General features: G+C 59.7%; 49 protein-coding genes, 1 tRNA gene, 1 pseudogene and 1 riboswitch (2 of these 52 cut by a window edge). Of the genes and pseudogenes, 19 read left to right on the forward strand and 32 right to left on the reverse strand.

Going from position 1 to position 57,671, the window contains the following annotated elements:
- The 5 genes from OGI63_RS09515 to OGI63_RS09535 form a co-directional block, all read right to left on the reverse strand.
- Positions 1-364, reverse strand: the 5' portion of a protein-coding gene (locus OGI63_RS09515; protein ID WP_014482953.1) for a TerC family protein. It extends 650 nt beyond the left edge of the window; the window shows 364 of its 1,014 coding nt (coding positions 1-364); its start codon is at positions 362-364; the stop codon falls past the left edge of the window.
- A 38-nt stretch (positions 365-402) separates the two neighbouring features.
- Positions 403-2,514, reverse strand: a complete 2,112-nt coding sequence (uvrB, locus tag OGI63_RS09520) for an excinuclease ABC subunit UvrB (RefSeq protein WP_004217749.1) — start codon at positions 2,512-2,514, stop codon at positions 403-405.
- An 8-nt stretch (positions 2,515-2,522) separates the two neighbouring features.
- Positions 2,523-3,164, reverse strand: coding sequence for a dephospho-CoA kinase (coaE, locus tag OGI63_RS09525; protein ID WP_004217748.1), 642 nt, complete (start codon positions 3,162-3,164; stop codon positions 2,523-2,525).
- 110 nt (positions 3,165-3,274) lie between these two features.
- The gene (gene rpsA / locus OGI63_RS09530; protein ID WP_004217746.1) at positions 3,275-4,756 is read right to left on the reverse strand and encodes a 30S ribosomal protein S1; all 1,482 of its coding nucleotides are present in this window, start codon (positions 4,754-4,756) and stop codon (positions 3,275-3,277) included.
- A gap of 171 nt (positions 4,757-4,927) precedes the next feature.
- Entirely contained in the window at positions 4,928-5,821 is an 894-nt protein-coding gene (locus OGI63_RS09535) for a bifunctional methylenetetrahydrofolate dehydrogenase/methenyltetrahydrofolate cyclohydrolase (protein ID WP_004217745.1), read from the reverse strand.
- Between the two features lie 107 nt (positions 5,822-5,928).
- Here OGI63_RS09535 and OGI63_RS09540 point away from each other — a divergent pair, with 107 nt between their 5' ends.
- The 3 genes from OGI63_RS09540 (at position 5,929) to OGI63_RS09550 (ending at position 8,827) form a co-directional block, all read left to right on the forward strand.
- Positions 5,929-6,933 carry a metal ABC transporter solute-binding protein, Zn/Mn family gene (locus OGI63_RS09540; protein WP_004217744.1) on the forward strand — a complete coding sequence of 335 codons (1,005 nt, stop codon included), beginning with the start codon at positions 5,929-5,931 and terminating at the stop codon, positions 6,931-6,933.
- 140 nt (positions 6,934-7,073) lie between these two features.
- Entirely contained in the window at positions 7,074-7,985 is a 912-nt protein-coding gene (locus OGI63_RS09545; protein WP_004217743.1) for an ABC transporter ATP-binding protein, read from the forward strand.
- Positions 7,982-8,827 (forward strand): metal ABC transporter permease, encoded by an 846-nt coding sequence (locus OGI63_RS09550; protein WP_004217742.1) that lies wholly within the window; start codon positions 7,982-7,984, stop codon positions 8,825-8,827. The genes OGI63_RS09545 and OGI63_RS09550 overlap by 4 nt, the downstream gene beginning before the upstream one ends.
- 110 nt (positions 8,828-8,937) lie before the next feature.
- Here the strand turns inward: OGI63_RS09550 and ispF are convergent, their stop codons facing one another.
- Together ispF and OGI63_RS09560 are read right to left on the reverse strand one after the other, a co-directional pair.
- Complete coding sequence (gene ispF, locus OGI63_RS09555) at positions 8,938-9,441, reverse strand: 2-C-methyl-D-erythritol 2,4-cyclodiphosphate synthase (protein ID WP_004217741.1); 504 nt, start codon at positions 9,439-9,441, stop codon at positions 8,938-8,940.
- Positions 9,438-10,034: a CarD family transcriptional regulator gene (locus tag OGI63_RS09560; protein WP_004217740.1), complete on the reverse strand. Its 597-nt coding sequence runs from the start codon at positions 10,032-10,034 to the stop codon at positions 9,438-9,440. Before OGI63_RS09560 ends, ispF begins: the two co-directional genes overlap by 4 nt.
- 137 nt (positions 10,035-10,171) lie before the next feature.
- On the opposite strand from OGI63_RS09560, the gene glgB reads away from it, so the two are divergent.
- Genes glgB through OGI63_RS09575 form a run of 3 tightly spaced genes read left to right on the forward strand, consistent with a single transcriptional unit; the run spans position 10,172 to position 14,277 of the window.
- Positions 10,172-12,424: a 1,4-alpha-glucan branching protein GlgB gene (gene glgB / locus OGI63_RS09565; RefSeq protein ID WP_004269105.1), complete on the forward strand. Its 2,253-nt coding sequence runs from the start codon at positions 10,172-10,174 to the stop codon at positions 12,422-12,424.
- 27 nt (positions 12,425-12,451) lie between these two features.
- Complete coding sequence (locus tag OGI63_RS09570) at positions 12,452-13,171, forward strand: response regulator transcription factor (protein WP_004217738.1); 720 nt, start codon at positions 12,452-12,454, stop codon at positions 13,169-13,171.
- 5 nt (positions 13,172-13,176) lie between these two features.
- Positions 13,177-14,277, forward strand: coding sequence for a sensor histidine kinase (locus OGI63_RS09575; RefSeq protein WP_004217736.1), 1,101 nt, complete (start codon positions 13,177-13,179; stop codon positions 14,275-14,277).
- Between the two features lie 62 nt (positions 14,278-14,339).
- Here the strand turns inward: OGI63_RS09575 and OGI63_RS09580 are convergent, their stop codons facing one another.
- Together OGI63_RS09580 and OGI63_RS09585 are read right to left on the reverse strand one after the other, a co-directional pair.
- Positions 14,340-15,107 (reverse strand): ComF family protein, encoded by a 768-nt coding sequence (locus OGI63_RS09580; protein ID WP_014482961.1) that lies wholly within the window; start codon positions 15,105-15,107, stop codon positions 14,340-14,342.
- Positions 15,108-15,130: 23 nt separating this feature from the next.
- The gene (locus OGI63_RS09585; protein ID WP_014483173.1) at positions 15,131-15,955 is read right to left on the reverse strand and encodes an HAD-IIB family hydrolase; all 825 of its coding nucleotides are present in this window, start codon (positions 15,953-15,955) and stop codon (positions 15,131-15,133) included.
- A gap of 56 nt (positions 15,956-16,011) precedes the next feature.
- On the opposite strand from OGI63_RS09585, the gene OGI63_RS09590 reads away from it, so the two are divergent.
- Entirely contained in the window at positions 16,012-16,458 is a 447-nt protein-coding gene (locus tag OGI63_RS09590; RefSeq protein WP_014482963.1) for a metallopeptidase family protein, read from the forward strand.
- A gap of 6 nt (positions 16,459-16,464) precedes the next feature.
- Here OGI63_RS09590 and OGI63_RS09595 read toward each other — a convergent pair whose 3' ends face one another.
- Together OGI63_RS09595 and OGI63_RS09600 are read right to left on the reverse strand one after the other, a co-directional pair.
- A complete protein-coding gene (locus tag OGI63_RS09595) occupies positions 16,465-18,009 on the reverse strand; it encodes a DUF5719 family protein (RefSeq protein ID WP_004217732.1) in 1,545 nt (514 codons plus the stop codon).
- A complete protein-coding gene (locus tag OGI63_RS09600) occupies positions 18,006-21,101 on the reverse strand; it encodes a glycosyltransferase family 2 protein (RefSeq protein ID WP_004217731.1) in 3,096 nt (1,031 codons plus the stop codon). The genes OGI63_RS09595 and OGI63_RS09600 overlap by 4 nt, the downstream gene beginning before the upstream one ends.
- Before the next feature lie 192 nt (positions 21,102-21,293).
- Here OGI63_RS09600 and OGI63_RS09605 point away from each other — a divergent pair, with 192 nt between their 5' ends.
- The 4 genes from OGI63_RS09605 (at position 21,294) to OGI63_RS09620 (ending at position 26,397) form a co-directional block, all read left to right on the forward strand.
- On the forward strand, positions 21,294-22,751 hold the full coding sequence (locus OGI63_RS09605; RefSeq protein ID WP_004217730.1) for an LCP family protein: 1,458 nt from the start codon (positions 21,294-21,296) through the stop codon (positions 22,749-22,751).
- 544 nt (positions 22,752-23,295) lie between these two features.
- Complete coding sequence (locus OGI63_RS09610) at positions 23,296-24,231, forward strand: LCP family protein (protein ID WP_004217729.1); 936 nt, start codon at positions 23,296-23,298, stop codon at positions 24,229-24,231.
- A 424-nt stretch (positions 24,232-24,655) separates the two neighbouring features.
- Positions 24,656-26,026: an FtsK/SpoIIIE domain-containing protein gene (locus OGI63_RS09615; RefSeq protein WP_264309070.1), complete on the forward strand. Its 1,371-nt coding sequence runs from the start codon at positions 24,656-24,658 to the stop codon at positions 26,024-26,026.
- A 92-nt stretch (positions 26,027-26,118) separates the two neighbouring features.
- Positions 26,119-26,397: a WhiB family transcriptional regulator gene (locus OGI63_RS09620; RefSeq protein ID WP_004217727.1), complete on the forward strand. Its 279-nt coding sequence runs from the start codon at positions 26,119-26,121 to the stop codon at positions 26,395-26,397.
- Positions 26,398-26,481: 84 nt separating this feature from the next.
- Here the strand turns inward: OGI63_RS09620 and OGI63_RS09625 are convergent, their stop codons facing one another.
- Complete coding sequence (locus OGI63_RS09625) at positions 26,482-27,960, reverse strand: sensor histidine kinase (RefSeq protein WP_004217726.1); 1,479 nt, start codon at positions 27,958-27,960, stop codon at positions 26,482-26,484.
- Between the two features lie 133 nt (positions 27,961-28,093).
- Here OGI63_RS09625 and trhA point away from each other — a divergent pair, with 133 nt between their 5' ends.
- Positions 28,094-28,978 (forward strand): PAQR family membrane homeostasis protein TrhA, encoded by an 885-nt coding sequence (gene trhA, locus OGI63_RS09630; RefSeq protein WP_004217725.1) that lies wholly within the window; start codon positions 28,094-28,096, stop codon positions 28,976-28,978.
- 80 nt (positions 28,979-29,058) lie between these two features.
- Here the strand turns inward: trhA and OGI63_RS09635 are convergent, their stop codons facing one another.
- From OGI63_RS09635 to eno, 9 genes are all read right to left on the reverse strand, one after another.
- Positions 29,059-29,541 (reverse strand): GreA/GreB family elongation factor, encoded by a 483-nt coding sequence (locus OGI63_RS09635; RefSeq protein ID WP_004217724.1) that lies wholly within the window; start codon positions 29,539-29,541, stop codon positions 29,059-29,061.
- An 85-nt stretch (positions 29,542-29,626) separates the two neighbouring features.
- Positions 29,627-30,034, reverse strand: coding sequence for an FKBP-type peptidyl-prolyl cis-trans isomerase (locus OGI63_RS09640; protein ID WP_004217723.1), 408 nt, complete (start codon positions 30,032-30,034; stop codon positions 29,627-29,629).
- Positions 30,035-30,121: 87 nt separating this feature from the next.
- Positions 30,122-31,612: an L-serine ammonia-lyase gene (locus OGI63_RS09645; protein WP_004217721.1), complete on the reverse strand. Its 1,491-nt coding sequence runs from the start codon at positions 31,610-31,612 to the stop codon at positions 30,122-30,124.
- Between the two features lie 40 nt (positions 31,613-31,652).
- The gene (locus tag OGI63_RS09650) at positions 31,653-32,177 is read right to left on the reverse strand and encodes a hypothetical protein (RefSeq protein ID WP_004217719.1); all 525 of its coding nucleotides are present in this window, start codon (positions 32,175-32,177) and stop codon (positions 31,653-31,655) included.
- A gap of 238 nt (positions 32,178-32,415) precedes the next feature.
- Positions 32,416-32,494: transfer RNA gene (locus OGI63_RS09655), tRNA-Leu, on the reverse strand.
- Between the two features lie 83 nt (positions 32,495-32,577).
- A complete protein-coding gene (locus OGI63_RS09660; RefSeq protein WP_004217718.1) occupies positions 32,578-33,600 on the reverse strand; it encodes a Ppx/GppA phosphatase family protein in 1,023 nt (340 codons plus the stop codon).
- Between the two features lie 39 nt (positions 33,601-33,639).
- Complete coding sequence (locus OGI63_RS09665; RefSeq protein ID WP_004217717.1) at positions 33,640-34,248, reverse strand: DUF501 domain-containing protein; 609 nt, start codon at positions 34,246-34,248, stop codon at positions 33,640-33,642.
- Positions 34,249-34,319: 71 nt separating this feature from the next.
- Positions 34,320-34,892, reverse strand: coding sequence for an FtsB family cell division protein (locus OGI63_RS09670; RefSeq protein ID WP_004217716.1), 573 nt, complete (start codon positions 34,890-34,892; stop codon positions 34,320-34,322).
- Positions 34,893-34,989: 97 nt separating this feature from the next.
- Entirely contained in the window at positions 34,990-36,282 is a 1,293-nt protein-coding gene (gene eno, locus OGI63_RS09675) for a phosphopyruvate hydratase (RefSeq protein WP_004269110.1), read from the reverse strand.
- Positions 36,283-36,434: 152 nt separating this feature from the next.
- Positions 36,435-36,572, forward strand: a riboswitch (TPP riboswitch).
- Between eno and OGI63_RS09680 the strand changes: the two genes are divergently transcribed.
- The 3 genes from OGI63_RS09680 (at position 36,560) to OGI63_RS09690 (ending at position 39,397) form a co-directional block, all read left to right on the forward strand.
- Positions 36,560-37,468 (forward strand): ABC transporter permease, encoded by a 909-nt coding sequence (locus OGI63_RS09680; protein WP_004217714.1) that lies wholly within the window; start codon positions 36,560-36,562, stop codon positions 37,466-37,468. It overlaps the preceding riboswitch by 13 nt.
- A 92-nt stretch (positions 37,469-37,560) precedes the next feature.
- A complete protein-coding gene (locus OGI63_RS09685; RefSeq protein WP_004217713.1) occupies positions 37,561-38,526 on the forward strand; it encodes an ABC transporter substrate-binding protein in 966 nt (321 codons plus the stop codon).
- Positions 38,527-38,698: 172 nt separating this feature from the next.
- Positions 38,699-39,397 (forward strand): ABC transporter ATP-binding protein, encoded by a 699-nt coding sequence (locus tag OGI63_RS09690; protein ID WP_004217712.1) that lies wholly within the window; start codon positions 38,699-38,701, stop codon positions 39,395-39,397.
- A gap of 171 nt (positions 39,398-39,568) precedes the next feature.
- On the opposite strand, the gene mfd is transcribed toward OGI63_RS09690, so the two are convergent.
- Genes mfd through OGI63_RS09710 form a run of 4 tightly spaced genes read right to left on the reverse strand, consistent with a single transcriptional unit; the run spans position 39,569 to position 47,616 of the window.
- Positions 39,569-43,153 carry a transcription-repair coupling factor gene (mfd, locus tag OGI63_RS09695; RefSeq protein ID WP_004217711.1) on the reverse strand — a complete coding sequence of 1,195 codons (3,585 nt, stop codon included), beginning with the start codon at positions 43,151-43,153 and terminating at the stop codon, positions 39,569-39,571.
- Entirely contained in the window at positions 43,143-43,742 is a 600-nt protein-coding gene (gene pth, locus OGI63_RS09700; RefSeq protein ID WP_004217710.1) for an aminoacyl-tRNA hydrolase, read from the reverse strand. Before pth ends, mfd begins: the two co-directional genes overlap by 11 nt.
- A gap of 43 nt (positions 43,743-43,785) precedes the next feature.
- Positions 43,786-44,433, reverse strand: coding sequence for a GNAT family N-acetyltransferase (locus OGI63_RS09705; RefSeq protein WP_004217709.1), 648 nt, complete (start codon positions 44,431-44,433; stop codon positions 43,786-43,788).
- 15 nt (positions 44,434-44,448) lie between these two features.
- A complete protein-coding gene (locus OGI63_RS09710; RefSeq protein ID WP_004217708.1) occupies positions 44,449-47,616 on the reverse strand; it encodes a UPF0182 family protein in 3,168 nt (1,055 codons plus the stop codon).
- A 150-nt stretch (positions 47,617-47,766) separates the two neighbouring features.
- On the opposite strand from OGI63_RS09710, the gene OGI63_RS09715 reads away from it, so the two are divergent.
- Positions 47,767-49,206: a glycoside hydrolase family 3 N-terminal domain-containing protein gene (locus OGI63_RS09715; protein ID WP_004217706.1), complete on the forward strand. Its 1,440-nt coding sequence runs from the start codon at positions 47,767-47,769 to the stop codon at positions 49,204-49,206.
- Between the two features lie 59 nt (positions 49,207-49,265).
- Here the strand turns inward: OGI63_RS09715 and OGI63_RS09720 are convergent, their stop codons facing one another.
- From OGI63_RS09720 to OGI63_RS09750, 7 genes and pseudogenes are all read right to left on the reverse strand, one after another.
- On the reverse strand, positions 49,266-49,460 hold the full coding sequence (locus tag OGI63_RS09720; RefSeq protein WP_004217704.1) for a YbdD/YjiX family protein: 195 nt from the start codon (positions 49,458-49,460) through the stop codon (positions 49,266-49,268).
- 49 nt (positions 49,461-49,509) lie between these two features.
- Positions 49,510-51,927, reverse strand: a complete 2,418-nt coding sequence (locus OGI63_RS09725) for a carbon starvation CstA family protein (protein ID WP_004217702.1) — start codon at positions 51,925-51,927, stop codon at positions 49,510-49,512.
- Positions 51,928-51,957: 30 nt separating this feature from the next.
- Positions 51,958-52,292, reverse strand: a pseudogene (locus tag OGI63_RS09730) (ATP-binding cassette domain-containing protein); the annotation flags it as partial.
- Positions 52,293-52,837: 545 nt separating this feature from the next.
- The gene (locus tag OGI63_RS09735; RefSeq protein ID WP_004217698.1) at positions 52,838-53,383 is read right to left on the reverse strand and encodes an AAA family ATPase; all 546 of its coding nucleotides are present in this window, start codon (positions 53,381-53,383) and stop codon (positions 52,838-52,840) included.
- Between the two features lie 42 nt (positions 53,384-53,425).
- Positions 53,426-53,617, reverse strand: coding sequence for a hypothetical protein (locus tag OGI63_RS09740; protein ID WP_004217697.1), 192 nt, complete (start codon positions 53,615-53,617; stop codon positions 53,426-53,428).
- 89 nt (positions 53,618-53,706) lie between these two features.
- Positions 53,707-54,219, reverse strand: coding sequence for a MarR family winged helix-turn-helix transcriptional regulator (locus OGI63_RS09745; protein ID WP_004217696.1), 513 nt, complete (start codon positions 54,217-54,219; stop codon positions 53,707-53,709).
- 42 nt (positions 54,220-54,261) lie between these two features.
- On the reverse strand, positions 54,262-54,726 hold the full coding sequence (locus OGI63_RS09750; protein WP_004217694.1) for a nucleoside 2-deoxyribosyltransferase: 465 nt from the start codon (positions 54,724-54,726) through the stop codon (positions 54,262-54,264).
- Between the two features lie 176 nt (positions 54,727-54,902).
- On the opposite strand from OGI63_RS09750, the gene OGI63_RS09755 reads away from it, so the two are divergent.
- From OGI63_RS09755 to feoB, 3 genes are all read left to right on the forward strand, one after another.
- Entirely contained in the window at positions 54,903-56,372 is a 1,470-nt protein-coding gene (locus OGI63_RS09755; protein WP_004217692.1) for an aspartate ammonia-lyase, read from the forward strand.
- Positions 56,373-56,530: 158 nt separating this feature from the next.
- Positions 56,531-56,797, forward strand: coding sequence for a FeoA family protein (locus tag OGI63_RS09760; RefSeq protein WP_012619907.1), 267 nt, complete (start codon positions 56,531-56,533; stop codon positions 56,795-56,797).
- Between the two features lie 48 nt (positions 56,798-56,845).
- On the forward strand, positions 56,846-57,671 hold the beginning of the coding sequence (feoB, locus tag OGI63_RS09765; protein WP_004217690.1) for a ferrous iron transport protein B. It continues 1,226 nt past the right edge of the window; 826 of the gene's 2,052 nt are visible here — the first part of the coding sequence; it begins with the start codon at positions 56,846-56,848; its stop codon lies off the right edge, out of view.

Here is a 57,671-nt window from a genome sequence, read left to right on the forward strand (position 1 = left end):
TGAGAATAAACAGCCCGCGAAGCACCAATGCAATCGTTATGCCAACCGAGAGAACGAACTTCTGCAGTTTCTTCGGCACCGCGAAGTTCGACATGATGATGACGAACACGAAGAGGTTGTCGATGCTGAGTGAATACTCGGTGAGCCAGCCCGAATAGAACTCAACGGCCGGCTTGGCCCCGGCCACCCACCATATCAATCCGCCGAAGACGAGCGCCATGGCGACGAAGAACGCAATGTGCTGCACGCATTCCTTGGTCGACGGTACATGAGGCCTGCGCCCCAGGACGAAGAGATCCACGACGAAGAAGACGACCAGCACGACATAGGTGCCGATCATGAACGAGATAGGTGTTTCTGCCATACAGGCCAGCTTAACGCAAGCCGTCCGAAATGGGCTGTCTACTGCTGCGCCTGTGTCATGGCCCGCAGCTCCTTCTTGAGGTCGCGAATCTCGTCACGCAAGCGCGCCGCCAGTTCGAATTGCAGCTGTTCGGCCGCGGTATGCATCTGATCGGAAAGCTGGCGAATAAGGTCTGCGAGATCCTGTGCGGGAAGGCCGGCCTTGAGAATCTCCTCATGGCGCCTGTCGGCTTCCTCGGGCGTCGTGTTCGGCAATCCAAGATGCGAGTTACCTGCCTTGCCGGAGTTGCGGTAGCCGCCCTCGAGCAGTTCCTGCGTGTCCACGTCCTCCTTGGCGAGCATGTCGTTGACGTCGCTGATCTTCTTGATGAGCGGCTTGGGGTCGATGTGATGCTCCTCGTTGTATGCCATCTGGATCTCACGACGACGATTGGTCTCCTCGATCGCCTTGCTCATCGAATCCGTCATCTCATCGGCATACATGATCACCGTACCGCTCACATTGCGTGCAGCACGTCCAATGGTCTGGATGAGCGATCGGTACGAGCGCAGGAAGCCTTCCTTGTCGGCGTCGAGGATCGCCACGAGCGACACCTCCGGCAGATCCAGGCCTTCACGCAGCAGATTGATGCCCACGATGACGTCGATCTTGCCCTCACGCAGTTCGCGCAGCAGTTCAACGCGTCGCAGCGTGTCGACGTCGGAGTGTAGGTATTCCACCTTGATGCCGCGTTCCAGCAGGTAATCGGTGAGATCCTCGGCCATCTTCTTCGTCATCGTCGTGACGAGCGTGCGCTCCCCCGCGGCCACACGATCTTTGATTTCGGCGAGCAGATCGTCGATCTGTCCCTCCACCGGGCGCACTTCGATCTTGGGATCGAGCAAGCCTGTGGGTCGTATGATCTGTTCGACCACGCCATCCGAAAGCCCCAGCTCGTAATCTCCCGGTGTTGCCGACAGATAGACGGTCTGGCCCACCCGATCGAGGAATTCCGGCCATTTGAGCGGACGGTTGTCCATTGCCGAGGGAAGTCGGAACCCATGCTCCACCAGCGTGCGTTTGCGGCTGGCGTCGCCCTCGTACATAGCGCCGATCTGGGGGACGGTCACGTGTGATTCGTCGATGACCAGCAGGAAATCGTCGGGGAAGAAGTCGAGCAATGTGTGCGGTGGCGTGCCGGCCGCACGCCCATCGAAGTGACGTGAATAGTTCTCCACACCTGAGCACACCCCCACTTGCGAGAGCATCTCCAGATCGTACGTCGTACGCATGCTCAGACGTTGCGCCTCAAGCTCCTTGCCCTGCTTGCGCAGCTCGGCCACACGCTCGTCGAGTTCCCGCTGGATCGAATCCAACGCCTTCGCCATGCGTTCGGGACCGGCAACGTAGTGCGAAGCCGGGAAGATGTGCACGTCACTGACCTGCTCGATCACGTCGCCGGTGAGCGGGTGCAGTGTGGAGATGCGGTCGATCTCGTCGCCGAAGAACTCGATGCGTATGGCCAGCTCCTCATACACCGGGATGATCTCCACCGTGTCGCCCCGCACGCGGAAGGTGCCGCGCGTGAATGCGATGTCGTTGCGCTTGTACTGCATGTCGACGAAGGTGCGCAGCAGATCGTCGCGATCAATCTGGTCTCCCTCGTGTAGAAAGAGCATGCGACCGGCGTATTCCTCAGGCGTGCCCAAACCGTATATGCAGGAGACGGTGGCCACAACCACGCAGTCGCGACGTGTGAGCAGATTCGCGGTCGCGGCATGGCGCAGGCGCTCCACGTCGTCGTTGATGTTCGAATCCTTCTCGATGTATGTGTCGGTCTGCGGGATGTAGGCCTCGGGCTGGTAGTAGTCATAGTACGAGACGAAGTAGCTCACCGCGTTGTCCGGCATCAGCTCGCGGAATTCGGCGCACAGTTGGGCGGCGAGCGTCTTGTTCGGTTCGATGATGAGCGTGGGCCGCTGCAGCCGTTCGATGAGCCACGCGGTGGTGGCGGTCTTGCCGGTGCCGGTGGCGCCCATCAATACTACGTCGTTCTCGCCGTTCTCGATGCGAGTGGCCAGTTCCTCTATGGCCTTCGGCTGGTCTCCGGAGGGCTGGTACGGCGACTTGACAACAAACGGCTTGTTCGTGCGCTCGATGTTGAATCCCATGGCGATCCTTACTCCTCGGCGAACCATTGTCCGACAAGGCTATCAACATATTCGAACGTCTGTTCTATCGGCTGTGTCGCGTCGATGACAACGTCGGCATACCGCAGCCGGGAGGCCTCGTCTCCCTGTACATACACGCGGATGTGCGCCTGCTCCTCGGTCATGCCCCGCGTCTCGACAAGCCTGCGGACACGCAGATCCTCCGGTGCCATGACGCACGCTATGGCGTCGAACACGAATGGAATCGTGTCCATGACCTCGCCGAGTAACGGGATATCGTGGACGATGACATGCTTGCGGCCGTCGCCGACCAAACTTCGCTCCCTATTGCGAGCGAGCTCGTACACCAGTGGATGCATGATGCCGTTGAGTGTTTCGGTGGCGTTATCCGGGGCCCCTTCTCCGAACACATGCCGGGACAGGATCCGTCGGTCGACGCCTCCGCGCCCGTTCAGAATGCCAGGGCCGAATGCCTTGACCAGAGGATCGATCGCCGGGGAACATGGCTCCTGCAGGATGTGCGCAAGATGGTCATAGTCGATCACATCGGCGCCGTCTTCGGCCATTCTGGTGGCCACAGTGCTTTTGCCCGCTGCTATGCCACCGGTCAGCGCGATGCGCATGCATCGCCACCCGTTGACGGTCTGCATGATGCCTCCTTTTCACATGCATGGGATATGTACCGGGCATATACGGAGGGAGGCGCCATGCGCGTGTGCACATGACGCCTCCCGAATCGAAGCGGAACAGCTTCAGCGGCTCACTTCTTCTCGCTCAGCAGCTGCTCGCGAAGAGCGGCCAGCTGGTCGGAATCGGCGAGGGTGCCGTTGGATTCGGACTCGGAGGAGTAGTTCGAAGTCTCTTCGACCTTCTCTTCCTTGGCAGGAGCCTGACCGTCCTCCTGAGCGGAGGCCTCGGCGTTCTCGAGCTCCTTGCGCACGAATTCCTTGTGCAGCTCCCACAGACCGTGAGCAGAGGCGTACTGGGCCTCCCATTCCTCACGCTGCTTCTCGTAGCCCGGAATCCACTCGTTGGTGTTCGGGTCGAAGCCCTCCGGGTACTTGTAGTTGCCATCCTCGTCGTACTCGGCCGGCATGCCGTAGAGCGCCGGATCGAAATCCTCGGAGTTCGGGTCGACAGAGTCGTTGGCCTGCTTGAGCGACAGGGAGATGCGACGACGGTCCAGATCGACGTCGATCACCTTGACGAAGACCTCTTCGCCCGGCTTGACAACGGTCTCCGGATTTTCGACGTGACGGTTGGCGAGCTCGGAGATGTGCACCAGGCCCTCGATGCCGTCCTCGACGGAGATGAACACACCGAACTGGACAATCTTCGTGACCTTGCCACGCACGATCTGACCCGGAACGTGGGTGCGTGCGAAGCGCTGCCACGGATCCTCCTGAGTTGCCTTGAGCGACAGCGAGATGCGCTCGCGGTCCAGATCGACGTCGAGCACCTCGACGGTGACCTTGTCGCCGACCTTGACGACCTCGGACGGGTGGTCAATGTGCTTCCAGGAGAGCTCGGAGACGTGGATGAGGCCGTCGACGCCGCCAAGATCGACGAATGCGCCGAAGTTGACGATGGACGAGACGACGCCTTCGCGAATCTGGCCCTTCTTGAGCTGCGAGAGGAAGGTCTCGCGAACCTCGGACTGGGTCTCCTCGAGGTACTGACGACGGGACAGAACCACATTGTTGCGGTTCTTGTCGAGCTCGAGCACCTTGGCCTTGATCTTCTGGCCGATGTACGGCGAGAGATCGCGCACGCGGCGCATCTCGACAAGGGAGGCCGGAAGGAAGCCGCGCAGGCCGATGTCGACGATCAGGCCGCCCTTGACGGCCTCGATGACGGTGCCCTCGACGACGCCGTCGTTTTCCTTGATCTTCTCGATGTCGCCCCAGGCGCGCTCGTACTGGGCGCGCTTCTTGGACAGGATGAGACGCCCTTCCTTGTCTTCCTTCGTGACGACAAGGGCTTCGATGGTGTCGCCGACCTTGACGACATCATCCGGATCGACGTCCTTCTTGATGGAAAGTTCGCGGGAAGGAATTACACCTTCGGTCTTGTAGCCGATGTCCAGGAGAACCTCGTCGTGATCGACCTTGACGACGGTGCCCTCTACCAGATCACCATCGTCGAAGTTCTTGATGGTGGAATCGACTGCCTTGATGAAGTCGTCAACGGTGCCGATGTCGTTGATGGCGACCTTTTCGACTTCTGCTTTGTTTTCTGCCATTAATGTGGTTTCTTCGAATAGTTGGGTGGATAATATCGATATTCAGTTATTCAGGCATATGCTCGACGGCTGGATACACCAAGCCCCAAACACATGCAGACTCAATTATAGGCGAAGCACTAGCCAAAACGCGCTTTTCCGCCGGCGTGTCGCGTTCCCCGAGCGAATGGCTCACGAATCTTCACGAATACCGGCCATGCGCTCAGCCTGTTCCACAACGTTGGCGAGCAGCATGGCACGCGTCATGGGCCCCACCCCTCCCGGATTCGGGGAATACGCGCCGGCAACGGCATGAGCCTCGGAATCGACGTCTCCGACTATGCGCATTCTGCCGGCCTGTTCATCGAATACCCGCGATACACCGACATCGATGAGCACCGCCCCCGGCTTGACGTGCTCCACCTGGACGAACCCTGCGACACCAACCGCGGCAATGACAACGTCCGCGCGGCGAATGTGCTCCTCGATGTTGCGGGTGCCCGTGTGACAGAGCGTCACCGTGGCATTGACACCGCTCCTCGTGAGCATCAGGCCAATGGTGCGACCGATGGTTATGCCGCGCCCGAGCACGCATACGTTCCTGCCCGCCAGTTCTATGCCGTAGGCGTCGAGGAGGGCGAGCACCCCGCGGGGGGTGCAGGGCAACGGCGTGGTGATGTCACCTCGAACATGAAGCACCAGTTCCCCGAGATTGTAGGGGTGCATACCATCGGCGTCCTTGGTCGGATCGATGGCGCCGATGATGGCGTTCGAATCGATGTGGGCAGGCAAAGGCAGCTGGATGATGTAACCGGTGCATGCCGGATCCTCATTGAGATCGCGCACGACGGCAAGCACGTCTTCCGTCGTCGCGGTCGCCGGAAGCTGCCTGCGTATCGAGGCGATTCCCACCTCCTCGCAATCCCTGTGCTTGCCCTCCACATACTTCATGGAACCCGGATCGTCACCGACCAGCACAGTGCCCAGACCAGGCACCATACCCATCCTCGCCAACCCGGCCACACGCGAGGCGAGGTCGGCTTTGATCTGGCCGGCCACCTTCTTTCCGTCTAATACGATTGCCATATGAATGTCCCTTTCGCATTCGGTGGAGTCTTTCCTCGGCCATGTCCCGACCTATTATTGCAGAAGAAACGAGGAATCGACATCAAGCACCCATATTAAGGAACGTCATGCGTACACTCGGCAACGGACTCCACGCCATCGCCGCCATCTTGGCTGGCATCGCACTGATTCTGGGCACCAGCGCCTGCAGCTGGTTCGGTTCCCGGCAGACGAACGAGCCAACGCCAAACGGCTCCACTACCCCCGCCTCGAAAATCACCGTCGTCGCCACACTGAACCAATGGGGGTCATTGGCGAAGCAGATTGGCGGCAATCAGGTGGAAGTCTCGTCGATCCTCCCCCCCGACACCACCAACGCACATTCTTTCGAGCCGAATGCCAAACAGGTTACCCAGATGCGCAAGGCCCAAGTGCTGCTGACCAACGGCGCAGGATACGACACTTGGGCCGACCGTTCACTTCCCCGGAACGTGACACGGGTGTCCGTGGCCGACACAGTGGGTGCATTGGATGGCGACAACCCACACCTGTGGTTCTCACGTGACGCCCGACAGGCCGTGGCCAGGGAATTGACAGAGGTGTTCAGCAGGCTCCTCCCTGAGCACAAGGCATACTTCGAAAGCAATCTGAAAACATGGCAGAGCGACGAGGACGAGCTTGAATCACAGATGAGGGAACGCAGCAAGTCGCTCAAAGATCCCACCTATGCCGCCACGGAAGATGTCGCGTATTATCTGATGAGCGACTTGGGATTCAGGGACGTCACGCCGAAGGGCTATGCCAAGGCCATGCTCGACGGCACCGAGCCCGACGAGAAGGATATCAAGGCGTTCAGCGACTTGCTGCAAGGCAGGCAAACCAATCTGCTGATTAACAACCCACAGCAAAGTGCGCAAACCGACGCCACGCTCACCCAGGCCGCGCACAAGGCGAGCATCCCGGTGATCGACATCACCGAGCAGATGCCCAAGGATTGCAAAGACCTCACCTCTTGGATCGACACTCTGAGCGAATCGATCATCTCCAAAGTCTCTCAGGAACAGGAACACGAGGCCGCATCATCACCCTCTCCGAGCGTCGGCACACAGCAGGAGACTCCTGCCACGAAGTAGGCAATACCATGCACCTGTCTCCATCAATCAGCTGCCCTCTTATTGAGAATGATTGTCAATACTGATTGGAACACTGAATTCGTCGGATATGCGCACGCCGTTGGCAGTCGCATACGAATCCAAGAAGAAGAGGTGAGCGAATGGCCGATCGGATGACACCGATGCAGCCCTGCATCGTATGCCACGACATCGCGATCTCACGCGGAGGGCGAACAATTTGGAGCGAAGGCACCTTCACCATTCCACGCGGCAGCGCGACCGCCATAGTCGGCACGAATGGTGCGGGCAAAACCACACTGATGAAAGCGGAGCTCGGGCTCATACCGCTTTCCCACGGCACGATGACCGTGCTGGGCAAACCGGCTGGTGAGATGAATGCGCACATCGGTTATGTACCACAAAGCTACGCCTCCGACATCGACTCATCGCTGACCGCCGAGCAATCGGTGTTGCTCGGTCTGACAGGCACCCGTTTCGGCTTCCACATCATTTCGAAAAAGGAGCGGGACAAGGCACGTGAGGCGATGGAATTCGTAGGCGTGCTCGACAAGGCCCCATACCGTCTCTCCCAGCTTTCAGGCGGCCTGCGCCAACGCGTCGCCATAGCCCAGGCCTTGGTGTCGGACCCAGAGCTGCTCATGCTCGACGAGCCATTGGCCAATCTCGATCTGGCCAGCCAACGCTCCACCGTGCACATTCTGGCCAAGCTCAACAGGGAACTCGGCATGACCATCCAGGTGGTGGCGCACGACCTCAATATGCTGCTGCCGATTCTCACCGGCGCCGTATACCTGCTCGACGGGCACCCCCACTTCGCCAAGCTGAACGAGGTGCTCGACTCCAAGTTGCTCACACACCTCTACGGCACCCAAGTGCAGGTGGTCACCACCCCGCAGGGAGACATGTTCGTCACCCCGAACGCAGACAACATCGGATGCAACGATCACCCAGACATGCACTCCTCGTCTGACGTCGCACAATTCCATCACCATGAGGATGTGCGCATGGACGACGACCACGCGCACATCGACAGGAAAGGCAATGGACAATGAGCTCGTTCTTCTCCTATGACCCGCTATGGACGCAGACGCTTACGATGCCCTTCATGCGCAATGCCTTCCTCGCAGGTCTGTGCATCGCGCTGAGTGCCGGCATCATCGGCTACTTCACCATTGCGCGCAACTCCACCTTCGCCTCGCATGCGCTTGCGCACATCGCATTGCCCGGAGCAACCGGCGCGGCGCTGCTGGGCGTTCCCATCGCCCTCGGTCTGGGCGTGTTTGCCGTGGGGGGCGCATGGGTGATTGCGGCTTTGGGCAAACGGGCCGGGGAACGCGAGATCGCCACGGGTACCGTGCTCGCGTTCGCCACCGGCCTCGGCCTGTACTTCGCCAGAATGTCAAGCTCTGCATCCCAGCAGCTGCAGGCCATTCTGTTCGGGTCAATCCTCACGATCACACCGGACCAGATTATCGGTTTCGCCATTTTCGACGCCGTGCTGATCATCCTCATGTGCATCGTCTATCGGCCGTTGCTGTTCAGCTCGCTCGATGAGCAGGTGGCGCAGGCGAAAGGTGTTCGGGTTGGCATCATGAATGCACTGTTCATGACCATCCTGGCCGGGGTGATCACCATCGCGGTGCCGGCGGTGGGAACGCTGCTCATCTTCGCGCTCGTGGTCACACCGGCAGCCACGTCCATGATCATTACCGACTCGCCGTTCAAAGCCATTGTGATGGCCATGGTGCTGTGTCTGGTGAGCATCTGGGGTGGGCTGGTGATCTCCACGATGTTCCCCGCCCCTCCGAGTTTCGTGATCGTCACGTTGTCCACACTGTTCTGGGGCATTGCGAAGGGCGTCGAAAGTGTCAGGAACCACCGGAATGGCGACTGACGAGATTGGGGCGACGACCCAGATTCGGCTGACGCATTGAGTGCGCCGTGACAATCCTCATAGATTGTCACGGCGCACTCGCACATATGCCTCTGATGGACGGGGACTGCTCACGCAGACGCGACCGTTTTCCTCACCAGTACGCTGGCGATGGCGGCCAACCCCTCGCCTCTGCCGGTGAAGCCCATGCCATCGGTGGTGGTCGCCGTGATGCCGACCGGGCAACCGCAGATCTGTGACATGCGTTGCTGTGCCTCATCACGGCGGCAACCGATCTTGGGTTGATTGCCGATGATGCTGATCGACATGCTCACCGGCTCGAACCCATGGGCATGCACTAACCTGAGGGTTTCACGGAGCATCGCTTCACCGCGCATCCCGGCTCCTCGGGAATCCGCACCCACACCGAACAGCGTGCCTATATCGCCCAATCCGGTGGCCGACGACAATGCATCGATGAGGGCATGCACGGCGACATCGCCATCCGAATCACCCTCGACACCATTGCCTTCCCACTCCAAACAGGCAAGAAAAAACGGTCTGGGATTGCGGGCATCGGCGAACCGATGCGCGTCGAATCCCAGACCATTGCGCAGATCAGACGAATCGCTCACTTCTTCTTCGACTTCTTGCTCTCGGACTCGAGACGGGCCAGCGTGTCTTGTGCCGGCTCCTCGGGGACCTCCGTGTGATGCTCGGCATCGCCTTCCTGCGGCTCGGCATAACCGAGGTTCACATCGAGCAGGCGCTGCGTCTCCTCCTCGCTGAGTTCCTCCGACAGGGCGATCTCTGAGGTGAGTATGCTACGCGCCTTTGTGAGCATGCGCTTCTCGCCTGCGGAGAGCCCGTGCTCATCCACGTCGCGCTGAGAAAGGTCGCGCACCACTTCGGCAATGTTGTTCACGTCGCCCGTGGCGATCTTCTCCACGTTGAGCTTGTACCGGCGTGACCAGTTCATCTCCTTCTCGACGATCGGCGTACGCAGAATCTCGAACACGCGGCTCACCTCGTCGCCGTCCACGATGTCGCGCACACCCACCTTCTTCAGGTTGTCGACCGGCACGAAGATCTCAAGATCATCGGATGAGAGCACCGAGAGCTTCAGGTACTCCCGGGTGACGCCCTTGACGGTCCGCTGCAAAATCTCTTCGACCCTAGCCGCACCGTGACGCGGATATACGACCATATCGCCGACCTTGTATCCCATGAATCCTCCGTAAGAGCAATGCAAAAACCCGTATAAGTATGCCCTATCGCTTGGACTTGCAAGGGTTTTGGGCAAAAAAGACGCTTTTTTACGCAGAATGGCTCCCGAACCCCGTGTTGCATGCTTATCCTCTATGTATGAGTAACAATCATTTCAATAAAGATGCCATCGTTGCAGTGGATCATGCCCAACTCGGCACCGTGAGCGAGGGTCGTTTCTACAACCCTCACGAGATTCTCGGCGCCCACCTCGGTAGCGGTGAATACAGCGACACCGCCACCGTCCGCGTACTTCGCCCTGACGCCAAGGAAGTCGTCATCGTCACCCCCGACAGCGAGACCAAGGCCGAACCGGAACTCAACGGCGTCTATGTCGCCGTGGTTCCCGCCGTGAAAACCGACAGGGGGTATTCGGTTCCCGACTACCGCCTGCGCATCACCAAGGAGGACGGCTCCACGGTGGTGGAGAACGACCCGTATCGATACCTGCCGACCGTGGGTGAGATGGATCTCTACCTGTTCGGCGAAGGACGCCATGAACGCCTATGGGAGGCCATGGGCGCCAACGTCAAGCGATATGAGGACTCCATGGGTGGCAATGATGGCACCCATGGCGAACCTGTGGTCGGCACTGCATTCACCGTCTGGGCGCCGAATGCACATTCGGTGCGAGTGGTGGGCGATTTCAACGGATGGAACGGCATCTGCCATTCGATGCGCGAACTCGGCTCCTCCGGCGTCTGGGAAATCTTTATCCCGGGTGTGACGGCCGGCGAGAAATACAAATATCAGATTCTCAACGTATTCAACACTTGGGAGATGAAGGCCGACCCAATGGAACGCTCGCACGAGGTGCCACCGAAGACGGCCTCGATTGTGGTGGAGTCCGAATACCATTGGAACGATTCCGACTGGATGGCCAAGCGCGCGAAAACCGACCCGCACCAGGGTCCCGTGGCGATCTACGAGGTAAATGCGAACAGTTGGCGTGACGACGTACACAGCTACCGCGAGCTTGCCGACAAGCTCGTGCCGTACGTCGCGAAGCTGGGCTTCACCCACGTGGAATTCATGCCGTTGGAGGAATACCCGTACCTCGGCAGCTGGGGCTATCAGGTGACCGGCTATTATGGCGTGGACTCCCGCCTGGGCTCCCCCGACGACTTCAAGTATCTCGTCGACAAGCTTCACGAGGCGGGTATCGGTGTAATCATGGATTGGGTCCCGGCGCACTTCCCGAAGGACGCCTTCGCATTGGGCCGTTTCGATGGAACGCCATTGTATGAGGACCCGGATCCGACCCGCGGCGAGCATCCGGATTGGGGGACGTACATCTTCAACTTCGGCCGCCGCGAGGTGCGCAACTTCCTGGTGGCCGACGCCTGCTTCTGGCTTGATGAGTACCATATGGACGGCCTGCGCGTCGACGCGGTCTCCTCGATGCTCTACCTCGACTACAGCCGTCAACCCGGTCAATGGCATCCGAACAAGTTCGGAGGACGCGAGAACCTCGAGGCCATCGACTTCATCAAGGAGGCCAACGCCACGGCCTACAAGAACAATCCGGGCATCATGATGATCGCCGAGGAATCCACTGCCTACCCGGGCGTCACCGCCCCGACCGACCAGGGCGGTCTGGGTTATGGACTCAAATGGAACATGGGCTGGATGCACGATACGCTTGAATACCTGCACGAGCAGCCGATCAACCGCAAGTGGCACCACAACGAGATCACGTTCTCCATGGTCTACGCCTATTCGGAGCATTATGTGCTGCCGATCAGCCATGACGAGGTGGTGTACGGCAAAGGATCGCTGTTCGGCAAGATGCCGGGCGACGATTGGCAGCGCTACGCCGGCGTGCGTTCCCTGTTCGCCTATCAATGGGCACATCCGGGCAAGAACCTCACCTTCATGGGCAATGAACTCGCACAGTACGGTGAGTGGGACTACAACAGCCAGCTTGACTGGGACTGCCTGAACTGGCCTGATCACCGTGGCGTGCAGCAACTGGTGGCCGACCTCAACGCTCTGTACAAGAAGTCTCCAGCCCTGTGGAGCCAGGACTTCACCCCCGACGGTTTCCAGTGGCTCACCAGTGACGATTCGGACCACAATACGTTGAGCTTCGTGCGAATCGGCAAAAACGGCGAGCAGATGGTCGTCGTGGTCAACTTCTCCGGAACGGCATGGCAGGACTACCAGGTGGCGCTCCCACAAGGCGGCCGTTGGCGGGAGGTACTCACCACTGACGACAGGAAGTACGGCGGGTCCGACATCCACAACACCAATATCGAAGCCAACGCCGGCCCCTACCATTCGCGCGATTATTCTACGAAGATAACCGTGCCGGCCCTCGGTGTCGTATTCTTGGAACCGGATAACAACTGACACAAGTTGAAGGAAGGGAGCAATAGCATGTCTGCTCCTTCGAATGACAACGAAGTACGACGCACCATACTCGTGGTCGAGGATGAGCCCACACTGGCTACAGCCATCGCCCAGAGACTGACCAATGAAGGCTGGACGGCCCGTGTCGCCGGAGACGGCGCCACGGCGGTGAAAGCCGCCGACAAGTTGCATCCGGATCTCATCATCATGGATCTCATGCTGCCCGTCATGGACGGCATCGAGGCAACGAAACGCATCGAGGCACAACATCCCATTCCGGTGCTCATGCTCACTGCGCGCGACGATGAGGCAGATGTGGTGATCGGACTGGGTGTCGGGGCCGACGACTATATGAGCAAACCGTTCTCGATGCGTGAGCTTGTCGCACGTGTGCGCGCATTGCTGCGCCGCGTGGACCGGGCCAAGGTGATTGCGCACAAGAGCGAGAATGATTGCATCCTTGATTTCGGCACGTTGGTCATCGATCCGGCCAAGCGCCAGGTGACACTCGATGGCAAGGAAGTGCATCTGACTCCCACCGAGTTCGATCTGCTGACCACGCTCGCCAAACAGCCGCATTCCGTGCTCACACGCGAGCAGCTGCTCGAAGAGGTGTGGGATTGGGTTGACGCCTCCAGCACCCGCACCGTCGATTCCCATGTGAAAGCGCTGCGTCATAAACTCGGCGCCTCCACGATCCGCACCGTGCATGGTGTGGGGTACGCCTTCGAACCGCCAGAAGCGTAAGGCTCATGACGGACGAGGCATACAACCGCCGAATGAGGCGCTCGCAGCATCGTAGGGATGCCAAGCGGCGCCTCGTTCGCTACTGTTCCACGCTCAAGGTGGAGATCACGATGCTCATTGTGGTCGCCACCGTGGGAGCCTTCCTGCTGGCATGGGTGTTTTCGAAGACCAAAATCAACGATTGGCTGGCGCTGCCCGTCACGCTCATCGTCATTCTGGTGTTCACCTACGCGACGTCGCGGCATCTGACCGATCCTTTGGGCCAGATGCGCGATGCCGCCGAACGTCTCTCCGACGGAGACTACACGGCGCGTGTTCCCGACTTCTCGAATAAGTACGATGAAGTGGGACAGCTTGCCCGCGCCTTCAACGACATGGCCGAGGAACTGCAGCATGAGGACCAGTTGCGGCGCGACATGATCGCGAATGTGGCGCACGAGCTGCGCACACCCGTCTCCGCACTGCAGGCGATGGTGGAGAATATGGCAGACGGTGTGGTGGAGCCGAACGAGAAGAATATGGAGAGCATTCTCGCCCAGACACACCGACTCACCGACCTGATCTCCTTCCTGCTTGATTTATCGCGCATCGAGGCCGGTTCCTCGAGCCTCAACATCGAGGAGTTCAACTTCGCGGATTTCATCGACGAGACAATCGCCCCCTTGAAGCTCCTTGACAGCAGCCGCGGGCATGACATCGAGACACACATTCCCTCGAACATCGTGATGGAGGGCGATGTGGACCGCCTACGTCAGCTGTACACGAACATCATCGCCAACGCGCTCAAGCATTCCCTCGACGACGCCAGTGTGCTCGTCGAGGCGCATGTGGACGATTCGCGCGGTACGGTGGTGACAAACATCGTCAACTTCGGTTCCCAGATTCCAGAAGATGTGCGCCACAAGATCTTCCAGCGCTTCGTCATGGGCATCACCACACGCGGTAGTGAATCCGGCGGCACCGGACTCGGACTGTCGATTGCGAAATGGGCTGCCACGTTGCATGGTGGCTCCATCCATGTGGTGGACGATTCGAGGGGCGTCGATTTCGAGATCGTACTGCCGCTGCATCCCGACGTGGAGGGTACAGGGCCTCGCAAGCAGTAGGTTCCGCACCCCCCTTCGATGGCTTCCCGCTCACGAGGCGAGAAGCCATATTCATATGAGTATCAGGCAACCATGTATCCGTGTTTCGATGGCGTGTAGGCCAGTGCGAGTGCGGTGAACACCGTATACCCATGTTCGGCGAGTACGGTGGCACATCGATTGATTGTCGCGCCGGTGGTCACGATGTCATCGATCAGGATCACCGTGCGGCATGCATCCATCTCCTTGTCGTGGGTGGCACGTTCATTAATGCAGATCGTCCGTCGCGCACGCTGCGCGCGTTGATCGGCACCGTTGGTCTCGACTGATTTGCTATGGGCGCGTACGATGAGCAATGGTGCCACCGTTGTCTGCATACCCCGTGCGTTGGCATGTGAGCATAGCGCCTTTGCCAGCGGTGCTAGTTGGCTGCGGCCTCGTCTACGCAATGAGGAGGCGGAGGATGGTGCGGGAACGATCAATATGTCGTTGGGAACAGCTGCCTGGGGGAATTGCTCGCCCGATTGTCTGCAGAATGCGAGCAGATCGTCGAACAGCCGGTTCAATGCCGTGACGAACGCCCCATCGCATTCCTCATCGCCGTGGTCCTTCCAATTGAGAATCGCCTCGCGTGCCACGCCACGGTAGAGTGCACAGGCAAATCCCAAATGCAACGTACCGGGATGCAGTCGGAACGGTATGCAATGGTGGAATTTCGACTCGCATCGACTGCAAAGCACTTCATCGGGAGCATCACATCCCGCACACCCGCGTGGAAACAGCAGATACCCCAGTTCCCTGAGCAATCCTGCGGCCGCCGCACACCATTCCCGAACGAACGATGTACCCATACCGCACTCCTCGCGTCTGCAGACTATCGTGAATTCCTGTTATACCAGTCGATGATGCGGTTGCAAAGCTGCAGGGTGTCTTCCGGACCGGTGACCCGGATGGCGATTGTTCCAGCCAAAGCCGCCGGATAGTCATTACCATCGGGGTCCATGCGATCACCCACAAAGGCAATCTGTCCCACCGTCACGCCAAGCATGTCTGCGAGCTTGCGTACGGCATACGCCTTGTCGACCCCTCTGTTCGAAATGTCGACGCTGGTGGAACCTCCCGAACGCACCGCGAGATGGGGAACATCCTTCTGCACGGCTTCGGCGAGCCGGTTCTTCTTCTCATTGGTGGGGTCCCATTCCTCCTTGGCCTCCACTGGAGCCTGTTGTCCGAGTGCGGAGAACGTGATCTGGCTACCGCGATCTTCGATGCGCGGCCCCCATGTGCGCGCCTGCCATATGCCGAGTTCACGGGCGTGACGTTCCAACGATTCGATGACCAGCCTGCGGTCCTCTTCGCTCAGGTTGTGTTCGTACGCCTCCTGCCAATCGTCGTCCTCGGGATTCCAACGGTAGTAGCGTGCACCTGATGTGGGCATCAGGTGCATATGTGAACGGTCGGCTTCATCGGAAAGCATATCGGTGACCTGCGAGCGCACGAGGTCGATGGTGCCACCGGAGATGATGGCCACGGGCAGCAGGCGCGTCAGCTGCGACAATGCATCAGCCATGGGCTTGTGCATTGGTTTCTTCGAACGGGCGAGTGTGCCGTCGAGGTCGAAAGCCATCACCTTCATCGTGGCACAGAGCCGTTCGATGTCGACCTCGTTCGCCAAGGCCATTGAGACTGATTGTGACATGTTCGCCTTACTCCTCGCGTTCTGTTCCACTAGAGTAATATACCAAAGACGGTGCGATGCCCTACAGTGGAACCATGATTCGTGCACCATGGGAAGAGAAGACGTACCGGAATCGTCACGGCAGAGGGGTCCGCACTCCCCCATTCGGGCGCCGCCTACCGCGCTATCGCACACGCAGTGGCATGTTCGACGACATGGCGATCGCCCAGATTCGCCGTCTCAACGATGCGTGGCCACAATTGCTAGAACCGTTGCAGTTCGCTGTGGAGGACGTTCCTCCCTCCTCCCCCGCCCCTTGGGAGACGAATCCGAGGCTCAATTCCCAAGCGTTTCCCGCTTCGCATGGCATACCGGCCCGTGTAGTGCTCTACCGCATGCCATTGCAGAGTCATGCGCGATCGCGGATGGACCTTCAGCTCGCCATTCGAGATGAACTGGTGCTGCGTATAGCTGAGCTCTATGGCCGCAGACCAGAGGAGATTGACCCGCAATGGGGCATGTGAGAGAACCTAGCGCATGATGGTGGCATCATGCATGGCGCGCACCGTCTGTTTGGCCACTTCGAGCCGCTCGGCGCCGACATAGGCCAAACCTTCGTGATCTGATGAGCTGACCTTGTCATTGGTGAGGAACGCTCCCCACACCAGGTCGCTCCCCTGATAATCCGTGGAGAGTGCAACGGCATTCTTCGAGATGTCCGTCGGACTGAGCATCACTGCGGAGTCTCCCTCCAAATGGATATCTCGGGTTCCGGCCGGCTCGCCATGTTCATCGTATGCCGTGAGCGACAACTCGATCGATTTAGACGAGGCGTTGACCATGCTCACATGCGCCTGTACCTCCGCGGGCAGCGCCAATGCAGATTGGGCATAGGGGCTGGCCGCATTCACGAAGGCGAAATCACGCGATCCGTCATCGGATGCGTCAATGCCGGCTGCGGCCTGAAAGTCGACATCACTTTCGACGAGCAGGGCCAATGCATCATCGGGAATGTCCTTCAATTCGACGACGTTCACCTCATTCGCCTTCATGGCTCGCTTCCCTGCGCTTTTGACACCGGATTGCGTGATCCACGACAGGTTGAGGGAAGCCGCTTGGGACACATATGCTCGCAGTGTCATCGCATTGCGGGAATCCCCCATATTGACAATCTGTGTGGTGGAGGCAGGATTCAAGGGCAACGTGAAATCATTGCCATCAGGATCAAGGCCCTTCATCGAGACCGTTCGTATTACCGACGCCACCGGCGACCCCTGCGATACCAGATTCACTCGGAGGGCATCCTGATTAGGTGCCGCGGCTGCCAGATCCACGGTCCTCTGTTCGCCGGCGCCAACCACGACACTGCTTTGCGTGGCCATCACAATCTGCCCGGGTTCCGTCCCCGTCATGGAAAGCTGCACAGTCGTCGACTTGTCTGTAGGATTCGCGATGAGCAGTTGCTGGGTGGTGCCCTCCTTCGTCCCTGAAATGAGGAAGCTCTGGTTCAATTGCGTGTTGATGCATGTAGAGGCGGCCACACCGGCGATATCGCCATTGCTCGCCCAAGAGGCCATGGATCCACTCGCCCCTGTTCCTGCACTCGCTCCCAGCAGTCTCGTCTCGAACACCTGCGGGGCTTCGGCGGAATCGGATGACGCCACCACGACCGAATCCGCAGTGGAATCCGCATCATCCGACTGTGGTCCCTGCAACACCGTGGATTTCGAATCGTCGCCCAATGGGGAAACCTGTGCGTGGAAAATCGAACCGAAGGCCGCATACCGTGCACTTGAAGCCAGATCCCCCACGCTAGCTTGGAATTCCCTGTCTCCGTAAGTACCCGTATCCGCCAGCCCCATCTGCGCCGGACAATACTGGTCCATGACCTTCGGACTCACTTCCTGCACCACCGAGGCATTAGCCGGATTGGCGTTGCCGAAACTCAGCTGCCGCCCGGGGATGAAGGCCATGACCAGTAGTGCGCCAGCCACCACGCATGCGGAAACCGTGGTGGCAGCGACTTTCGTCACCTTTGAATGCTTGGATGAACCGGACTCGAAGTGCTTGCTCATGCTTCCTCCTCGTTGCTCGCATGGGTGCGTGGAATGGCGACGATGCAATACAGGAACACGATGATTCCGAGACACCACAACCATGCGATCCTCCATGGGTTGTGGCTCTGCTCCACAATACCGGCATCATCAATGTGCTGTTCAGCGGGTGGATTCAAGGTGAACCGGTAATAGGTTCCTTTTGCATTGCTCACCACGGACTGCACTCCAGAGCAGGAGGTGATGTTCGCCAGCAACTGCGCACTGGCTCGTCCGCTGGCATCATGACCATCGGTGACCACATAGATACCTCCAAACCCCAAATCCGAGAGCTGAACGATCGCATCATCGTCGTTCTGTGCCAGCAATTGGGCTCCTGCACGGGCTATCTTGGTTTGATCCGCACCATCAGCGAAACCTTCGACGGCTTCGCGGGCACGCTGCGCAGGCGATGAGTCGATGAGATCACCGCTACCTGTGCGCATCACCGCATACTCGATCGTGTCAGCGCCTGTGGCCTCCAACGCCAGAATGCGCCGGTTTGCATCTGCACGCAAATACTCCTGTGCGACCTGCGGCAGCGCATAGTCGCTTTGGCCTATGCCGTCACGGTAGGCAATCTGGTAGCCATAAAATATTCCGGCGAAGGATGTCAAGGCCAATACGAACGCCACTGCCACACGACCTGCGATGCGAGCCGGACCATTTGAAACATGCTCCACAGCAAGACGAGTGAATTGCTTTGTGCCCGCCCCTGCCAACACAGCAACATTGGCGATGATGCCACACAACGCCATCGCAACACCTGGCAGCACAGAGCCGGCTGCCGGACCATATGGCTCTGCGGCAATCACCACTGCCGCAGAAACCATTGCCAGCAGCAGACCGCATAGAGAGACTGTCCACAGGATTCTACTTGCGCGGAACACCGAAGGACGTAGCAATGCGATCACGGCAAGCATAGTGATAAGGCATGCGGCAATGAACAGCGCCGCGTCACGGGCGCCATTCAGCGTGAACCATGTGCCCCATTGCGTGGGAGGAGCAATGCCGAAAGCCCGCCATGTCAACTCGCTCAGGTTCATGAGACGGGGAGCACCATTGACCTGCTCGACAGGGACCATGACATCGCCGAACAATTGGCGCATCATGCCATTGCCCGCATAGCGCACCGTATTCACCAAAGTGGGGGCGATGGCGAATGCAGACGGGAAGGGGATGAGCACCAGCATCATACGGTGCTGACGCACGAACACCAGAAAAGCCACGAACACGACGATGAGAGCGAGCAGCAATTGCGGCTCCGCCGCCACCGCCGGAATGAACATGAGCGCGGCGGCAGCGGCAGCCTGCACAGAAGCGCGGGGATTGACCGGCTGTTCGGTGCGGTACATGCCCACAGCTTTGAAACATAGGGCGAAAGCACCCGGCAGGAACACCATGACGGTCAGCATCGGAAGGTTCGCGCTGGAATACAGGCCCAGCGACAACGCCGTGGCGAACCACAGCAGGCCGCAGAACACACGAATCTCATCGGAACGCGTCACCACGCCCGCCAGTGCCCAGAAACTCAAGACGCATGCAGGAGCGGAGAGGAAGAAGATCGACGTCACCGCCGCAGCCACATGACCGCCGGTGAACACTGACGCCACCATGAGCACCAGAAGCCAGGGGGCGGGAGGCGCAGCCACACCGGTACCGGCACCGAAATTCCATGTGGTGGTGGCTGCCTCCACCAGCTGCCGGAATGTGGCATCAGTGGCCGGCAACTGATTGGAATACAGTGACCCGCCGGCGAATGCCGGACCGAACAATGGCCAATACATCACCATGAGACAGAGGAATGCCACTACGGAGGCAAGAAGGGCGTACGTCCAGCGACGTATGAGTCGGCGATGGAGATGGGACTGCGCCAATGGATCAAGCACCACGCCATCCTGTTCATCAGCAAACGCTTTGCTGCGCGCATTCCAGATCTTCAGTTGGGCCCTGTCTGCCACCAGATTCGACAGCTGGCTTCGGGATATGGCCTGAACCAGTTTGAGCCTATGACGTGCCACCAATGCAGGCGGCACATTCAACAATGCCAGCACCGGCATACACAGCATGCACCACGCACGGTAAGGCTGTTTGCGAAACAGGAGTCTGAGCGCTTGGAATAGGCATGCAAACACACTGCCGACCCAAAGCAGAGGCCACCAGCCGGCTGTGACATCGGTGTACAGGTATTTCTGCTCGCCACTCAACTGTGGCATCGATGTGTCGATGATCCTGCCGTCTGAGGTGGGCTGACCGTCATGGGTGCGAATGCCTTCGAACCTTGCACGTCGATGCGCGATACGGGCCGATGGAACGACTACCACGCGTTTGCCTGCTCGACATAGGCGCCGGCAGAAATCCGCCGATTCGTCGTAAGTGGTGAACCATGCATTAATGCCATGCATACTGCGCCATGTGTTCACCGGAATCAGGGCGCCGGCGAGGGAGACCGCGAACATGTCACTGCGGGAGTCGTACTGTTCCTGATCGGGCTCACCGTCCACGACCAACGACACCACCTCATGGTGTGATGCATATTTGCCTACATCGTGCAGACGCACGGCATCCCAATCCAATTGTTTGCAGCCGATCAACGCGGCAGTCGGCGTATTCGTCCACGTGTCGAGCAGCTGTTCCAGGCAGATCGGGTCAGCGGGCCGTGAATCGTCGTGCAGCAGCCATAAGGTCTTCGCCGCCGTATCAATCTGCGCATTGCGCAGTACCTTCGCCACCGCATCGCCGAAGGAACGCGCCTGCGCCACCTTGAGCACCTGCACATGCACTGTATGCTCCTGAGGAACACCATGCAGCGCATCAGCCTGCGTGGGGATCACTTTGAAACTCGTCTGCACCGATTGCAGGGTCTGCCCTGAGCAATCCGCAATCACAATGGTCGACGGCAGTACGCTCTGTCTCAGCACGGCGGCAAGGGTGTCCGGGAAGAATCGCATGTCGCTCTCCACCGTAATCACCGCCACCACATCGTCACGCACCGTTTGGTCGTGGGAATAGGGCCGTTGCGCCAAGGTGTCGCTGATCAGCTGCTGAATCTCGCTGTCGCCGGAAAGTCTCATATACGCCAGTGTACGCAACAGGGTCTATTCAAGGCATCTTGGGGTGAAAAGCGTGCAGATGCGCCCATTCCCATCTTTTTCTCAAGCGAGTACCTTATAATCATGAAACTGAATCGACATGTACGTGTGCACGCAGCGCGCGGGCGGCGCCGGCACTCCCCGGCGGAGACGACGAACAGAAAGGTATGAGCTTTGGCTTCACATACCGACGACAGCAAGCGTATCGTGAACATCGGCGGTCCTGTTGACGAGCATCCGCGGCACAGCACCGTGCAGGTCAGGCACGTGCGATACCGGATCCTCAAGATCATCGCGATGGTGCTGGTCGCTGTGCTCGTGTTCGCGGGCTCTGTGGCCGCGGCCACCTGGCTCAACATCAACAATGCGGTGCAGAGCGGCAAAATCAGAAGTCTCATCGAGGGTGAGTCAGACGAAGACGCCTATCTCGATCCCAATTCAGGCAAGCCAATCAACTTCGTGCTCATCGGCCAGGACACTCGCGATGGCGACGGCAACGGTGACGTCTCCGGTGACGGGGCCACTGAGGGAGGGCTACACAACGCCGACACCACAATGGTGGTGCAGATCGGGGCCGACAGAAACTATGTGAATCTCGTCTCCATTCCGCGAGACTCCCTTGTCGACGTGCCGGCATGCCATACCTCCAAGGAGACGATTCCGGCCCAATACGGCGTGCAGTTCAACTCGATCTTCGCGAATGCCTATTCGGTGGGAGGTGACCTCTCCTCCGCCGCCAGCTGCACGGTCAACGCCGTGAATGCGCTGACCGGACTTCATATCAGCAACTTCATCGTCGTCGATTTCAACGGTCTGAGCAAGATGATTGATTCAATCGACGGCGTCGACCTGTGCTTCCCCTCCGACGTGGACGACCCGAACACGAACATGCATCTGAAGAAGGGCATGCACCATCTCAATGGCGTGGAGGCGACCAATTATGCACGCCGTCGCCACGGCAACGACACCGACGGCTCCGACATCATGCGCACGACACGTCAGCAATACCTCATCAAATCCGTGTTGCAGAAGGCCATCTCTCGGAACCTGTTCACGCAGACCAGCCAGCTGTACCAGCTGGTCATGAATGCAATCCGTTCACTCAACTTCAGCTCGGGCATGGCCGATACCAATGCATTGATGGGTCTGGCCTTGAGTCTGCGCAATCTCAAGGTCGACCACCTGTATTCCCAGACTGTTCCGATCATGTCGGCCCCTCAGGACCCCAACCGCGTGGTTTGGACCGAGGATGCCAAGGCGGTGTGGGCCAAGTTCAAGGAAGCCAAGCCGTTATTCGGTTCAGATGACTCCGCGGGCGCAGACAAGCAGGAGGAGGAGCAATCCCAAGTTTCCGTTTCCGAGGAGCCGACGGAGCCCGCGCAGACCGAAGACCCCTCACCACAGCCGTCCGATGACTCGGGTTCGTCGAGTCAGGAGGAGAAGCCCAGGCTTGATGAGAAAACCGGGCTGCTGGTGCATCCCGATGGCATCTTGACCGACCCTGAGACCGGTGGCGTGGTGGACCCGGACGACGGATCGATCAAGGATCCGAACACGAACCAATACGTCGGCATCTCCTATCGTTACCTCAACAACACTATCTGCAAAGTGCCGGAGCACAGCGACGACTGAAACGGCGAAGGGGTCGGCCCGATGGCCGGCCCCTTCGCATTCCGCCGGATCTCGTTGGTCCATAATATCGGTATATCTTGGCAATATAGGCTTCTCAAGGAAAATCAGCAGGCGAGGGCATATGACGAACAACAATGCTACAGGCAATGATCTCCCACCGAGCTTTGCCCCTTCCCATTCCAAGAAGGGCTCCGCGCAGCCTCCAGTCACATCGGCGCCCAACGCTTCCTCGCCAACGCCCCCCAGCTTCACCCCAGGCCACATCTCATCACCCCATAATGGCAGAACCTCCTCGGCCGTGCCCGCATCATTCAAGCCGAAGCACAACCGAAATCCGCGCAGCTCATCATCGTCATCCTCGGTGGTTGGTTCCGATTCCCCCCGACAGCCTTCCCCCACAACCGCGCCATCCTATGCCCCACGCCGCTCACCAAGTCGGCACCAACACTCGCATCAGATGCCTACGAACTCTCGAAATGGACGATTCCCCGCACCGGCCGCCATGCGTAATACGGCGACCGCAGCAACCAGGAAACCACACCGCGTGCGCAACATGGTACTTGGTGTGCTGCTTGTCATCGTCATCGTGCTCGGCATAGGCGGCATCGGCACCTACGACTGGGTCAATTCCAATCTGCGCAAGGAAGCGTGGCTTACCACAGGCTCCGACACTCCCGGTACCTCCTGGCTCATTCTGGGTTCCGATGAACGTGACGGCACCACCGGTGCCGATGACACCCCAGGTGAGCGTACCGACACGATTCTCATACTGACCAAGCCGAAGCACGGACCCTGCTCACTCATCTCAGTGCCCCGCGATTCCCTCGTGCAGGTCGGCGACCAAATGCTCAAGATCAATGCCGTCATGCAGGTGTTCGGCAAGAAGGAACTCGTGACGCAGGTGGAATCGATCACTGGTCAGCACATCGACCATGTAGCCAAGCTCACCTTCGGCGGCCTCACCAAGGTGGTGGACGCCCTGGGCGGCGTCGAATTGTGCTACGACCAGGATGTGGATGACGAGAAATCCGAGTTGCATTGGAAATCCGGTTGCCATGTGGTGGACGGTAGAACGGCCTTGGCGTTCTCCCGTATGAGATACTCGGATCCACGCTCCGACTTCGGCCGTTCCGACCGCCAGCGCCAGGTGATCGGCGCCATCGCACAGAAGGCCACAGCGAAAAGTACATTGCTCAACATCGGGAAACTGAAGAAAGTGGGCGAGGCCGCACTTGGCTCCCTCACGGTGGATGACAAATCCACTCCATGGACGATGCTGCAGATGCTGCTCGCCTTCCGCGACGCCTCAGGATCCAACGGCATCACCGGAAGTCTGTACTGGACAGATCCCGGGTATTATGTGGACGGCGTGGGTTCCAGCGTCTTGCTGGACAACCAGAAGAACCTCGAGCTTTTCAAGCAGCTGCATGACGGCGACCATGCCCCGGGTCAGGTGGGCTCAACCTCCGAACAACAATAGTTATCCACATACCCGGGTCGCGCTTGATTCACCCCGATAACCGGCGCATAGTGGACGCATGGGCATTGAAACACCATATCGGGCGGTGCGCACCGCAGTCGGCCGGAAACGGTGGAGGCACAAGGGACACCTCCTGCGTGCAGCCATGCCTGCTCTCGCCCAGATCATCGTGCTGACGGCGTTGCTGTTGCAACGTCAATGGCTATTCGCCCTGATGGTCTCTTCAGGCATATTCGGCATGCTGGCGTCATTTACCCTGACATACACCCCCGATTCTCCGCATCACTCTCCCCCGATCGGATCATACGAATCGGATGGCGCATGCGAGCCTCATCACCACAACATGAATCGTATTGCCCGCATGCCCACACCGCGTGATCGGGACTTCATGACGATCTTCGGATTCGGCGATGACGAGGCTCCCATGCGCACAATCTGTCATCGATGGTGCGTCGCATCTCATACCTCGGGGCTGCGGGCGACTCTTGGCGTAGATGCCAGCGGGAGGCCGCTCAGCGTGGATATCGACAGCGAAGGGCCGCATGCCATTGTGGCAGGCACCACGGGTTCCGGCAAATCGGTGCTGCTGCAATGCTGGTGCCTGGCGCTCGCCGTCACCTACCCACCCGACAGACTCGGATTCGTGTTCCTTGACTTCAAGGGCGGTTCCGCTCTGGATCGGCTGGCCGCACTTCCCCATGTCCGTGGATGCGTCAACGACCTCGACCTGTCATATGCCTCCAGGGCATTGCGTGCCTTGGAAGATGAGCTGTCATGCCGCGAGCATCTCGCCGCCCGCCATCATGTGAGCGATATACGTCAGCTACCGGATGCACCGGCACGACTCATGATTGTCGTCGACGAATTCCATATGCTCAATGAACAGTTGCCCGGCTATATGGACAGACTGCTTCGCGTGGCCTCGCTCGGTCGTTCGCTTGGCATGCATCTGGTGGTGTGCACGCAGAATCCGATGGTGGAGATCAACGCCTCGATGAAGGCCAATATGAGTCTGCGCATATGTCTTCGAGTCCAGGATGCCATGCAATCCCATGAGATGATCGGATCGGCACTGGCTTCGACCATTCCCGTGGATTGTCCCGGAACGGCAGTGCTGAACCATGAGGGTGAGTGCGTGATATTGCAGTGTTTGCAGCCTTCGAATATCGGGGCATTGACCGTGCAGATACACCAATCCGCCCGTTTTTTCGGTCAGACGAACCGTGCGATGCTGTTCACTCCTCCGTTGCCATCGGACATCGATGAGGATGAACTGTCCTGCATGCACATCGACGCATGCAGCGATGCCTCACGTATACTCATTGGCGTCGCAGACACTGGCGTCTCGTTCGAACCGGCCTTCATCGACCTTTGTGCCGGTTCCGTCGCCATCATCGCACCGCCACACCGCGGTGCGCATACACTGCTTGAACGCATCCGGCGGGAGGCCATGCGTCACGGCACACCGGTGGACTGTTTCCCCGATGCGGATGAGGCCTTGGAACCGATGAAGTATATGAGCGGTGACAATGCCCTGCGGCTCAGCATAGCAGACACTTCCACGCTCACCGTGTTCAGCCTGCGCACCTCACGCCCACTGCGCATTCCCGACCATGCGTCCGTACGCATCGTGTTCGCCTGCGGAGACAGGAATGCCGATCTTGCGGATGGCATCCCCGCCGACATGCTTGCGGACCATGCGCCTTCCGAGTTCATGAGGCCCGGTCGCGCCGTGCTGCTGGAACAAGGGTGTGCCCGACTTATTCAGTGCATACGAGACAGGTCGGGAACATGATATTTTCCGCCTTTTGATCGAAACCCTTGAAAAATCCATGACGGTTGCATAGTATAGCGATTTAGCGTTACCACTCGAGCGTGAGGATTGACATGAGCAGTGCTTTCGATTGGCGTGCCAAAGCTGCATGCCGTGATAAGGATCCGGAGCTTTTCTTCCCTGTAGGCAACACCGGCGCGGCCTACCAGCAGATCGAAGAGGCCAAAGCAGTGTGCCGCACCTGCAAGGTGATTGACGCCTGCCTCAAATGCGCCCTTGACACAAATCAGGATTACGGCGTATGGGGCGGTCTGAGTGAGGACGAACGACGCGCCTTGAAGCGACGCGCCATGCGCGCGCGTCGCTCCCAGTCGCTCCAGATGCAGATCTGAGCTTCTGCGTTCGCATCCCCTATGCGCAAGGTGCCCGGCATCCAATTGGATGCCGGGCACCTTGCGCATAGGGGATGCGTCATCTCAGGCCGCACGCAATGTCATGTCTAGAATCACTCTGGTGCCACCATCACGCCCATGTTCCCAGCGCACATTGCCACCGAAGTCGTTGGTGACGAAAGTGTTAATGATCTGCGTGCCAAGGCCTGATCCTGAGGCCTTGGCCATGCCGTTGCTCTCCTCCTGGTCCATGCCGTTGCCATCGTCTTCCACCACGACATTAAGACATTTGCCCTCACGCCCCACCGATACGGTGATGTGCCCCTCCTTGCGCCCATCGTAACCATGTTCCACGGCATTCGTAATGAGTTCGGTGAGCACCAACGACAACGGGGTGGCGTCCTGCGCGGGCATCTTGCCGAATTTGCCCACGAAGTCGATGGTGATGTGTTGGTCCCGCATCGAGGCCAGGTCGACGCTCATGCGCAGCAGATTGGAAATCACCTTGTCGAAATCCACGTTCTCGTCGGCGGTCTGGCTGAGCCCCTCATGCACCATGGCGATTGTCTGCACGCGACGCATGGCCTCTTGCAGCTCCTTCTTCACCTCTTGGGACTTCGTCTTACGCGCCTGCAGTCTCAACAACGCAGACACTGCCTGCAGGTTGTTCTTCACTCGATGGTGAATTTCAGAAATCGTGGCATCCTTCGTCTGCAACTCCACTTCCCGGCGGCGCAGTTCGGTGATGTCACGGCACAATACAATGGCGCCCGTGCGCCCATGGCCGTCCATCAACGGCATAGAACGGATGGAGACCACTGAGTGATTCGCATTGAGTTCGGAATCCACCGGCGCCTTGCCCAACAGCACCAACGGCAAAGATTCCGGCACCGGATCGTTCTGGTGAATGAGACCTGCACCCACCTCACCGAGGTTCTTACCCTGCATCATGTCGACCATACCCAGACGCCTGAAACAGCTGATGGCGTTCGGCGATGCATACGTGACGTCGCCATCCACCGTCAGGCGCATGAAGCCGTCGGACACACGTGCATTATGCCGTTGGTTCATCACGGCATCGCGGTATGGGAACTGCTCGCGGGTGATCATGGCGAACAGCTGGCGCCCCACCTCCAGACTCTCCCATTCATACCGGCCATTGGATTCCCGGTTCTCCAGATTCGTCTCGCGGAGCACCAATCCCAAGGTCTTACCGTTGTGACGGATGGGCGCATAGGTGTTGCAGATGTTCATCCCATCGATATGCTGCAGATTCTGCGACCTGTAGACGCCATCATGCTGCATGGCGGCCTCACATTCGTTCCTCATCCATGCATCGACCTGCTGGCCCACCACATCGTCCACCCGCATGCTCACCACCGTGGATGGCCTGCACTGCTCGGCGAAGATATAGCTTCCATCGCCTTTCTGCAGGATGAGCAGAAGATCGGCGAAGCTCAGGTCGGCGATGACCTGCCAATCCGCCACCAAATGGTGAAGCCATTCCCGATCGCTGTCGTCGAAATCCGGTCGCGTCGCGAGTATCTGTGAAAAATCAGCCATGGCTTCATCATAGCCAGCAACGCGCACAAGAACAGCTACGCATATACGCAGTGTAAGGACGTGCCACCTGTCATTATGCTACGGTATCGTAACTTACGGTAGCGTAGGATTGGAGGTAGGAAGGAGACGGCATATGACACCGGAGCAAGTCGAACGCAAGCGCGCAGCCGTGATCGAGGCCCGTGAACAGGCATTGGAGGCGAAGGCGAATCTGGTGCGTACGAAAGCGCATGCCAAGGCCGAGAAGATTCGTCGCAAGGCCGACAACAAGGCGAAGAGAACGATAGCCAAGGGTGAGGAGCAGGCCGCCAAGCTCGAGGGAATCGCACCTCGGGAAATCGAGCGCAAGATCCGCCTCGATGTGCATGGGCGAGAGAAGCCCGCCATGCGCGGTTGGATTCACGCAGGCGCCGCCCCGTTGGCCATCGCGGCTGGCATTGTGCTCATCTGTCTGGCCCATGGGGCGGCACTCAAATGGGCTTGCGCCGTGTTCATGGCATCCTCTGCATTCCTGTTCACGAACTCCGCACTATACCATCTCGGCGACTGGTCGCCCAGGGTCACCGACGTGCTGCGCCGCATCGACCATGTCAACATCTTCCTGCTCATCGCCGGCACCTATACGCCTGTCTCCTTCGCCCTCGACGATTTCTGGCGCAAGGCGATCATCATCGGCATGTGGTCCTGCACACTCATCGCCCTGATCATTCATGTGGTGTGGATCAATGCACCGCGTTGGCTCTATGTGCCGGTCTACATCATCTTCGGCGTCTCCGGCGTGGCGTTCATGGGCTTGTTCTGGACGTCACCGGTGGCCGGTCCTGCTGTGGTATGGCTGCTACTTGCCGGCGGCGTATGCTATATCGCCGGCGCCGTCGTCTATGCCAAACGGTGGCCCGACCCATGGCCGAAAGTGTTCGGCTTCCATGAGATATTCCACATCGGCACCGTGTTCGGGTATGCCTGCCATGTGGTGGCCATCTACTTGGTCGTATGCCATCTGGCCGCCCTCGCCTGACGGGCCTCTCTACCAGCCGGGAATATGGGAGGGCCCGCGAACACATGCATGTGTTCGCGGGCCCTGCCATATTCCCGGTATCAATTCAATGGCTCGGATTCCTTGATCGTGACCGAGATCTCACGACCGTTCGGCGCCTTGTATGTGACCACATCCCCCACCTTGTGGCCGATGATTGCACCGCCAATCGGCGACTCAGGGCTAATCACATCGTAATCGGTGGCCACCGTGATGTCACGCGAACCAATCACGTACTGCATCTCATTGCCACCCAACTCGATGGTGACCAACGAACCATTGCCCACCTCGCCGGCCTTGGGCGCCTCTATGATCTTAGCATTGCGCAGCTTGACGATGAGTTCGTTGATACGCCCCTCATTCTTGCTCTGTTCCTCGCGCGCGGCCTGATATCCGCCGTTCTCCGAGAGGTCGCCCTCTGCGCGGGCCGCGGCGATGCGTTCGGTGATCTCGTCGCGGTATTCACCCTCGCGATGAGCGAGCTCCTCCTTCATCTTGTCGTACGCCTCCTGCGTGAGCAGCACGACCTTTTCTTCCTGTTCCATATGACCCTCCATATGACGCGGCTTATGCCGCCATTGTACAGCAAGGGCACCGGCATTCCACCGGTGCCCTTGAAAACCCGTTCGCTCAGCGCGTGGAGATGATGTCCACCACGAACACAAGCGTGTCATCGCCGCCGATGCCGGCCTGAGGCGCACCGTTGGCCCCATAGCCGTATTGCGGCGGAATCGAAATGAGCAGACGCGAACCAACGTTGTGCCCCGGCACGGTCTGGTCCCAACCCTTGATCACCTGTCCGACGCCAATGCCGAAACTCGCCGGATGGTGCCTTTCGAAGCTTGAATCGAACGCCTTGTCGTTGCCCCACACCTGACCATGGTAGTTCACGGTCACCGTGTCGCCACGACGTACAATCGGCCCGTTGCCCTCTTCGAGCTCCACGACCTTGAGCCCCTGCGGGGCCTGCTCACTCGGGAATTCGATTTGCGGCGTATCGCCGAATGCTCCCTTGACCACAGGCATATCTGTTGCCATATCAGTCTCCTTTGCTCGGAATACCACAGCCTAGCATACCCCCGTCCTAGCATATGCGCGCATTTCATTCACCGCCGCACGCAGGCGCTAGCATTCCACCACATTCAAGGCGAGGCCTCCGGTGGCGGTCTCCTTGTATTTTGCCATCATGTCTTCACCGGTGTCTTTCATCGTCTTGATCACCTGATCGAGGGTGACGATATGCGTACCATCGCCGAGCATGGCCATACGCACTGCGGATATCGCGGTGTTCGCCGCTATGGCGTTGCGTTCGATGCATGGAATCTGCACCAATCCGGCGATGGGGTCGCATGTGAGTCCCAGATGGTGCTCCATGCCAATCTCCGCGGCGTTCTCCACCTGCCGAGGATTTCCCCCGACCACAGCGCACAGGCCAGCCGCGGCCATGGAGCATGCGGATCCCACCTCCCCCTGGCACCCGACCTCGGCTCCTGAAATCGAGGCATTGCGCTTGATGAGGTATCCGATTGCCGATGCGGTGAGCAGGAACTTCTTCACCCCCGCCATATTCGCATTCGCGATGAAATGCCAATAGTACATGAGCACTGCGGGAATCACTCCCGCCGAACCGTTCGTCGGCGCGGTGACGATGCGTCCTCCCGCCGCGTTCTGCTCATTGACTGCCAGGGCGAACAAATCAACCCAGGCCTCGTTCGACGACTCGAGCTCCCGCACGCTGTCGGCCGCCGGCTGATTGAGCAGGTCTCCGCTGCCCGCAAGCCGGTCATACATGGCGGGTGCGCGTCGCGGCACATTGAGCCCACCCGGCAGCACCGCTTGCCGGCTGGTGCATCCTTCATGGATGCAGTCGCGCATCGTGCGGAACACCGTTTCGATATGCCGGTCGATCTGTTCGGCAGGTCGTATGGCAGTCTCATTCGCCCAGACGACCTCGTCTATGCCCAAACCGGTACGTACGTATATGTCGATGAGCTCGGACGCCGTGGAGAATGGGTAGGGCAGCCCAGCCATGCTGTCACCTTCCACCGACAACGCGGTCTGCTCGCTCATCTGCTCCTCGGAATCACGCTGCACGGCTGGGGGGACTTCCGCGTGAATCGGCACAAGCGGATCCGTGGCCAAACCACGTTGGATGAATCCACCGCCGATCGAATACCACACCTGTTCGAGCAGTTGCTCACCGTGCTCGCCATATGCCGTGAACCGCATGCCATTCGGATGCGCGGCGAAACGTCGCCAGTGGTCGAACTCGATATCGCGTCCATATTCGAATGCGATCTCGTGTTCGCCGTTCAGATTCAACGTGCCACGCTCATCACAGATCTCATGGATGCGCGCGAGATAATCCGTATCCACCGTCTTCGGCTCGTTGTTTTCCAACCCGACCACGGCGGCACGGTCAGTGCCATGCCCGAGTCCGGTCAATGCCAACGACCCATAGAGCGTGACATGCACACGGGTCACACGGGCAAGCAGATGCCCGTCTGCGAGCGCCTTCGAGAAACGCTGTGCGGCGAGCATGGGGCCCACGGTATGCGATGAGCTTGGGCCCACACCAACGGAGAACATATCGAGCACACTGAACACACACGGCATTGTACACGCGTCTGCGAGCGACAAGCCGGTTCAGAGGGGATCAGGCATGCACGGACTGGTACATCGCCGCGAATAGGAAGCCTCCAGCGATGGCGAGCAATACGGTGATCACACCGATGGCGATCATCACCTTCGTGTATTTGGCGAGGCGCTCACCCAGCGTGGATGCGAAGAAGAACGAGGCAAACCCGAGCATCGCGCCATTGACACCGGCGACTATGGTGTCATGGTGCGACACGGTTTGGCCGAGCACCGGCCCCGCGATCATGTTCATGAATCCGAGCACGACCCAAATGGTCCACACGGCGAAGCCGACGGCACCGATAAGCGAATAGACGACCGGCTGCAGTTTGCGCTTCATGCGGTAGGCGAACGATTCAGCGCACCACAGCAGCGCGAAGCCCACGACATATGCGAACGCGACGGCGAGCAACATGGCCACAAGCACCCATGAACCAATCGGGAACAGACCGGGTGTGAATGAAAGGTAGATCGGTGAGCATACGAGTTCGCACACACATAGCGTGGCCGCGATGATGATGGCCTGCACGAGCATGACCGGCATGCCACTCTCCCCGTGCACTTGGACGGAGCTACCCGCAGGAGTGACTGTGGACTCGTGCGTATTCGATGCCTTGACTGCGGTTCCCTTGGATGCCATGTTCCTCCCATGCCCTGGAGCGTGATCTGTCATATGAGTGTAGGGAACAGATGTATCAGGCAGTTTTCGAACATGCGAAGAACCACAAGGTTCTCACAGTACGGACATATGGCCGTACTGCATGCCGTGTCTGGTGAGGAGGTGCCCCTGGCGGGACTCGAACCCGCAAGCCGAAGCGACCGATTTTAAGTCGGCTGCGTATACCATTTCGCCACAGGGGCTTCGGGGCGCACGCGTCCCGAGACAGACATTATGTCACACTCACCTGATTTACGTCGATCACGGGAGTGCGCCATATCGGTGTTCAGTGTTCTGTAGGGCGCTCGTTGCAGGTCTCAAGCGTCCTGCGACCCAGATCGATGATGAGCCCGTCAAGCAAGCCGTGCTCGCTGGCCACGTAGGAATCGATGTGCTGGCCGTGGTCGAGCAATGCAGCCTCGGCCACGCGGGCAAGCACACGGTTCCACACCAGCGCGCCGCCGCCGACAACGTCGATACGTCCAGGATGGATGGTCTTATGAGTGGCACGTTCCGCACGGGTCATATTGAGGAACCGATCATCGACGGCGAACGCGGTTTCGAAGTCCATGCGCACACCGTCCACAGCCACATGATTGTATTCGGTCAGTCCCATGGCGAGTGCCGTCATCGTGGTCACGGTGCCGGAGACACCGACTATCGTATGCGTCCTGCCGGCAGGCACATGTCGGAATGCCTCGGTGATATGCCTGTCGATGTCATGAACTGCTTCGTCGATCTCCTGCTCGGTCGGCGGATCGTGATGAAGATGGCGTTCGGTCATACGCACCGAGCCAATGTTCATCGAGAACGCCGCCTGCACCTTCGTAGCTGGAAGCGTATCGCCATCGCCACCAAGCACCAGCTCACATGAACCACCACCCAGATCGACCACCAGATATGGGGCCTCGACGTCAGGCAGCGATGAAATGGCACTGCTGGCTGCCAGGAAACTCAGGTCCGCTTCCTCGGTGCCCGAGATCACCTCGGGGCGGACTCCCAGAATGGATTCCACCGTGTTCTCGAATTCCTCGCGATTGTCGGCATCGCGTGTGGCGGAAGTGGCCACGAAGCGAATGGCGTCCACCGCATGCTCATCAAGAACGTCCTTGAATTCGCGAACGGCGGCATAGGTGCGTTCCAAAGCCTCATCGGAGAAGCGGTGAGTCTCGTCGACACCCTGCCCCAAGCGCACCACGCGCAGCATTCGCGGCACGACGTCAGTGACCCCATGCTCGTCGACCCGCGCGATTTTGAGTCTAATCGAATTGGTTCCGCAATCGATTCCGGCCACTGTCACTGCAGTCATCTCTACCTCCCTCTCGAGTCACGCATACGGCCGATGCCGTCAGCGTGTCTCTTGTCCGTCGGATTGCGCCCGCACACATCGGCATACCGTCGGATCGAACTCATTGCGCATGCGTTCCAATGCCATATCGCCGATCGGGTTGACGCCGGGGCCCATGACCAGCGACTGTGCCACCAAGGCGTGCAAACACTTCACACGCACCGGCATGCCACCGGCGCTTATACCTTCGATGTGCTCCTCACTCTCATTCAGCCGTTCGGCAAGACCGTGGCGGAATGCCAGGTACGCGGCATGCGCCCTCTCGTATTGAGCACGCAGATTGGTATCGTCGGCAAGCATTTCGTTGTATTGTCTCATGAGTCCATCGGCTTCCAGATGCGATACGGCCTTCACCGCCTCCGGACTGGTCAGGTACATGGTCGTGGGGAATGGAATGCCACCGGGCAATACAGGCCCTGTGATCACCACCAGCGGGGTGCCGTCCCCGACGCAACGTGCTCCGACAGCCACCATGCCACGCGGATACCTGCCAAGCTGGGTCTCGACGGTGGCGATGTCATTCTGCGTCGCCGGGTGCTCCATGACCCGCTGCAATGTCTCTGCGGCCAATGTCTCTATGCCGTTGGCGTTCCGGCCTTCTTTGCTCATGCTTCCTTCCGATCTTGGTCAGGGAATCGAACGGGCCATCGCCCGCATGGTGTGTGGGTATGTCGAATGCGCTACTGCCCTGCCGAACCGCCATCCTGCGGGGCATCGGTGCCCGCGGTGGCATCAGGGTCATTCTGTTGCCGCGATTCGGCGGTGTTGCCATTATTGGTGGCATCGGGTTTTCTGGCATCCGATTCCTTGAACGAATAGGCGAGCTCACTGTACCAGGGCAGGTTCGATTGGCCCGTTTCCGTGTTCGCATTGGCATCGGACTTCGGCTGTTCGCCGCTCACCGCCTCGGGATGCTCCACCTTGATCGCCTGCTCCCCTGGGAACACATACCCGAGCCGTTCCCTGGCCTGGGCGGTTACGTATGCAGGGTCGTCCCAGCGGGCGATGTCGTTTTCGAGATCCTTCTTCTGCGCCGCGAGCACGGCTTCCTGCTTCTTGAGCGAGTTCAGCTCGCTCAGATTGATCGCATACGTGTGGAATGCGGAGATGATCTGGATGGAGCCCACCGCGATGACGAACAGTGCGATGAAGAATGCGATGGGGCCGGTGTTCGCTCCCTTCGTGTGCGTCCGCTCCTTCTTGGACGAGGAGGGCGCAGACTGTGGTTTCGAAACATGTGGCCGCTTGCTCATAGGAACGAAAATACCCGCCGCATTCGACGTGCGGCGGGTATTAGCGAATAAGGTCCCTAAGGACGGGTCACCCGGTCAAACCAGAATGCGTTTCGAATCACATGTACTTCCGGCATGCCTTGAATGCGCTGTAGCCAGCGTATTCGGCGGTCGAACCGAGCTCTTCCTCAATCTCGAGCAGGCGGTTGTACTTGGCGATGCGCTCGCCACGTGCCGGGGCGCCGGTCTTGATCTGGCCGGTGTTCTTGGCGACGGCGAGATCGGAGATCGTGGTGTCCGGCGTCTCGCCCGAACGATGGGAGACCATGGAGGTGAAGCCGTTCTTCGTGGCCAGCTCGATGGCGTCGAGGGTCTCGGAAACGGTGCCAATCTGGTTGAGCTTGACCAGCAGGGAGTTGCCGGCGCCCATATCGATGCCCTTCTTCAGACGCACCGGGTTGGTGACGAACAGATCGTCGCCGACGAACTGCAGGCGGTCGCCAAGGGCCTTGGTGATCTTGGCCCAGTCTTCCCAGCCTTCCTCCTGGAACGGATCCTCGATGGAGACGATCGGGAACTGGTCGACGAGCTTCTCGTAGAAGTCGAGCATGTACTCGGAATCACGGTCCTCACCATCGAAGTGGTACTTGCCGGTCTCCTTGTTGTAGAACTCGGAGGAGGCGACATCGAGGGCGATGCCGATCTGCTTGCCCGGCTCATAGCCGGCGGCGGAGATGGCGTCCATGATGTACTTGAGGGAATCCTCGTTGGTCTTCATCTTCGGAGCGAAGCCGCCCTCATCGCCGAGACCGGTGGCCAGACCCTGCTTCTTCAGCACGTTCTTGAGGGTGTGGTACACCTCGACGCCGGCCTGCAGAGCCTCGGAGTAGGTCTGGAAGCCGTACGGGGAGATCATGTACTCCTGGATGTCGGTGGCGAAGTCAGCGTGTGCGCCGCCGTTCATGATGTTCATGTTCGGAACCGGGAGAACATGGCCGTTGGTGCCGCCGATATAGCGGTACAGCGGCAGTTCGGCGCTCTCGGCGGCCGCATAAAGGGCGGCGAGGGAGACACCGAGGATGGCGTTGGCGCCCAGACGGCCCTTGTTCGGGGTGCCGTCGAGCTCGATCATCAGGTCATCGAGTGCGCGCTGGTCGGTGGCGTCCATGCCGATGACCTTCGGGGCGATCTCCTCGTTCACCGCCTTGACGGCACCGAGGACACCCTTGCCCTGATAGACGGACTTGTCGCCATCGCGACGCTCCCAAGCCTCGGCTTCGCCGGTGGAGGCGCCGGAGGGAACGAGACCCAGGCCGCGAGCACCGTCATCGGTGTCGAGCACGACCTCAACGGTCGGGTTGCCGCGGGAATCAAGAATCTGGCGTGCGTACACGCTTTCAATTGCTGCCACAACTTCTCCTTAATGTGCATAGGTTGTGATGACAGTTTCCAGCGTAATGAGATTGTTGGACGATTGGCGGGAGCGGATCAGAAAAAATGTGAGCGCTCCCACGACTCTTTTCGACTGCGACACGCGTATTGTCCGAGCCTTCCGACAACGTGAACAGCGACACGGGGTGCCCGGGCCATGACCTTCAAACATGCTGGAAGCGACGCCAAAGCGGGTCGGCTGGGCTGAGATCACACTCGTTGAACCTGACATAGACAATGCTATCGAAGGGAATGTCATGACCCAGTCTGCAACGAACGAGTCCGGGAACCCTTACCGGGATGCCAGTTCGATGGGCACGACCGGTGCACCGGCACGCTCCGCCGCATACGCCGTGCCCGCAGCCGAACATACCAAGACTGCGAGCCGGATCGGCACGCGATTCATTCCGTGGCATCATGGCCGCGCACCCCGCTTCTGCGCGCTGTGGGCTTCCACGGTGCTCATCGTGCTCGCGTGGGCCTTGGCCACCGGAGGACCGGCGCACAACCGTTCACTGCCCTCCCCCGGCGAAGTGTGGCAGGCGCTCCTTGCGTTGCACAGCGAGGGGCTGTTGCTGCCATCCATAGGCGTAAGCCTCTACAGAGTGTCTCTCGGCGTGGCCCTGGGTGTCGTGACGGCGGTGCCAGCCGGCATCATCGCAGGGTCAAGCACCATTGGCCATGCAATCATGGACAAGCCCATACACATGCTCAGGGCCGTGCCGTTCCCGGCGCTCTCCCCACTGCTCATCGTGCTGTTGGGCATTGGGGAGACGATGAAGGTGGCATTGATCGCCATCGGCGCGTTTGCGCTGATCTATGTGAATGTGCGCGACGGCGTGCGCGGCATCGATCCGAAACTGCTCGAATTGGCGCAGGCATACCACCTGCCCAAACGCACCGTGTTCGCGAAGATCCTGCTGCGGGGCACGCTCCCGCGCTTCATGACGGGGCTGAGGTTCGCACTCACCGTGTCTTGGATCGCGTTGGTGACCTGCGAGACGGTGAATTCCTCGGCAGGCATCGGCTACATTCTCTCGCGTTCCCAGCAGTTCTACCGGACCGACCAGATGGTGCTGTGCATTGTGCTCTATGCATTCCTGGGGCTGTTCAGCGAATGGCTGGTGGGTGCATTGGAACGGCTCGTCGTTCCATGCGCACACTGATACTCCATATAGCGGCAATCAGGTTCACCCTTACAATGACCAATCCCATGAGACATATGGGTACACCCATATGCACCCAAACAAGGAGAATCATGTCACGATCCACCATGCTCAGATTCACGTCCGCCGCATGCGCAGCGTTGCTCTCACTGTCATGCTCGGCCTGCGGCGAACCGAATGCCGCGGATTCCTCCACGACCATGCGCGTGGCCTATCTGTCGACCGCGAATTACCTGACCACCGTACGCGGCGAAGACTTTCTTGACGAGACGATGCAGCACACCAACGTCAAATTCACCGGCCCATACAACCCGACGGATGCATACTCAGCAGTGCTGTCGGGCAATGCCGATGCCACGAGCACCGGCACCGGCTCGTACATCAACTTCGTGGCGCAAGGCCAACCGTGGGTGGCCTTCGCGATCGAGTATTACACCGGTGATTCGCAAGGAATCGTGGCCTCGCCGAAATCTGGGGTGAACTCACTTGAAGACCTCTACGGCAGGAACGTTGCGATCATAAAACGCGGCGGCACCGGCGATTACGTGCTGCACAAGGCATTCGAGCATGACGGACTCGATGTAGGCAGGGTGAACATCGTCGAGATGAGCCCCTCCAATTTCCAGGCGGCTTTCACTTCGGGACAGATCGACGCATTGAGTTCCTTCGACCAGAATCTGGCCGCCGCAATGGCGACCCCGGGCGCGAAACTGCTCGTGAACGCAACGGAATACGGGAATAAGAACGTCTCGATTCATATGGTGTCGAAGGATTTCGCCACCAAGCACCCCGAAGCGGTGAAAGCGATGTATCGGGCGCTCGTCAGGGAATCCGACGTGGCGCAGGCCACGCCGTCGATCATCACCGACGCATACCGGGAATTCGGCGCATCCGATGACGTGACCGAACAGATCGCAAGGTTCAATGTGCCGGTGATCAAGCCGATTGATGCAGAGGGATTGAAGATGCTGGAATCCCAGGCGCAGGAGTATGTCGATTTCGGATTCATTGACGCAATGCCGGACTTGCAGGCGGCGTCAATGGATTGCTCGGCCTGATTGCCTCATCGGAGGTTGTGGGGGAGCCGGCCGGGAAGCCTTGCTTCGTCGAGGTGTCTGCATGGCGCGGCTCCGCTGCGTCGGCAGCACGCTCCTCAGCAATGCTTCCCGGCCGGCTCCCCCACAGCCTCCGGCATATGCAGGTTGTTCGAATTGGAAAGGGAGTGTTTCCATGGCACCAGTTGTGAACATGGACTCGGCGTCCAAGATGTTCGACGGGCGCCCCGTGCTTCGCAATGTGACCCTCACGATTCGCCAAGGCGAATTCGTGTCGCTCATCGGACGCTCGGGATGCGGCAAATCAACGTTGTTGCGCATGATCGCCGGGCTGGTTCCGCCGGATTCGGGGCGCATCGATGTTTCCGGCGAGTACGCCTTCGGCTTTCAGGATGCCCGTCTCGTGCCCTGGCTCAAGGTATGGGACAACATCACATTGGGGATTGACACCAGGCGCAAGTTCCGCAAGGAGGCGGCCCTGCTCGCGTTGCGGCACGTGCAGTTGCCGGACATGGCTGATGTGCTGCCCCACACGCTTTCCGGCGGTCAGATGCAACGGGTCTCGCTCGCCCGCGCATTAGTTCGTCAGCCGAACCTGCTGCTGCTCGATGAGCCATTCGGGGCTTTGGATGCCCTCACCCGTTGGGACATGCAGGATTTGTTGCTCAGATTGCGGAACGAACACGGGTTCGCCACCATCATGGTCACACATGACATCGGCGAGGCCCTGCGTCTGTCGGATCGTGTGCTCGTGCTGCGAAACGGCACAATCCGCGAGGAACTCCGTATCGATCGCACCGAAGTGGACACAGACAACCGGCCTTCTGATTTCGCCGCATTAGAACGTCGACTGCACGACGCGCTTCACGAATAACACCGTCTGTGCGTGCGCGTGTCTGCGGAGAGATTCGATGGGTTTGGATGGGTGGGGCCTGAGCGAGGCGCCGTTGAGGAGCGTGCTGCCGGCGTAGCGAAGCCCCGCCATGCAGACACCTCGACGAAACGACGCCCCGCTCAGGCCCCACCCATCCAAACCCTTCCGCCGCTACTTCACAGGCTTTGCAGACCACGCTAGATCGTCGAGGAGCTGCTCGGTCCAACGCAGCACCTCATCCGATTCCATCGGACCGGAACCCATCGAACCTTCGAACGGCGTGGGTATGGTGTACGCGTTCAACATGGGCCGGTATTGGGCACCTGGGTAGATGCGCGAGATGCGCAGCTGCACCGATTCGGCAGGGTCGATCTTCGAGATGCGCAGCTTCCTGCCCTGGCCGATGATCTCGCTGATGCCAAGCGCGCGTGCCTTTTCACGAAGACGCGCCACGTCGAACAATGATTCGAACACCTTTGGCGGCTTGCCGTAGCGGTCGGTCAGTTCGTCGCGCAACTCGTTCAGATCCTTCTCGCTGCGGGCACCGGCCAGTTTGCGGTAGACCTCCAGCCGCAGCTTGTCGGAACCGATGTAGTCCACGGGTATCGATGCCTCGATCGGCAGGTCGATGGTGACCGCAACCGGTTCCGTGCGTTCCGGATCCTTGTAATCCTCGATCGCCTCGCTCACCATACGCACATAGAGGTCGAAGCCCACGCCTTCGATGTGTCCGCTCTGCTCATCGCCCAGCAGGTTGCCGGTGCCGCGCAACTCGAGATCCTTCATGGCCACGTCGAAGCCGGACCCCAATGCGGTGTTCTGCGCAATGGTGACCAGGCGTTCGTGGGACTGCTCGGTCATCGGCTTGCTCGGATCGTACAGGAAATAGGCATAGGCACGATCACGGCCTCGGCCGACACGTCCACGGAGCTGGTGCAATTGGGAGAGGCCGAATCGGTCGGCACGATCCACAATCAGCGTGTTCGCATTCGAGATATCCAGACCCGTCTCGACAATCGTCGTGCACAGCAGCACATCGATGTCACGATGCCAGAAATCGCGGATGATCTGGTCGAGCTGCTTACGTCCCATCTTGCCATGGGCAATGCCTATCCGGGCTTCGGGAACGAGGTCCTGCAGACGCTTGGCCTTCTCCTCTATGCCCTCGACACGGTTGTGGATGTAGAACACCTGACCGCCGCGCAACAGTTCACGTCGAATCGCCGCGGTGACCTGCGCGTCCTCATAGGCGCCCACATAGGTGAGCACGGGCAGGCGGTCCTCGGGCGGAGTCGCCAGCGTGGACATCTCGCGAATGCCCGTGACAGCCATCTCCAACGTGCGTGGAATCGGCGTGGCCGACAGGCTCAGTACATCGACATTCGTACGTACGGCCTTGAGCGTCTCCTTCGCCTCAACACCAAAACGCTGCTCCTCGTCGATGATCACAAGGCCCAGGTCCTTGAACTTGATCTTCGGATTCAGCAGCTTATGGGTGCCTATCACCACATCGACGGTGCCGTCGGCAAGACCCTTGATCGTCTCATTGATCTCCTTCGTGCTTTGGAATCGGCTCATGGCGCGTACATTCACCGGGAAGCCCTCAAAACGTTCGGTGAAGGTCTGCAGATGCTGCTGCACGAGCAGGGTCGTCGGCACGAGCACAGCCACCTGCTTGGAATCCTGCACCGCCTTGAACGCGGCGCGGATCGCGATCTCGGTCTTGCCGAAGCCTACGTCTCCGCAGATGAGACGGTCCATGGGAATCGGTTTCTCCATATCGGCCTTGACGTCGTCGATCGTGGTGAGCTGGTCCGCCGTCTCCTGGTATGGGAAGGCGTCCTCGAGCTCCTTCTGCCACGGGGTGTCCTTGCTGAACGCGAATCCCTTGGCACGTTGACGCGCGGAATACAGGCGAATGAGGTTCTGCGCGATCTCATGCACATGCTTCTTCGCCTTCGCCTTGGTCTGCGCCCAATCCGACCCGCCGAGCTTGTTGAGCTTGGGAATCTCAGCACCGATGTACTTGCTCACCTGATCGAGCTGGTCGGTGGGTATGAACAGCTTGTCCGGCGGCGCATTGCGCTTGCTCGGCGCGTATTCGATGACCAAGTACTCGCGGGTGGCCTGGTTCTTGCCCGAGCCGGTTGTGCGTTGGCGCATCTCGATGAACCGACCGATGCCGTGCTGTTCGTGCACCACGAAATCGCCCGGTTTCAATTCCATAAGATCAATGGATTTGCGTCGTTTCCGTGCCGTCTTGACCCCTGCGGCGACACTGGTGCGGCCGGTGAGGTCGCGCTCGGTGAGCAACGCGGTCTTCGACGCGTGGTCGATAAAACCGTCTTGCGCCTGCGAACGAATCGTGTCGAAATGCACGACGCCGATCTCATTGAGCATGCGCTTGAGGCGGCTCAGCGTGCCCTGTGCCGCGGCTGTGATAACGACCGCGTAATCCTTGCGAATGAGCTCGCCGAGATGGTCTTCGGCCTTCTCGCCACTGCCGTGGAGATCCTGTGGCGCCACCGCATCGATCTGCACGTGCCCCGGTAGTGACTGGTCCACAGTGAACCCGCTCACCTTCCATAGCTCATGGTTAGAGTAGGTGAGCTGGCCCACCACCTCATCAAGATCAAGGAAGTTCGCGGCTTCGAAGGAGATCGGCGCACCCGCGCCATGTCCCGATGCGGCCACATGCCAGCTGGTGGCGAGGAACTCGTTCGCCGTCTTCATCAGGTCATCCACTGCACGACGCAGCCGTTCCGGGTCGAACAGCATTACGATGCAATCCCTCGGCAGCATGCTCGAAACTGGTTCGAGGTCGTCCACCAATGCCGGGATGAGAGACTCCATGCCCTCCTGCGGGATTGCGTTGGCTATCGATTCCAGAAGATCGTCGGCATTCGGAATCTGCCCGATCAACGATTGCGCACGCTCTCGTATGCCCTCGGTCAGTTGCAGCTCACGGCATGGTGTGGCCCACACCGACCTGATCGGTTCACCATAGGTGCGCTGGTCGGAGGAATGGAAGCGGCGGATCGTGTCGATCTCGTCACCGAAGAACTCGATGCGCACCGGATGCGGTTCGGTGGGAACAAACACGTCGATGATGCCGCCACGCACCGCGAACTCGCCACGGTCCATCACCAGATCGACGCGCGTATAGGAATTGCGGACGAGGCCCTGCACGGCATCTTCAAGGGTGATTTCCTCACCTTGCGCGAAAACGAGCGGCTTCACGTCACCTATGCCAGCCACCACCGGCTGGATGAGCGAACGCACCGGCATGACCAGAATGCGTATCGGGCCGAACATCTCGCTGTCGGACTGCGGGTGGCACAACCGGTAGAACGTCTCCATGCGGTTCGCCACCGTGTCGGCGCGTGGGCTAAGCCTCTCGTGGGGCAGCGTCTCCCATGCCATCAGCTGTGCCACCTCATTCGGATCGCCGTCATACCACGATCGCAGATCGCCGACGAGATCCTCCGCCTCGCGACCGGAGGGGACGACGATGACCACTGGCTTACGGTCCGCACTGGCGGCGGCCAGTGCTGGACGAATGCCGTTGGGAGCTCCGACGAGGATGCTCGGGTCGGCGTCCTCGCCCGCATCCACATGGCCTTCCACCAAACCGGCGAATGCCTGATCCTCCAAAAGACGCTGCCTGAGGGAGAGGAGCGAACCGTTCATCAGCTCGTTGTAGGTCTCCTCCGCCGATCGGTTCGCATTGCTGTGCCTTGCCTTGTCATCGGGCATTGAATTTATCCTGAGCTTTCGTGAGGCCTTCGAATACGATCGTCTCCGCGGCATCTGCACCGTCGGCAAGGAACTCGGGAAGTTGCTTGCGCTGTGCGGCATTGAATTCGCCGAGCACCCAGTTGATCGTGTTGTCGTGGGCGTCGCCGGATCGGCTGGCATGCCCAACACCCATGCGCACACGCGCATAATCAGGGGAATGCAGGCAACGGTCGATTGACTTGATGCCATTGTGGCCCCCGGCCGAGCCACCGGACTTCAATTTGATACGGCCGAATTCGAGGTCCATGTCGTCGTGAATCACCACGATGTGGTCGAGATTGATGTGGTAGTACTCACGGATTGACTGCACGGCCTGCCCGGAATCGTTCATATAGGTCAATGGCTTGCACAGGAACACTTTCGCCGTCTGGCCGTTGAGACTCATCGTGCCTTTGCCCAGATCGGCAAGTCCCTTGTGGTTGGCGAAATGGATGCTCCAGCGCTTCGCCAACTCGTTGACCGTCATGAATCCCATGTTGTGCCGGGTGTTGCGGTATTTCGCCCCCGGGTTGCCCAATCCCACAATCAGCCAGAATTCGCTTGCCATGTGCTCTCCTATCCTCCGGTATCCTCTTGAGTCCTCGTTGCCGTCACCGCCGCGCGATGCCCTCTACTGCGCCCTTGGCGTCCAACGGGGTCAGATCGAGGCACCAATAGCTCATGTCGTGCAGCACTCCTCTGGAATCATACGCAGCTTCGGGCATTTCACCGAATGGCTCAAAGCCGAAGGACTCCACGAGCGCGTTCGACGCAGTATTGTCGGAGAAGATGATGGCGCAGGCCTTGCGCATCGCACGCGCGCGACATTCGTTCAGCAGCGTGCGCAGTGCGAATCTGCCGACTCCCCTGCGCTGCCATCGTGCGGTCACATAATATGCCAGATCGCATACGCCGTCGTAACCCGGACGGTCGTAGAACACCGATATGGCGCCGAATCCCACCTCCTCGGCCTCACCGTCGCCGGCAATCGTCTCGAACACGAACACCGCATATGGATCGACGTGGGACTCAATCCATCGCCGACGCGCCTCATACGTGACCGGCACCGTATCGGCCGTGGACCCTCCGGCCATCACCGCTTCGTTATAGATGTCGGTGATGACCGCAACGTCATCCACCGTGGCAAGGCGATATCTGAATTGCTGCATGGTTCCAGCATATCGGCACAGCAGACCGCGCACATCCTGCCCATGCGTGAGGGGCGCGGCCACAGGACCGCGCCCCTCACGCATGGGCATGGGATTGGCATCATGTCACTTGTCGAGTGCCATCGCCTTGTCGAGTGCCTCTTCGAGACGCTTCTGCGCCTCTCCATAGCCACTCCAGTCACCCTTCTTCATTGCGGAGTCGGCGTCTTTCATGGCCTTTCCGGCATCCTGCAGAGCCTGCGAAAGCTCAGGATTCCGATTTGTATTCGCTGTGGAGCCCGACCCGTCCGCATTGTCGCCGGCCGCACCGGAATCGGACGGATTCCCGCCACTCCCCTGATTCCCGCCATCGCCGGCCTGAGCACCCGAATTGCCATCGAACACCTGGTTCAACGCCTCGTTGAGCGTATTGGCGAAACCGACCTGGTCTCCGAAGGCGACGAGCACTTTCTTGAGCAACGGGTAGCTGGTTGCGCCGGAGGACTTCACGTACACCGGCTCCACGTAGACCAGGCCACCGCCCAGCGGCAACGTGAGCAGATTGCCGCGTTCCACTTGCGTCGAGCCGGATTCGAGCAGGTTGAGCTCCTTCGACACATCGGCGTTCGCATTGAAGTTGTTCTGCGCCTGCCCAGGTCCAGGCACATTGGAATCCTTCGGCAGCTCCTGCAGGCGTATCGTGCCATAATCGGGCCCTCTGACGCCCTTGGTGCGGCCGGCGTCCGAGTCCACCGACAGGAACCCGGTGAGAATCTCACGGGTGCTCGAACCCGCCGGAATATAGGTGGAGGTGAGCGAGAACACCGGTTCGTCAGAACCACCGGTCTGCAAAGTGAGGTAATACGGCGGCTGCAGCACATCGCGGGACTGCTCGCTCTTCGATTCGGTCGGATCGACCGGGGTCTGCCAGAAGTCCTCGCCCGAGAAGAACTGCGAGGCCGAGGTCACATGGTATTTGGCCAGCAGCTGACGCTGCACCTTGAACATGCCCTCCGGATAGCGCATATGCGCCATGAGGTCGCCGGAGATCTCACTCATCGGGTGGTATTGGCCCGGGAAGATGCTCTGCCACGCCTTGAGCACCGGATCGGAGTCATCCCAGGTGTAGAGGTCCACCGAACCGTCGTAGGCGTCGACGGTGGCCTTCACCGAATTGCGCATGTAGTTGACTTCCTTGTCCGTCAGGCCCTGCACCGTCTGGGAGGAGATGGTGGTGGAGTCCTGCGTCGCCTCGGCAAGGTCCGTCTTCTGCGAATACGGGTAGTTGCTCGAGGTGGTATAGCCATCCACAATCCATTTGACCCGGCCGTCCACCACCGCCGGATACACTCGTCCGTCAAGGGTGAGGTACGGCGCGACCTTGGCGACACGTTCCTTGGGGGAACGATCGTAGAGAATCTGGGAATCCGCGTTCACACGGTCGGAGAACAGGATCTGGTCGGAACCGAACTTGATCGAATAGATGAGCCTGGAGAAGATGTTGCCGATGCGCGGGCCACCATTGCCATTGAAGGTGGTGGTGGCTCCCTCGGAACCCGTCGGATAGTCGAATTCCCAGGACTTCGTGCCCTGTGGCGCGCCGACGATCGAATACTCGGGTGCTTCCGGCGAGAAGTAGATGCGCGGTTCGTAGTGCTGGGTGTCGGTGAGATACCCCTGTGTCGGAATGCCGTATTCGAAGAACTGCGGCTGCCCGTCGCTGGTCACTTTGTTGCCGTAGGCGGCCACGATGCCATAGCCATGCGTGTACACGGTGTGGTCGTTCACCCAATTGCGGTTGTCGTTGCCCTCGAGGTTGATCTCCCGGGCCGCGATCACCGTGTCCTGATTGACGCCATCGATGTCATATTTGTCGACCGCCAGCGTGTCGGCGAACGTATAGTACTGCTTCATCTGCTGAAGCTGCTTGAATGTAGGCGAGACGATCTGCGGGTCGAGCAGTCGGATCTGCGCCGTGGTCTCCGCGTCCTTCTGCAGGGCACCCGCCTGCGCCTTCGTGGTGGCCTTGTACTCGTCGGTCTTCACTGCATCCAGCCCATAGGCAGCACGGGTCGCATCGATGTTGCGCTGAATGTATGCCGATTCCATCTCCTGTGCATTCGGATTCACGCGGAACCGCTGGAGCAGCATCGGCCATAGCGTGGACAGCAGTATGCCAACGACGAGCGTGGACGCCACGGCGATGGTGGGCACGCGCCATTCACGCCATGCGGCGGCTGCATTCGCCGTGGGACGCGATACGGCGTCGTCGAATACATGGGTGGTCATGAGCCACACACACAGCACCACGCCGAGGACGGCCGTGAGCACCGCCATGATGACGGTGACGGGGATGCCCGCATTCACCGCCGTGTAATTGGCGCCGGTGAATCGATCGCCCTGTGCGGTGAGCGATGAAAAGACCGAGAGCCCTTGGCTCACTGCCCAGGACAGCATCCACAGCACCAGCCAGATGCCGATCTGGCGACGGGCACGCTTCGTGATGGCGAACAAACCGTGGCCATGCACCGGCATCGTGAAGCGGATGCCGCCCATGGCGACATGCGTGGCCACGCTGAACACCAGCGCCACGAACATGAGCAGTGTGAACGCGGAGACGAGCATGCGCAGTCCCGGCAGCACGAATACGTAGAAACCGTTGTCCAAGCCGAACTGAGGATCGACAGAGCCGAAGCTCTGGTTGTGGAACATGAGCAGAATCTCGGTCCAGTTCGCATTGACCTTGGAACCGAAAATGATGCCCGCGATCAGCGAGATGACCACCGCCACGCGGCGAGCAGTGCGCGAGCTCACGCTCTTGCCGATCTCGATGGTGTCACCGTTGATGCGGATTGTGGAGCCATCGGCGAAATCGGGACGTGCACGAATGGCCAGAGTGGCGGCAATGTAACTGACGAGCACCATGAGGGCCGCATAGAACACCCATAGGCCCACACGGGTGCCGAGCAACGTCCAGACAACGCTCTGGAAGCCGAGCTGCGAATACCACATGACGTCTGCTGCGAATGACGAGACCGCGAAGAACAACGCCACTATGACGGCAATGGCCACGACGACGGCAATGGCCACCCGGCGCCCGTGGTTGCCATGGGGTTTCGCCGGCTTGCGAGTGATGCGCGGAGAGCGGGGCGTGCCGTTGCCGCCTGCAGCATTCGAATGCGGGGGCTCGCCGTCGGTCTCGATGTTGATGACGATCGGATCGTCGTCATTCGATTGCGATTGTGATCGCCGGGTGCCATGCCCGGCACCGAAGAATGGATCGAAGAAAGACATTCGGCCATTCTACCAATGAACCTCTCCCCGACCAAGGGCGTTGGAGGAAGTGCTTGGTTTCTCTTCTGTACCTACACGTTTGCCTATGTATTTCCAGATCCTTCCCCCTGACAGGCGTAGGCTCTCCGGGTGCCGCCGGTGGGGCGCCGGATGCCACGCTTCGTCAAGGTGTCTGCGCGCTTCGCGCGTAGCACGCTCCTCAGCGTGGCATCCGGCGCCCCACCGGCGGCAATCTGTGCCCGCGAACTGTACAATGACAGCAGCCATCGCAGAAACCGAGGACCCATGATCCAGCACAACGACAAGCCACAGCCGAACCGGAACAGGCGCATGGTCCGGATTGTCACGACCGTCATCGTGACATTGGCAATCGTCGCCATTGCGATTGGGGCATTCGCACCGGTTCGCCATGCTACCGATTCCGACACGACGAATGGCAAAGCCGCCCCGACATCGGTTCCCAGCCGCACATCATCGCCAGCCCCCAGCACGACCATTTCCATGCCGCAGACAGCGTCGCCTTCGCCCACCCCCAAGACGGATGGCACCTCGGATCGGGCCAAACGCATTGTAGAGGCGATGAGCCTCGACGAACGCGCCGGGCAATTGGTGATGGCCGCATTGCAATACGGCAATGACCCTGCCACCTTGCAAGCGATGATTCAGGAGCAGCATGTGGGGAACGTGATCCTGATGGGCAACTGGGTGAGCGGCGTCGAGAACGTGGCGCGTGCCACACAGGCACTGCAGAGGTTGAACGCCTCCACCGGATTGCCAGGATTGCTCATCGCCACCGATCAGGAGGGCGGCACGGTCCAGCATCTTTCGGGACCGGGATTCGATGCCATGCCCAGCGCCACGGCTCAGGGTCAGATGCCACTCGACCGGCTGCGCGCAGCCGCGCGGGATTGGGCCCTCCCCCTCAAACGGTCCGGTCTCGCCATGAATCTGGCTCCTTCGGTGGACACGGTGACGATCGAACGTGCCGTCAATGAACCGATCGGCGCGCTCTACCGTGATTTCGGACTCGATGCCCAGCGCAATGGCGAGCATGCTGCAGCTTTCATCGAAGGCATGCGCGCCGGCGGTGTGGGCAGTGCCATCAAGCATTACCCGGGATTGGGATCGGTGAGGGGCAACACCGATTTCACGGCAAACGGCATTGTCGACGACACGACAACCGAGAACGGCACGGAGGTGAATGCATTCACCTCTGCGATCCGGCAGGGCAAACCCGCCATGGTGATGGTGTCGCTGGCCACCTACAAACTCATCGACCCCGACAATCCTGCAGCCTTCTCCCCCGCCATCGTCACCGACATGCTGCGCAGAGGTACCCCGTTCGACGGCGTGGTGATCTCGGATTCCCTCTCGGCCGGTGCCGTGAGCTCGATTGCTCCACAGGATCTGGGCGTGCGGTTCATTGATGCGGGAGGGGACATCTGCTGCATGAACGCCGCAAGCTATACGCAGCCAATTCTGGACGGCATACGCAGCCGCGCTGCCGCGGACAAGGGTTTTGCCGCCAAGGTCACTGCGAGTGCCGAACGCGTGGTGAGACTGAAAATAGAGCTCGGCTTGGTGCAGTGAAACCGTGAACAGGAAGCGGGTGTGCCCTATGGGGCGCACCCGCTCGGATATTGGTCGTTTCAGCAGCAGCAGCCGGTGGGATGCAGGCGCTCATACTCGTCACGTGCATCGTTGAACTCACGCACGCTCATCGGCGCGCGACCTGGATGCTCGGCGCGCAGATGCTCGACATAACGGCCGTATCTCGCCTCGCCGCTCACCTCCCGCAGATACCAGACGATCGCACGCCATACGCGGCGCGTCAGATCTGCCATCCTGGCCATCCTGCGGAACCATCGGGATATATGCATTGCCATATGCACCTCATGCCAGCTGTGGTTGGAGGCCGAGCGCGACCTCGTCATCGGAGTCATCGGGCTCCACAGACCTCTTAGACGGCAACGCACCCGTGCGCACCGCATATTCGCGGGCCACACGTTTTTCCAGATTCGTGGCGAGCAGCCCGGAGGGGGCGAACCATGCGGATTGCACGAACGGTTCCTCGGTGGACATGTCGGTACCATACTCCTTGGCCCGCACCGTATTCACGATCACGACGACGCCGACGACCAGGAACGTGGCCATCATGAGGAAGAAGAACACGGAAAGCGCTCCATCGAGGTAGGCGTTCGACAGCGACGCACGCGCGTTCGCCAATGCCTCACCCTCGAGGGTCCCCGAGGCGATCTGTTCGCGGTATTTTGCGGCGGCGGCAAAATAGCCGAGCTTGGAATCGAAAATCTTCTGGAAGTCTGCGGTGAATGTCACTGCGACATCCCACACCAACGGCACGATCGGGATCCAGGCATACCGATGCAGCCCCTTCTTGAACACGCATACGGTCACCAACATCAGGCAGCCGGCTGCGAGCAGCTGGTTCGAAATGCCGAAGATCGGGACCATCGCGTTGATGCCGCCATTCGCGTCGGAGACGCCCATGTACAGCATGGATCCCCAAGCCGCTGTGGCGATGAACGTGGTGATGAGGTTGCCGGGCTTCCACGTGGGGTCGGAGAACTTCCGCAGCTTGCGTACATTGCCCAGCAGGTCGCCGATCTGGTATCGGGCCACACGTGTGCCGTTGTCGACGGTGGTGAGAATGAACAGGGCCTCGAACATGATGGCGAAGTGGTACCAGAACGCCATCGAATCCTCACCGCCCATGTATGACTTGAGGAAGTTGGCCATGCCAATGGCGAAGGTGGTGGCACCGCCGGTACGCGAGACGATGCTCTCCTCGCCCACATCATGCGCGGCCTGGGTCAATGCCTCCGCGCCCTCGTACGTGGTGCCGTGGGACTGCCACGTCACCTTCATCTGGTTGCCTTCGATGTCCTTGACGTTCATGTTGCCAACGGCAGCCACCGCGTTCTGTTCGGGGGAAGCGGAAGCGGAGTATGCCGAACCAGCGGTCGCCTCGATCTGGGGCGCGCTCATGTTCAGCGAGAAATAGACGCCTTGGCTGATTGTGATGGCAGCAATGAGCGCGATGATGGCGGTGAACGACTCGACGAGCATGGAGCCGTAGCCGATCATGCGAAGCTGGCTCTCCTTCTCCACGGCCTTCGGCGTGAGACCCGAGGAAACCGCGCCATGGAAGCCCGAGAGCGCCCCACAGGCGATGGTGATGAACAGGAACGGGAAGAGGTTGCCGGAGAAGGTCGGGCCGTTCGATTGGCTGGCCAGCATGCTGATCCCCGGCATGCTGACCTGCGGATTCGAAACGGCGATGCCGACGACGAGCAGCGCCAATGTGCCGATCTTCATCAATGTGGACAGGTAGTCGCGCGGGGTCACCAGCAGCCAGTGCTGCAACGCTGCGGCCGCGAACGAGTAGACAATGAGCGCGACGACGAGCTGCTTGGCGTTGAGCGTGAAGATGGGTGCGAGCGTCGGGTTCGAAACGACCCAGCCACCGCCGACAATGGCGAGCACCAGCAGCACAAAACCGAGGATGGTGGTCTCGATGACCTTGCCCGGCCGCAAGAAGCGCTCATAGCAGCCCATGACCAGCGCGATTGGGATCGTCATGCCCAGGGAGAACACGGCCCACGGCGAGCTTGCCATGGCCTTGATGGCGACGAGCGCGAGGAACGCCATCGCAATGGCGGTGACCACGACGAGGAACAGCGAGATGATGATGCCACCGAACTTGCCCATCTCATCAGTGGCCATCTGGCCGAAGGAACGGCCCTGTCGTTTCGCCGAGATCCACAGCATGAGCATGTCTTGCACGGCGCCGGCGAAGATCACGCCGAGGATGATCCACAGGACGCTTGGCAGGTAGCCCATCTGCGCCGCCAGAATCGGTCCGACAAGAGGTCCAGCTCCGGAGATCGCCGCAAAATGCTGTCCGAAGAGCACACGACGGTCCGCCCGCTCGAAGTTCGCACCGTCATGCACGCGCTCCGCAGGTGTGGCGTTCGCGTCGTCGGTGCGCATGATCTTGATCTGGATGCAATACGCATAGAAACGGTAGGCGATGGCATACGAGCACAGCGCCACGACGATGAACCAGATGGCGCTGATCTGTTCGCCGCGCGCCACCGCCAGAACCGTCCAGCCGACCGCGCAGACAATGGCGACAAGCGCCCACGCCACCGCCTTCTTCCACGTCCATACCATCTTCGGCCGAATGCCGGCAGGCAATCCGTTCCCGTCACGAATGATTCGCGCCTCCTCGGCGTCGTTGTATGCCACGCCCGGCGCCGGTTCCGATGCCGCTGATGTCGCAGAGACCATCTCCGTCCGACGTTTCGGGCAACGCGAGCATCACGCGAACTGCGAATTGCACAGATTCGCATATGCCCCGTCTTTCGCGAGCAACTGCTCGTGGGTGCCATGTTCAAGAATGTCGCCATGCTTCATGTACAGAATGAGGTCGGCGTCTCGGATTGCGGACAGTCGGTGAGCGATGACGAAACTCGTCCGGTTCGCCATCAGCGCGTCCATCGCCTTTGCAATCGCCTGCTCCGTGCGGGTGTCCACCGAGCTTGTCGCCTCATCGAAAATGAGCACGCCGGGTCTGCGAGGAATACACGCGCAATCGTGAGCAGCTGCCGCTGCCCCACCGACAGATTGTTCGCTTCGTTGTCGAGCACCGTGTCGAGACTGAACGCGAACGTAAGCGCAACGACGAAGATGAACGGCACCGGCAGCATCATCATGATGACGTCCGTGATGGCCACCTGAATGTTCACGACATCGCTCATCGTGCGCGTGACCATCGATGCGGTACCGAGCTGGCGGAAGTCGAAGACGGACATATCGAGCGACGCGGCGATCATCTGCAGCGCGGTGACGGTCATCGCGTGGAATGACATCGCGGCGGTGCCTTTGTCGAGCAGCCGCGCTGCCAGGGTCGGCACCAGCAAAGCGCCGACGACATCGGCGGCCATCAGCACGTGGGTCAGCGCCAACAGCCAGCCGTGCGGTTACATGAAACGCAGTATGAGTCTCATAATTCCTCAGAATAGGTAGAAAACGGCGTCATTCGACGAGGTCTGAAATATTGTCCCATATTGAGACATTTAATAGACTATCCCCTATCGTCCCCGAGTGGACAATCGACATATTCTCTTCACAAGGCGCCCACACCCGGCTGCGAAGATCAGCCGAGGAACCACGGCACGACAGGTTACCGGCAGCGATGTCACCGTTCCTCATCCGTAAACAGATGACGCAAGAGCACATCCCTATGATTGATGAACGATGCGGTGATGCGGTAGGCATCGGTGTCCTCGTAGTCACACGGACGAACGCCATCGTCATCGAATTGAAGGATCTGCGCCCCTGGCAGTCCGAGCAGTATCGGCGAATGGGTGGCGACGATGAACTGCGCGCCCTGTTCCGCCAACCGATGCATATGCGCCAGAAGTGCCAGCTGCCGGCCGGCGGACAATGCGGACTCGGGCTCATCCATGAGATAGAGGCCGGGCGCATTGCGTGACAGCATGATCTCGAGGAAGCCTTCGCCATGCGACATCTCGTGCAATGCAGACATCGCGCTGCGACCTCGATCGTAATCACGCGCCTGCGTGGCCATCGTGAAGAAGCTCTCGGCGCGCAGGAAGAAACTGGATGGCGGAATCGCTCGTTTGCGGTAGAGAATAAGCGCATCGGCCAGATCCGAACAGTCATCATAAGTGCTGAAACGATAGTTGCGCGAACCACCCTCCGCGCTGAAGCCGCATACCACCGCGATCGCCTCCAGCAGCGTCGATTTGTCGCTCCCGTTCTCTCAGGTCAGCAGCACGACGGGTGAACCGAACTCCAGTTCGTCGAGCGAGCGCAATGCGGGAATCCGATTCACATATGAGGCACCAAGCTGTCTGTAATCGACACGGAATCCGGAGATAGTCAAATCATCCATCGGCACCCGTCCAATCGCGAGCTCCGGCACAATAAACGGAATATATGGCAACAGACGCATAAACCACCTTTTCGTGGACGCACGCCTCCCGCACACCACACTCTACCGGCGTGGACGAAACAGAACACTGGGCACCACAATGCTTCATGTCAGGCGTCAATGCCGTCGATTTGCTGTTCCAATGCGTTCATGAACCTGTCGACATAGGTGATCATTGCACGACGTTCTGCGGGTTCGAGTGTAGGCATCGCACGCACTTCAGCCTGACGCAACGGTGCAATCATGCGCTCCCGGTAACGCTCCCCCTCTTCGGTGAGGTGGATTCGCTTGATGCGCTTGTCGTGTTTGCTGCCCTGCAATCGGAGTAATCCTTGTGCGACAAGCGAATTGAACACATTGTTCACGGTCTGGCGGGGCAACAACGTATAGGCGCAAATCTCCCGCTGTGACGTACCGTCGTTCTCACGGATGTAGTCGAAAATGAGATACACGCTGAACAAGAGTCCGGAACGACGCCCATACGCGCCGTAGATCAAGTCGACACGGCGGAACTCCTCGAAGAATGCGATGAGCTGTGTATCGAGATCGCTATGGGCCGCCTGCGCGTGCTCGATCACATCGGCGCGGGGTGACTCGAATTCTGATGTATGCTCAGTGGACATTGGACATGGAAGGGGCCGGCCACAGACCGGCCCCTTCGACCCTCAGTGCTGGTCGAGGTCCAGCGGCTTGACACGGCCCGAATCGAGCAGGCTCTCGAGATCGGCAGGGCCATCGAGCACGGCCGTGGCGGCCTGATCCACCATCAGACTGATGCGACCGTTCGGCAGAATCCCCTCGCAATAGGCGTACACCGGCTTACCAAGCGCATACCCGTAGGCGAGCGCGAAGACGGCACCTGCATCGTTGTCGTCCATATTCGCGATCACGGCCCGGGAATTGGCGATTGCGGCGATGCGATTGGCGAAGACCGCCTGTGGGCCCGAGACGTTGACGTCCATGGCGAAACGCGGACGGTACACGCTCATGCCGCGGTCGTTGAGCACCTTCTCAAGGCGCTCCATGCTCTCCACCTGTTCCGCCGTCTCATATGGCCCCGCCACATAGAAGTCGTAGACGGGCTTCGAGGACGTGAACTGAATGGTTTCATTGGAATCGAAATTGCTCATAGCCCTATTGAACCTCTCTTCCACCGTGATTCCGGCAAGTTGGCTGTAAGCAATACTACTCTGGGCCAGTCCGGCGGACCGCTCCTACAATGGTTGCGTCAGCCCGGAGCATGGAATGCCTCCGGGAATGCGGGACCGCAGACCGCCGGGCTTGCGGAAAGGAAAAGGCAGACAGCATGGATTCGACCAGACAGGCTGCAGAAACGCGGTTGGAGCACGACGTCATAGGCACAATGGAGATTCCCGCCGATGTGTACTGGGGCATCCACACCCAACGAGCCATGGGCAACTTCACGGTCACCGGCATCGCCGACGGCTCCCACACTGCGCTCATCCGAGCCTACGCCACCGTCAAACGTGCCTGCGCCATAGCAAACTACCAATTGGGCATGCTCGATGCTCGCAAGGCCCATCACATAGAGCAGGCCTGTCTGGAGATCGAGAACGGCGCGCTTGCCGACCAGTTTCCCGTTGACGTGCTGCAGGGCGGAGCGGGCACCAGCCTGAACATGAACATGAACGAGGTGATTGCCAACCGCGCGCTTGAGCTGGCCGGAAAGCCCCGTGGCGACTACGGGTACATTCATCCCAACGACGATGTGAACCGCAGTCAATCCACCAACGACACCTATCCGGCGGCCTGCAGGCTCGCCATCCTCCAAGGTCTCAAGCCCCTGCGCGAGGCCACGCAGCGTCTTCGTGAAGCATTCCACATGCAGGCAGACCGCCATAGCAACGATATCAAGATCGGCCGCACACAACTGCAGGATGCGGTGCCCATGACCTACGGTCAGGAGATACACGCTTGGGCGAGCTTCCTGGCGACCGACTTGGAGGCCATGAATACGTTGGCGAAACGGCTGTGCGTATTCAATTTGGGGGCCACGGCAATCGGCACTGGCATCTGTGCCGATCTTCGCTTCCGCCACACCGCCACCACCGTGCTCGCCGAAATCACCGACCTGCCCATCACCGCCGCCTCGGATCCCGTGGCCGCCGTCACCGACACCAGCTCCTACATCGAAGCCAGTGCCGTGCTCAAGAATCTTGCGGTGCACCTGAAGAAGGCAGCCGACGACCTCCGTCTGCTCAATTCCGGCCCGCGTTGCGGATTCGGAGATCTCACGGTTCCTCCGCGGCAGGCAGGCTCCTCGATCATGCCCGGCAAGATCAATCCGGTGATTCCCGAGTGTGTGGACCAATGCTGCTTCACGATCTTCGGCATGGATGTGACCGTCAACTGGGCATGCGCGGAAGGCCAGCTCCAACTCAACGCCTTCGACCCGCTCATCATTCACGAGATACTCACCGCGATGACGATTGCCATCAACGCCATGGACATGTTCCGCACGAAATGCGTCGACGGACTGAGAATCAACGTCGAACAGGGACGGAGAGACGCGGAGATGTCGCCATCGATCTGTGCCGCGCTGAATGGGAAGATCGGGTATGAGCAGGCGATGAGCATAGCCAAGGAAGCCGTCGCCACCGGCAAATCGGTGCGCGAAGTGGCCGGGGAACGCACCGACGCCGATCGCACCGAACTCGATTCACTGCTCGACATCGCCGCCATGTCGCGAAAACTCGGACAGACCTGCCGTGACGTGGATGCCGACGGCAACGTCATCTCACCGACAACGGACTGAAGAGCGGCCTCATACGAGGTGGGGCGAGCCGCGCGAAAGCACGCCCCACCTCTTTTCACACCGAATACTGAGCAGTCCATGACCAATATCTGAGATTATTGCCTGGTTTTTGCATAAAAACTCTTGACTCGCGAACCATTCCGCGCTTTCCTGAAACCATGAGTTCAACATCGCCATCCCACTCCCTCACGTTGGAGACCTGCCCCCTCAACACCGACGTGGTGATCCGAGCCATCGCGCTCGATGAGCGCCATCGGTTCCGCATGCTCGAGCTGGGCTTGCGCGACGGCGTGACTGTACGCGTGGTGCAGAAGTCGAATTTCGGAGGGCGAGTGGTGGCCAAGGGCACCGAACGCATTGCACTCGACGAGTCCACGGCACGCAGCATCCATGTCACCACAACCACCGCGCAGACCGCGCATTGAGTACCATTCCATCTGCGAAATTCCACGATTCCCAAGGTTTGGACCGATATGAGCAACGAATCACATTCCCAGCACTCACGCGGCTTCGCCGCCATACTGCCCCGCAAACACGACGGGCATCGCAGCCGCCATACCAAGCCATGCTGCGACACCGGCGGTCACCGCATCTCAGCGAATGGCTCGCACCGACGCATCGTGTTCATTGGCAATCCGAACGTCGGCAAATCCTCGCTGTTCAACGCGATTCTCGGCACAAAAAGCCGTGTGATGAACGCCCCGGGCACTACGGTGCTGCTCGAGGAAGGCGAATATGCACATGATGGCAACACATGGGATCTCATCGACACACCGGGCACCTATTCCCTTCTTCCGCTCTCCCCCGATGAGAAGGTGGCGGCCGACACCGTGATGGGGTTGGATGGGGAGAAGAATCCCGACCTTATTGTCACCGTGCTCGACGCCACGAACCTCTCGCGCTCGCTGTATTTCCTCGCCATGGTTCTCGAACTCGGCAAGCCCACCGTGGTCGCATTGACCATGAACGACCTCGCACGCAAACAGGGAGCGGGCATAGACCCGAAGGAGCTCTCACACACACTGGGAGGCGTCCCGGTGATTGAAGTGAACGGCCGTTCCGGTGAAGGCAAGCGTGAGCTCATGGATATGGTCGGCACTCACTTCTCCGGCACGCCGCTGCCGGCGGGACTCACCGCCGTCGACCCTCATGACATCGACGTGCCACAATGGGTGGAGGGCAATGCCGACGCACGATTCGACTGGGCCGCACACGTGCTTTCACAGCTCAATATGCAGGCACGCGACCGCGTGACAGTCTCCGATCGCATCGATCGCGTGCTGCTCAACCCGTTCCTGG

This window comes from Bifidobacterium sp. KRGSERBCFTRI, assembly GCF_025908335.1.

Coding starts and splice junctions, on each gene's coding strand:
- uvrB (WP_004217749.1), bottom strand. CDS start 2,514: ATGGGATTCAACATCGAGCGCACGAACAAGCCGTTTGTTGTCAAGTCG.
- coaE (WP_004217748.1), bottom strand. CDS start 3,164: ATGCAGACCGTCAACGGGTGGCGATGCATGCGCATCGCGCTGACCGGT.
- rpsA (WP_004217746.1), bottom strand. CDS start 4,756: ATGGCAGAAAACAAAGCAGAAGTCGAAAAGGTCGCCATCAACGACATC.
- OGI63_RS09535 (WP_004217745.1), bottom strand. CDS start 5,821: ATGGCAATCGTATTAGACGGAAAGAAGGTGGCCGGCCAGATCAAAGCC.
- OGI63_RS09540 (WP_004217744.1), top strand. CDS start 5,929: ATGCGTACACTCGGCAACGGACTCCACGCCATCGCCGCCATCTTGGCT.
- OGI63_RS09545 (WP_004217743.1), top strand. CDS start 7,074: ATGGCCGATCGGATGACACCGATGCAGCCCTGCATCGTATGCCACGAC.
- OGI63_RS09550 (WP_004217742.1), top strand. CDS start 7,982: ATGAGCTCGTTCTTCTCCTATGACCCGCTATGGACGCAGACGCTTACG.
- OGI63_RS09560 (WP_004217740.1), bottom strand. CDS start 10,034: ATGGGATACAAGGTCGGCGATATGGTCGTATATCCGCGTCACGGTGCG.
- glgB (WP_004269105.1), top strand. CDS start 10,172: ATGAGTAACAATCATTTCAATAAAGATGCCATCGTTGCAGTGGATCAT.
- OGI63_RS09570 (WP_004217738.1), top strand. CDS start 12,452: ATGTCTGCTCCTTCGAATGACAACGAAGTACGACGCACCATACTCGTG.
- OGI63_RS09575 (WP_004217736.1), top strand. CDS start 13,177: ATGACGGACGAGGCATACAACCGCCGAATGAGGCGCTCGCAGCATCGT.
- OGI63_RS09580 (WP_014482961.1), bottom strand. CDS start 15,107: ATGGGTACATCGTTCGTTCGGGAATGGTGTGCGGCGGCCGCAGGATTG.
- OGI63_RS09585 (WP_014483173.1), bottom strand. CDS start 15,955: ATGTCACAATCAGTCTCAATGGCCTTGGCGAACGAGGTCGACATCGAA.
- OGI63_RS09590 (WP_014482963.1), top strand. CDS start 16,012: ATGCCCTACAGTGGAACCATGATTCGTGCACCATGGGAAGAGAAGACG.
- OGI63_RS09595 (WP_004217732.1), bottom strand. CDS start 18,009: ATGAGCAAGCACTTCGAGTCCGGTTCATCCAAGCATTCAAAGGTGACG.
- OGI63_RS09600 (WP_004217731.1), bottom strand. CDS start 21,101: ATGAGACTTTCCGGCGACAGCGAGATTCAGCAGCTGATCAGCGACACC.
- OGI63_RS09615 (WP_264309070.1), top strand. CDS start 24,656: ATGCGCACAATCTGTCATCGATGGTGCGTCGCATCTCATACCTCGGGG.
- OGI63_RS09620 (WP_004217727.1), top strand. CDS start 26,119: ATGAGCAGTGCTTTCGATTGGCGTGCCAAAGCTGCATGCCGTGATAAG.
- OGI63_RS09625 (WP_004217726.1), bottom strand. CDS start 27,960: ATGGCTGATTTTTCACAGATACTCGCGACGCGACCGGATTTCGACGAC.
- trhA (WP_004217725.1), top strand. CDS start 28,094: ATGACACCGGAGCAAGTCGAACGCAAGCGCGCAGCCGTGATCGAGGCC.
- OGI63_RS09635 (WP_004217724.1), bottom strand. CDS start 29,541: ATGGAACAGGAAGAAAAGGTCGTGCTGCTCACGCAGGAGGCGTACGAC.
- OGI63_RS09640 (WP_004217723.1), bottom strand. CDS start 30,034: ATGGCAACAGATATGCCTGTGGTCAAGGGAGCATTCGGCGATACGCCG.
- OGI63_RS09645 (WP_004217721.1), bottom strand. CDS start 31,612: ATGCCGTGTGTGTTCAGTGTGCTCGATATGTTCTCCGTTGGTGTGGGC.
- OGI63_RS09650 (WP_004217719.1), bottom strand. CDS start 32,177: ATGCCGGTCATGCTCGTGCAGGCCATCATCATCGCGGCCACGCTATGT.
- OGI63_RS09660 (WP_004217718.1), bottom strand. CDS start 33,600: ATGACTGCAGTGACAGTGGCCGGAATCGATTGCGGAACCAATTCGATT.
- OGI63_RS09665 (WP_004217717.1), bottom strand. CDS start 34,248: ATGAGCAAAGAAGGCCGGAACGCCAACGGCATAGAGACATTGGCCGCA.
- OGI63_RS09670 (WP_004217716.1), bottom strand. CDS start 34,892: ATGAGCAAGCGGCCACATGTTTCGAAACCACAGTCTGCGCCCTCCTCG.
- OGI63_RS09680 (WP_004217714.1), top strand. CDS start 36,560: ATGACCCAGTCTGCAACGAACGAGTCCGGGAACCCTTACCGGGATGCC.
- OGI63_RS09685 (WP_004217713.1), top strand. CDS start 37,561: ATGTCACGATCCACCATGCTCAGATTCACGTCCGCCGCATGCGCAGCG.
- OGI63_RS09690 (WP_004217712.1), top strand. CDS start 38,699: ATGGCACCAGTTGTGAACATGGACTCGGCGTCCAAGATGTTCGACGGG.
- mfd (WP_004217711.1), bottom strand. CDS start 43,153: ATGCCCGATGACAAGGCAAGGCACAGCAATGCGAACCGATCGGCGGAG.
- pth (WP_004217710.1), bottom strand. CDS start 43,742: ATGGCAAGCGAATTCTGGCTGATTGTGGGATTGGGCAACCCGGGGGCG.
- OGI63_RS09705 (WP_004217709.1), bottom strand. CDS start 44,433: ATGCCCATGCGTGAGGGGCGCGGTCCTGTGGCCGCGCCCCTCACGCAT.
- OGI63_RS09710 (WP_004217708.1), bottom strand. CDS start 47,616: ATGTCTTTCTTCGATCCATTCTTCGGTGCCGGGCATGGCACCCGGCGA.
- OGI63_RS09715 (WP_004217706.1), top strand. CDS start 47,767: ATGCCACGCTTCGTCAAGGTGTCTGCGCGCTTCGCGCGTAGCACGCTC.
- OGI63_RS09720 (WP_004217704.1), bottom strand. CDS start 49,460: ATGGCAGATCTGACGCGCCGCGTATGGCGTGCGATCGTCTGGTATCTG.
- OGI63_RS09725 (WP_004217702.1), bottom strand. CDS start 51,927: ATGGTCTCTGCGACATCAGCGGCATCGGAACCGGCGCCGGGCGTGGCA.
- OGI63_RS09740 (WP_004217697.1), bottom strand. CDS start 53,617: ATGCGTCTGTTGCCATATATTCCGTTTATTGTGCCGGAGCTCGCGATT.
- OGI63_RS09745 (WP_004217696.1), bottom strand. CDS start 54,219: ATGTCCACTGAGCATACATCAGAATTCGAGTCACCCCGCGCCGATGTG.
- OGI63_RS09750 (WP_004217694.1), bottom strand. CDS start 54,726: ATGAGCAATTTCGATTCCAATGAAACCATTCAGTTCACGTCCTCGAAG.
- OGI63_RS09755 (WP_004217692.1), top strand. CDS start 54,903: ATGGATTCGACCAGACAGGCTGCAGAAACGCGGTTGGAGCACGACGTC.
- OGI63_RS09760 (WP_012619907.1), top strand. CDS start 56,531: ATGAGTTCAACATCGCCATCCCACTCCCTCACGTTGGAGACCTGCCCC.